The sequence below is a fragment of the Gemmiger formicilis genome (genome assembly GCF_900167555.1).
Lineage (GTDB): Bacteria > Bacillota > Clostridia > Oscillospirales > Ruminococcaceae > Gemmiger > Gemmiger formicilis.
The window spans coordinates 1-57671 of the sequence record NZ_FUYF01000007.1 but is presented as its reverse complement, the minus strand read 5'-3'; the positions used below and the strand labels follow the sequence as shown (position 1 = coordinate 57671).

Here is a 57671-nt window from a genome sequence, read left to right as displayed (position 1 = left end):
TCCAAGCGGCGGCTCGGCGGGTTCCACCGGCGTCTGCCGGACGGCTCGCTGTCCAAGGCCGCGACCATCATGCTGATGGGGCTGATGGTCGTGGGCTGCGGCACGTTTGCGCTCTGCGTGCTGGAGCCGCAGCTCGATTTTGGCCGCCTGCTGTTTGAGCAGATCTCGGCCTACAGCACAGCGGGGCTTTCCACCGGCATCACGGCGGAGTTATGCCCTGCCAGTCGGGTGGTTCTGATCCTGACAATGTTCATTGGCCGCGTGGGCGCGGTGACGCTGCTCTCCCTCTGGGTGGAGCGCCCCGAGCCCACCGCCCGCTATACCGAAGAAGCCATTACGATTGGGTAAATGCGAAGCCGCAAGGCAACCACCGTAGGGGCGGATTCCATATCCGCCCGTGCCCGCCTGCCACAGGCACGGCTCCGCGGGCGCATATAGAATGCGCCCCTACATACTCTGCCGCCCGGCGCGGCGCAGAAAGGGTACACATATGTTTGATAAAATGAAAAGTTCCGCCGAAAGCTACGGTGTCATCGGCCTGGGCCGGTTCGGCACGGCGCTGGTCAAGACGCTGGCCGCCGCCGGCAAGGAGGTCATTGCCGTTGACAAGGACGAGGCAAAGGTCAAGGCCGTGCGCGGCTACACCGATTATGCGTTTGTCATCGACGAGCTGAACGAGACCTCTTTGAAGGAGACCGGCATGCAGAACTGCGGCACGGTCACGATCTGCATCGGTGAACAGATCGACATCAGTATCCTGACGACGATGCTCGTCACAAAGCTGGGCGTGCCGCACGTCATCTCCAAGGCCGCCAGTGAGGTGCACGGCGAGGTGCTCAAGCGTCTCGGGGCCGAGGTCGTCTACCCGGAGGCCGACATGGCCGTGCGCATCGGCAAGCGGCTGATCTCGGGCAATCTGCTGGACTACATCGCCCTCGGCGACGGCGTCGAGGTGCGGCGCATCACGGTGGGCGGCAGGATGCTGGGCAAGAGTGTGCGGACGCTGGATCTGCGCAAGGTCTACGGCATCAACATCATCGCCGTCGAGCATGGCCAGCAGACGAACGTGGAGTTCTCCGCCGATTATACCTTTAAAGAGGGGGATACCGTCGCGGTCATCGGCAAGGTCGGGAAGATCGATAAGTTTGAGAGAGAGATGTAATTTCCGGCAGATGCCGGGTTCCGGGTGGCCCCTGCTTTAAATCACTGCCCTGTAGGGGCCGGGCATGCCCGGCCCGCGGCTTTGCTATGCTGCCTGCAACGGGCTTCGCCCGCGCAAAAAAAGGCCCCCTTGTCAAAGGGTGACTCCCCACAGTGTGGGGAGATGTCGCGGAGCGACAGAGGGGCCCGGGCCCGAAGGGCTGGCCGCGTCAGCGGACTGGGGGATTCCGACGGACCTTGCCTGATTGCCCGTTACACCCGCAGACGGCCAGGAATCCCTCCGCCTCGCTTGCGCTCGGCACCTCCCTTTGACAAGGGAGGCTTTCTTCGCGGGGCGTCGGGGACGCCGCCTACATTCCTCGTTAAAAAACTAACCGCACAAATTTTGCGCTTTTCGGCTTGCAAATCTGCCCCTTATGTCGTACAATATAGACTAACAAAATACGGCAAAAACAGGAGGAATTCCAAATGGAACACAGCAATCCGATCCTGATGGGCAACGACAGCCCGCAGAAATTCATCACCATCGGCGAGGTGATGCTGCGTCTGACCCCGCCGAACTATGAGAAGATCCGCATGGCCTCCTCCTTCGAGGCCAGCTACGGCGGCAGCGAGGCCAACATCGCGCTGGCGCTGGCGAACCTCGGCGTGGATTCCACCTTCTTCAGCGTCGTGCCCAACAACTCTCTGGGCAAAAGCGCTGTGCGCTGGCTGCGCTGCAACGACGTACACTGCACGCCGATGATCCTCTCCACCAAAGAGGAGACCCCCAGCCACCGTTTGGGCACCTACTATCTGGAGACCGGCTACGGCATCCGCCCCAGCAAGGTCATTTATGACCGTATGCACAGCGCCCTGACCGAGTACGACCTGACGAAGGTCGATCTGGACGAGCTGTTCGACGGCTTTGACTGGCTGCACCTGTCCGGCATCACCCCGGCACTGAACAAAAATTGTGCGGATTTCATCCTGCGCTGCCTGCGCGTCGCCAAGGAGAAGGGCCTGACCGTCAGCTTTGACGGCAACTTCCGCTCCACGCTCTGGAGCTGGGAGGAGGCCCGCGACTACTGCACCCAGTGCCTGCCCTATGTCGATGTGCTGTTCGGCATTGAGCCGTACCACCTGTGGAAGGACGACGAGGATCATTCCAAAGGCGACTGGAAGGACGGCGTGCCCCTGCAGCCCAGCTATGAGCAGGAGGACGAGATCTTCCAGCATTTCATTGACCGCTACCCGAATTTGAAGTGCATTGCCCGCCATGTGCGCTACGTCCACTCCGGCAGTGAGAACAGCCTGAAGGCATTCATGTGGTATGAGGGGCACACCTTCGAGTCCAAGCTCTACACCTTCAACATTCTGGACCGTGTCGGCGGCGGCGACGCTTTTGCCAGCGGCCTGATCTACGCGATGATGCACGACTACAAGCCGATGGACATGGTCAACTTTGCTGTGGCGTCCAGCGCCATCAAGCACACCATCCACGGCGACGCCAACATTACCGACGACGTCGAAAGCATCCGCAACCTGATGAACATGAATTACGATATTAAGCGGTAATTTGCACTAAACAAAATCTGCCGACCCGATGTTGGGTCGGCAGATTTTGTTTATGGATGCGGAGCCTTCCCCTTCGGGGAAAGGTGTCTGCGGCCCCGCCCGCAGACGGATGAGGGGCGCGTGTGCGGAGATTGCCTGTTTACGGCAGGCAGCGGAAAACTGCGGCGGGGTGAAGGCACCCCGCCCTACATCTGACGATACGGTGCGCTGTAGGGCGGCATGCCCTCATGCCGCCGCGGTCATTGCTCCGCTTTTCCGTTCATCTCCGCGTTGATCCCGGCCCCAATGAACAGAAGATTGATGATTACATACAGCCACAAAATAATCAGAATGACCGCCGTCAGCGAGCCGTAGATATACGACAGACGCCAGAAATGCAGGATGTAAAACGAGAACACACGGGAGAAGACCAGCCACCCCGCCGTTGCAAAGATCGTGCCCGGCAGCTGGCTGCGCGGCGTGCGCCGCCCGCCGGGGACGTAGGTGTAAATCAGCAAAAGCAGCCCGAACAGCAGCGGGACCGAGACGATCCGGCCAATGCTGGCCACCCGCTGCAGCGGGGCCACAATGGCCGCGTAATGGCGAAAAAACGGCAATGTATCGGCAAAGCGCGCAAACAGGGAGTGCATGCCCTGCAGCGCCAGCATAACCAAAAGCAGCAGCTCAAACACGAAGGTGTAGCCAATCGCCAGCAGGCGGTTCAAAAACGTCCGGTGCGAGCCGGGCGTCAGCCTTTGCAGGCCGATCTGCAGTGCGTTCATACCGCCCGACGCCGAGACGATGGTCGTCAGCACAGCCAGCGACGCCACAAACTGTGCAGACTGGCCGCTTAAATTTTGCAAAAGGCCGAGGATGGCAGTCTGTATCTCGGGGATCTGCGGCAGGAAGTCCGCCAGCAGCTCGGCGACGCCTTCTACCGAGAAGCCGAGCACCAGGTTGACAAGCATCAGCACCCACATCAGCAGCGGGAAGGACGCCGTCAGCAGAAACAGCGTGGCGGATCCGGCGTAGACCGTCATGTCCAGCGCCAGATAGCGGCGCAGCACAGCGGCGATGATCTGTACCCAACGGGGCGGTTTTTGTTTCATGGCGGCTCCTTGTGGGGGGATGTGTCTGGCGGCGTGGTTGCGGCAAAGCTCCCGGGTCGATGACGAGCATCGACCCTTACATTATAGTATAAATGCCCCGCGTGCGCAACCTTTGCCCCGGCGCAGAGCATCGCGCCCGGCGCAAAGCGGCCGTCACCCGGCGGGAGCTTGGCGGCCAATAAGGCCATACACAAAAAATTTACAGGCACAGCCGCCCAAAGCGGTTAAAAATATATCAAAAACACTTGCGCATTTTCGGTTTTATGCGTATAATAAGGATAAACCCCTTGGGGCGCGGTGCGCCCCGCCAAAAATGTGAAACATACCGAGAGGAGCTTTTACTATGGGTTTGGGTAAAAAGACCATTGACGATGAGAACTACGCCGGCAAGCGCGTACTGGTTCGCTGCGACTTCAACGTCCCGATGAAGGACGGCGTTATCACCAACGATAACCGCATCAACGCCGCACTGCCGACCATCAAGAAGCTGATTGCCGACGGCGCTAAGGTCATCCTGTGCAGCCATCTGGGCAAGCCGAAGAACGGCCCCGAGGCCAAGTTCAGCCTGGCCCCCGTTGCTGTCCGCCTGAGCGAGAAGCTGGGCCAGCCTGTTACCTTTGCGGATGATGACAATGTCGTCGGCGACAACGCCAAGGCTGCTGTTGCCACCATGGGCAACGGCGAGGTCGTTCTGCTGCAGAACACCCGTTTCCGCAAGGAGGAGACCAAGAACGAGCCCGCTTTCAGCGAGGAGCTGGCCAGCCTGGCCGACGCTTACGTTGACGACGCCTTCGGCTCCTGCCACCGCGCTCACTGCTCCACCGCCGGTGTGACCGACTATGTCAAGGATACCGCTGTCGGCTACCTGATGGAGAAGGAGATCAAGTATCTCGGCAACGCCGTGAACGATCCCGAGCGTCCCTTCACCGCTATTCTGGGCGGCGCCAAGGTCGCGGACAAGCTGAACGTCATCTCCAACCTGCTGGAGAAGGTCGACACGCTGATCATCGGCGGCGGCATGGCCTACACCTTCCTGAAGGCCCAGGGCTACGAGATCGGCAAGAGCCTGTGCGACGACAGCAAGCTCGACTACTGCAAGGACATGATGGCCAAGGCCAAGGAGAAGGGCGTTAAGCTGCTGCTGCCCGTCGACGCCGCCTGCATCAAGGACTTCCCCGATCCCATCGACGCTCCCGTCGATACCGTGATCGTCCCCGTCACCGCGATCCCGGCTGACAAGGAGGGCTGCGACATCGGCCCCGAGTCCATGAAGCTGTTTGCTGACGCCGTCAAGGCCAGCAAGACCGTTGTCTGGAACGGCCCCATGGGCGTGTTTGAGAACCCGACCCTGGCTGCCGGCACCCTGGCTGTTGCCAAGGCTATGGCCGAGAGCGACGCTACCACCGTTATCGGCGGCGGCGACTCCGCTGCAGCTGTCCAGCAGATGGGCCTGGGCGACAAGATGACCCACATCTCCACCGGCGGCGGCGCTTCTCTCGAGTACCTCGAGGGCAAGGAGCTGCCCGGCATCGCCGTCATCCAGAAGGCATAATTTGTAAGGATACCCGCAGGAGCGCGGCGGCAGAGCCGCCGCGCTTTTTATGTAAAGGCTTTCCCCTCGAAGGGAAAGCTGTCGCCGCAGGCGACTGGTAAGGGTCGAGTTGCCATATTATCCCGTTGACGGGTCATATCCGCACACCCGCCCCTCATCCGGCGCTTCGCACCACCTTCCCCCGCGGGGGAAGGCTTATTATGGAAGGAGTAATCACCATGGATAAACAGAATCGTAAAGCTATCATCGCCGGCAACTGGAAAATGAACAAGACCGCTACCGAGGCCAAGGCCCTCATCAGCGAGCTGATCCCCGCTGTCAAGGACGCCGGCTGCGAGGTCGTCATCTGCGTTCCCTTCACCGATCTCGTCACCGCTGTCGAGATGACCAAGGGCACCAACATCCACGTCGGCGCCGAGAACGTCCACTTTGAGAAGTCCGGTGCCTTCACCGGCGAGATCAGCGCTGACATGCTGACCGACCTCGGCGTTGAGTACGTCGTCATCGGCCACAGCGAGCGCCGCCAGTACTTTGCCGAGACCAACGAGACTGTCAACAAGCGCACCAAGGCTGCTCTGGCCGGCGGCCTGAAGCCCATCATCTGCGTCGGCGAGAGCCTCGACCAGCGTGAGCAGGGCGTGACCGAGGAGCTGGTCCGTATGCAGGTCAAGATCGCGCTGAACGGCGTGACCGCTGACGAGCTGAAGAACGTCGTCATCGCCTACGAGCCCATCTGGGCCATCGGCACCGGCAAGACCGCTACCGCTGACCAGGCCGAGGAGGTCTGCGCCGCCATCCGCAAGGTCGTCGGCGAGCTGTACGGCGAGGACGCCGCCAAGGCCCTGACCGTCCAGTACGGCGGCAGCATGAACCCGAAGAACGCCGAGGAGCTGCTGAGCAAGCCCGACGTTGACGGCGGCCTGATCGGCGGTGCTTCCCTGAAGGCAGACCAGTTTGCGGTCATCGTTGACGCTGCCACGAAGGGCTAAATCCCCTTTTGTAGGGGCGGCATGTATGCCGCTCCTACAACCCTATTATTAAGGAGTCTACAAATTTATGTCTAAAAAACCTGTTATGCTCTGCATCATGGACGGCTTCGGCTGGACGCCGGACGAGACCTACGGCAACGCCGTGGCCGCCGCGAACAAGCCGAATCTGGACAAGATCTTTGCCAATTACCCCATGACCACCATCCAGGCCAGCGGCATGGCTGTCGGCCTGCCCGACGGCCAGATGGGCAACTCTGAGGTCGGCCACACCAACATGGGCGCGGGCCGTATCGTCTACCAGCAGCTGACCCTCATCACCAAGTCCATCAAGGACGGCGAGATGTTCAAGAACCCCGTGCTGGTCAAGAACATGAAGGCTGCCATCGACGCGGGCAAGGCCATCCACCTGATGGGTCTGGTCGGCACCGGCGGCGTCCACAGCCATGCCGACCACTGGTTCGGCGTGCTGGAGATGGCCAAGCACATGGGTGCGAAGGACGTCTACCTGCACTGCATCATGGATGGCCGTGACACCGACCCGCACAGCGGCAAGGGCTTCCTGGCCGACCTGCAGGCCAAGCTGGACGAGCTGGGCATCGGCAAGATTGCCTCTGTCTCCGGACGTTACTACGCCATGGACCGTGACAACAACTGGGACCGCGAGGAGAAAGCCTACGCCGCGTTCGTCTACGGCGAGGGCAACCACGCCGCCAACGCTGCCGAGGCCATCGAGGCCAGCTATGCCGCCGACGTGACCGACGAGTTCGTCATTCCCGTTGTCACCTGCGAGGGTGGCCGCGTGCAGGACGGCGACACCGTCATCTTCATGAACTTCCGCCCGGATCGTGCCCGTCAGATGACCCGCATCTTCTGCGACGACAACTTTACCGGCTTTGAGCGCCGCGGCGGCCGCAAGCAGGTCCACTATGTCTGCATGGCCGAGTACGACGCCACGATGCCCAACTGCGAGGTCGCGTACCCGCCGGTTGAGCTGAAGAACACGCTGGGCGAGTATCTGGCCGCCCACGGCAAGACCCAGCTGCGCATTGCCGAGACCGAGAAGTACGCCCATGTGACCTTCTTCTTCAACGGCGGTGTTGAGCAGCCCTGCGAGGGCGAGGACCGCAAGGTCATCCCCAGCCCGAAGGTTGCCACCTACGACCTCAAGCCCGAAATGAGCGCCTACGAGGTTGCCGACGAGTGCAAGGCCCGCATTGAGAGCGGCAAGTACGACGTCATCATCCTGAACTTCGCCAACTGCGACATGGTCGGCCACACCGGCGTGTTTGACGCAGCGGTCAAGGCCGTCGAGGCTGTTGACAAATGCGTGGGCGAGGTCACCGACGCGGTGCTGAACGCGGGCGGCGTCGTTTTCCTGACTGCCGACCACGGCAACGCCGAGAAGATGAAGAACCCCGACGGTTCCCCGTTCACGGCCCACACCACCAACGTCGTGCCCTTCGCGGTCATCGGCGCGGGCGACGTGAAGCTGCGCGAGGGCGGCTGCCTGGCGGACATCGCCCCGACGATGCTGCCCTATATCGGTCTGCCCGTCCCCGAGGAAATGACCGGCAAGAGCATTATTGCGGAGTAACAAGCCTTTTCGAGAAAAGGCTTGGCGAAAAGCTTTAAAACTATGACCCTTAAAGCGGCAGGCTTCGGCCTGCCGCTTTCTTTATGCCCCAATCCCTTGCGCTGGGACGCGAAATCGTGTATAATAAGAAATTACTGATGATTATAAAGGGGAGGTGCGGCCATGAGCCTGCAAAGTTTTGGATTTTTCGGCTTTCTGCTGGTCGTGGCCGCCGTCTACCTGCATCTGCCGCAGCGCTGGCAGAGCGCGTTTCTGCTGGCGGCCAGCTGGGTATTTTACGCGCTGGCGATGCCGTCGATGCTGCCGGTCACGATTGCCATTGCCGTGTTCACCTACCTGTGCGGATGCGGCATGACCGCGCGGGAAGGCGCTCACAAAACGGCGTTCCTGCGCATTGGCGTTGTAGGGCTGCTGGCGATCCTGGCGTTCTTTAAGTATAACGGCGCGTTCGCGTCGGACGGCGGCTGGCAGGCCGTCGCCATGCCGCTGGGCATCAGCTTTTACAGCTTTGCGGCGATCTCCTACTTAATTGATGCCGCGCGCGGCGACTGCGAGGTCGAGAAGAATTTCATTGACTGTGCGCTGTTTTTGAACTTTTTTGCCACCGTCACGCAGGGGCCCATCTGCCGCGCCGGGGCGCTGCTTCCCCAGTTTAAAGAGGAGCACCGCTTTGACGCAGCCCGCACGGTGCGCGCGCTGCGGCTGATGGCACTGGGCCTGTTTAAGTTGGTGGCCGTCAGCGACGTGCTGGGGCTGCTGGTGGATGAGGTGTTCCCGAACTACCGCAGCTACGGCGGGCCTATGCTGGTGCTGGCCGCGGTGTTTTACACGTTCCAGCTGTATTTTAACTTCTCCGGCTACTCCGAGGTCGCGCGGGCCGTGGGGCTGCTGCTGGGACTGGAGCTGCCCGAGAACTTCAAGACGCCGTTCTTTGCCACGAATTTTTCGGGCTTCTGGAGCCGGTGGCACATCAGCTTTTCGTCGTGGCTGCAGGATTATCTGTTCATGCCGCTGGCGTGGGCGGATGTCTCCGGGCTGACGGGCGGCAAAACCAGCCGTTTGCCCGCGGAATTTTGCGTGTTCACGGTGTTTTTTGTCTCCGGCTTCTGGCACGGCAACACGCTGCCCTTTGTGGTGTGGGGCCTTTTGCAGGCCAGCTACCGCCTGGGCGAGGAGCTGCTGCACCGCCGTTTGGGCAAGCCGAAAAAGAAAGCACCGGCCCGCGTGCTGTGGGCCAAGCGCGCCGGTGTGTTTGTGCTGTGGTGCGTGAGCATGGTGTTCTTCCGTGTGGGGTCGTCCCCCGCCGCCGCACCGCTGACCGTCGGGGATGCGTTCGCGTATCTGGGCCGCTGCTTTATGGGCTGGGGCCCCGCGCGGTTTGCGTCGGAGCTGTACGCCGCCGCGTCCGGCGGATTTTACGCCAACGCCATCATGGTCGCGGCGTACTACGGCTTTGTGGCGCTGGTGCTGGCGCTGGCGTTTTACCTTGACACCCGCCGGGCGTTTGCGTTTAAAAACAAGCCGTCCGAAATCTGCCTGGCCAATGAAAAGCACCGCTGGGCCGTGTATTATGCCCTTGTCGTCGCCCTGCTGGCAGGCTATATCATGCAGAGCGGCGGGTTTGGGAGCAGCGGATTTGGTATGTACGCGGGGTTCTGACAGCTGCGCTGTAGGGGCGAGGCATGCCTCGCCCGCAGCTTTCCCATCAGATGTCATTTACCGTCAGGTGGCGGGCCGGGCATGCCCGGCCCTTACGTTCTACAAAAATTAGGGAAGGAGGTTTCCGGTCCGTGAAAAACATTCTCAAAAAGCTGGCGCTGCTGGCAATTCCCGTGCTGCTCTGGCTCGCCTTTTTCATTGCGTTTGAGCCGAACAACTATTTCGGGCTGAAGGCCTCCGCAACGTCCAGCCAGCCGGTTGCGCGGGTGCGGGCGTACCAGCAGGAGCCCGGTACAAATTTGATTTTGGGTGACAGCCGTCTGGCCCACTTTGACATGGGCCTTGTGGACAGCCTGTCCGGGCAGTCGTGGCAGAACCTTGCGTTCGGCGGTGCATCGTTAAAAGAGACGCTTGACCTGGCCGACTATCTGCTGGATTCCGGCCACGACACAGACACACTGCTGGTCGAGGTCTCGTTCTACACGCTGAACGCGGGCTACAACACGGACCGCTTCGCCACGCTGGAGGAAACGCTGAACAATCCGCTGGCCTACTGCTTCAACCTCGAGTACAACGTCAACGCGCTGACCGTTGCCATGGACACACTGCGCGGCACGCCCGATACGATTGAATCCGGCGACTGGGTCGAGGCGGATTATCTGGCCGACGATGGCACAGTTTTGCCGCTGCACCGCAAATTATACGACTACACCGCGACCATCACGCCGCGCTGCAAAAGCTGGGCGCTGAATGACGAGCAGTTCAACCGCCTGCACACGCTGGCCCGGCGCTGCCAAAGCGAGGGCGTGCGGCTCATCGTAGTTTTGCCGCCGATGGCCGACAATGTGCGGACCGAGGTCTGCGATGTGTTCGGCATCACCGAGACCATGCAGGGCACGGTGCTGCCGACGCTGGCCGCCTGGGCTGATGAATGCGGCTTTACCCTGCTGGATTACGAGTGGGGCGGCAGCGTTATTACCGACGATGACAAGCAGTTTTTTGACGGATTCCATCTGGATGAGCGATATGGACTGCCGGAGTGGACGCAGGAATTGTTTGGGGATATAGCACGCTGAAAGGCTTCCCCCTCGGGGGAAGGCTTTTTAGGAGGTACACATGGCTTTAGACTTTCTGATTTTGTATGAGCACACCGTCCGCGAGTATGAGAGCGACCTTTTGCTGAAGCTCGAACTCGAGCGGCGCGGCTACACGGCGGAGATCCGCCAGCTGCTGGACCCCAAGCATCTGCGGCTGTTCGGCAAAGACAAGCCCGAGGTGCTCGTCGCCAGCTGCATGTATGACAACGAGGCCATCAACAGCCATGTGTACAACAATATTGGCCGCTGCAACAAAATCGTCAACCTGCACTGGGAGCAGATGCTCTCCGACACGCAGGAGGAGGGCGACTGGTTCAATATGAACGGCAACGCCAAGCGCTGCGTGCAGACCTGCTGGGGCAAGCGCACCGCCGCCCGCCTGCAGGCCCACGGCATGGACGCCAAAAACACGCCCGTGACCGGCGCGGTCATGATGGACTTTCTGCGCCCGGAGTTTGACGGCTACTTTAAGGACAAGGAAACGCTCTGCAGGGAGTTCGGCCTTGACCCGGCCAAGCAGCTGCACCTGTACATTTCCAGCTTCGGCTATGCCAGCATGAACGACGACGAGGTCGCCGAGCTTTCCAAAATGGCGGGCACCGATTTTACGGGCTTTGCCAAAACCAACCGCGTTTCGATGCAGGAAACACTGCGCTGGTTCGATGAATATCTGGGCGCACACCCGGAGGTGGAGCTTGTCTACCGCCGCCATCCCAGCGAGTGGAACAGCCCCGCGCTGGAGGAGCTGGCGAAGAAGCGCCCCAACTTCCACGTGATCTTTGCGGACTCGGTCAAGCAGTGGATCGTCGCGGCTGACTCGATCTCGATCTGGATGAGCACCGCCATTGCTGAGGTCTACATGGCCGGCAAGAGCTGCCACATCCTGCGCCCCGTCCCCATTGAACACGAGTACGATCCGGTCATTTACAAGGACGCCCATTACGTGACGTGCTACGACGAGTTTGCCGCCGCCATGGCCGAGCCGGAGCCGCCGTTCCCGATTGCGAAGGACGTCATCGAGGGCTATTTTGACCCCAGCGAGACGCCCGCCTACAAGCGAATGGCCGACCTGCTGGAGGACGTGTACAAGAACCCCCCGCGGGATGAGCCGATGGGCGACGGCTTTACGCCGCACTTCAACAAGCTGAAATTCTGCGCGCTGGCGGGGATACACTTCCTCTACCGCCGCGGCTGGGAGCCGAAGAAGCTCTTTGCCTTCTGCCCGCCGCTGGCCAATTTTGCCCAGCGCATCTACGGCTACGTGGACAAGGCGCATGTGACGCCGGAGCAGGTCGCGGCGATGGAAGCAAGGATCAAGCCGTTTGTGAAATAACGACCACCGCGTAGGGGCCGGGCATGCCCGGCCCTGCACTGTACGGCAAACGCGCGGCAAAGGCAAGGCTGCGGGCCGGGCATGCCCGGCCCCTACAACGCTATGATGGGACACACATATGTCAGAAAACAAAAAATCCTCCGGTGAATCCTTCGCCGGGAATGTGATGAAATATTCGGTGGCGACCTACCTGGGCTTTGCCATCACGGGGCTGGCGCTCATCGTCAAGGGGCTGCTGCCCGCTGAGGTGCTGGGCGCACCGGTCACCTTCATGACCTACACGGCCACGATCATGAACATCGGCATTCTGGGGCTGGATCAGGCGCTGCTGCGCTTTTACCATGAGCCGCCCGCCGGGGCCGAGCCGCGGCAGCTGTTCGCGGCCTGCACGCGGATTTCGGCGGCGTTTATGATGCTGCTGGGCGTAGCGGGCAGCGTGTTCTTTGCGCAGCCGCTGGCAGCGGCGTTCGGTCTGGGCAGCGCCGGGCCGGGCATTGTGCCGCTGCTGTTCCTCAACGCGGCGCTGTACATGCTGGTGCGCTACTTAAACGTGCTGCTGCGCTTGGAAAACGACCTGCGCGCCTACACGGCGGAGACGCTCTGGATGCAGGGCTGCTACAACCTGTTTTACCTGCTGCCGGGCTTTTTTACATCCAACGTCTTTGTTCTGGCGGTTGCGGCAATTCTAAGTTTTGGTGTTGTGGCGATTGCGTTTGGGTATAAATACCGCGCCGCCGTGTTTGCGCCGCTGCCCGGCGCACAGCTGGGCGGCATCGCGCGCCAGACCGTGCCCTACGGCGTGGCGCTGGCCCCGGCGCAGATTTTGTTCAGCCTGTCCAGCGGCATCTGCCTTTCGTTCGTCGGCAACGCCAGCGGCGAGAACGCCCAGGGCCTGTTTGCCTTCGGCTACAGCCTGGCGCAGCTCGTCACGGCCATTCAGGCGGGCTTTTCCACCTACTGGGGGCCCTACGTCTACAGCCATTACCGCGACGAGCAGGAGCGCATCTGCCGCGTGCATGACGTGCTGAATTTGCTGATCTTCGGCTTCTTCTGCGTGCTGGTCATGTTCGAGGACATCGTCTTTGTCATCTTTCCGGACAAGCGCGGCTGCCTTGCCATTTTCCCGCTGCTGATGCTCGCCGTTGTGTTCAACATTCTGTGCGAGGGCACGGTCTACGGCAACTCGATTGCCCGCAAGCCGTGGCATGACACGATTGGCATCGGGCTGGGGGCGCTGTCCAACTTTGGGCTCTGCGCCCTGCTTGTGCCCGCGTTCGGGCTGACCGGCGCGGCGCTGGCGCTGGCCGCCAGCAACGGCCTTGCGTTTTTGTACCGCAGCATCACGGGGCAGATGTACTACCGCACGGTGGCCAGCTACCCCAAGACGATCTCCGGCTTTCTGCTGGCGTTCGCGGTCACGGCCATCGGCACGCTGCTGTGGCAGCACTTCTTTATAAAATTTGCGCTGGTAGGCGTGATTTTGTTTATCTACTGCACCCTCTACCGCGCACAGCTCGCCAGACTCTGGAGCATGGGCCTTGGCATCCTGCGCGGCATCTTCCATAGAAAGTAAGGCGACAACATGAAGCATTGCGGCACACAAGAGCTGGAAACGGAGCGGCTGGTCCTGCGGCGGCTCTCCATCGACGACAGCGAAATGATGTTCAACAACTGGGCCAGCGACAGGCAGGTGACCCAATACCTGCGCTGGAACGCCCACCGCAGCTGGGGCGAGACCGCCGAGACGCTGAACGAGTGGGAAAAGCACTACGATGACCCGGCCTTTTACCAGTGGGGCATCACCGACAAGCACACCGGGGTGCTGTTTGGCACGATCAGCCTCTTCCCCGCCCCGGCGCTGAAGATGGGCTGGCACCTGAACACCGAACGCCTTGGCCCCGCCTGGGAGGTCGGCTATGCGCTGGGCCGCAAGTGGTGGAATAAAGGCTACGCCACCGAGGCACTCTGTACCGTGCGGGACTACTGGTTTGACACCGTGGGCGCAGACTGGCTGGCCGCCGTCCACGCCAATGAGAACATTGCCAGCAGCGCAGTTTTGCAGAAGGCAGGCTTTGTCTACGACCATGACGTGACGGACCGCAAGTTTGACGGCACGCCGGTCCCCTGCCGCGCCTACCATCTTTTGAAAGAGGAATTATGACCGATAACACGACAGAATTAGACTTTGGCACCACTGCCCAGAAAGCCACCGACGCCGAGAAGCTGCCCGTGGTGCTGCTGGCGCTGGATCAGGGCAGGTACGATATGGCGCGCAGCCTGGACGAGCTGCGGGCGCTGGCCGACGCCAACGGCATGGACGCCGTGGCCGAGGTCGTGCAGAAGCGTGCGACGCCCGAGGCTGCAACGCTGCTGGGTGAGGGCAAGGTCGCCGAGGCGCGGCTTGTCTGCCAGAATGTGAACGCGGCAGCCGCCATCTTTGACGGCGAACTGACCGGCAGCCAGATCCGCAACCTGTCGGCGGCACTGCAAGTCGAGGTGCTGGACCGCACGATGCTGATTTTGGAGATTTTCCGCGCACGCGCCACGACGAACGAGGGCAAGCTGCAGACCGAGCTTGCCACGCTGCGCTATCAGCTGCCGCGTCTGCAGGGGCTGGGCGAAGCCCTGAGCCGCCAGGGCGGCGGCGGCGGGGGCGGCGGGGGTGCCCGCCGCGGCGCCGGTGAGACAAAGCTCGAGCTGGACCGCCGTCATCTGCACCACCGCATTGAGCATCTCGAGGGCCGCTTAAAGGAGCTGGAAAAGCGCCGCAGCGAGACCCGCCGGGCCCGCCAGAAAAACAATGTGCCTGTGGTCGCGCTGGTCGGCTACACGAACGTCGGCAAGTCGAGCCTGCTGAACGCGCTGTGCGGCGAGCAGATTTTTGAAGCCGACATGCTGTTTGCGACGCTGGACCCGACGGCCCGCAAGCTGGTGCTGCCCAGCGGCCTGCAAATCATTCTGGTGGATACCGTCGGCTTTGTCAGCCGCCTGCCGCACCATCTGGTGGAGGCGTTCAAATCCACGCTGGAGGAGGCCGCGTTCGCGGATGTCATCGTCAAGGTGGCCGACGCGGGCGACGCACAGGCCGCCGAACAGCTGGCCGTGACCGATGAGGTGCTGGGCAGCCTCGACTGCACGGACATCCCCCAGCTGGTCGTCTACAACAAGTGCGACACCGCCAACACTGTGGCCTTTGACCCGGATATCCTGCTGACGAGCGCGAAAACCGGCTACGGTCTGTCCGCACTGCTGGCAAAGCTCGACGAGGTGCTGAACCACCGCGTGCGCACGATCGAGATCGTGCTGCCCTATGACAAGCTGGCGCTGGCGGACATTCTCCGCAGCCGCGGCAGCGTCGCCGCGGAGGAATACCGCGAGGATGGCGTGTATTACCGCGGCACAGTCAAAATTGACGATTTGCATCGGTTTGAGGAGTTTTTGGTTTAATTGCCCGTGCGCTTTGCCTTCCCCCTTGGGGGAAGGTGGCCCCGCAGGGCCGGATGAGGGAAAAGCTTGTCGTTGTTGCCTGTAAACAAATCACGGCAGCAAGGTTTCCCCTCATCAGTCAGCGGTCAGGGCCGCTGACAGCTTCCCCCTTGGGGGAAGCCTTTTCTCCCATTGACACCGCCTCTCCGTCCGCCTATAATGAAACCAATTGAATGTCTTATAAAGGGGTAATAACTATGTCTACCGTCCGCACCCGTTTTGCGCCGTCGCCCACGGGCTATATGCACGTCGGCAACCTGCGCACCGCACTGTACACCTATCTGCAGGCCCGCCATAACGGCGGTACCTTCATCCTGCGCATTGAGGACACCGACCAGGGCCGTCTGGTCGAGGGCGCTACCGACATCATCTACGGCACGCTCAAGGCTACCGGCCTGACCTGGGACGAGGGCCCCGACGTGGGCGGTCCCGTCGGCCCCTACGTGCAGAGCCAGCGCATGGGCATGTTCAAGCAGTACGCCGAGCAGCTTGTCAAGGCGGGCAAGGCCTACTACTGCTTCTGCACCGAGGAGCGCCTGAACGAAATGCACGAGGCCCAGCGCGCCGCGGGCGAAATGACCCACTACGACGGCCACTGCCGCCATCTGTCCGCCGAGGAAGTTGCCGCCAAGCTGGCCGCGGGCGAGCCCTATGTCATCCGCCAGAAGATCCCCGAGAGCGGCGTGGCGGGCTTTGACGATGTTGTCTACGGCCATATCGAGGTCGATGTCAGGGAGCTGGACGACCAGATTTTGATCAAGACCGACGGTATGCCGACCTACAACTTTGCGAACGTCGTGGACGACCACCTGATGGGCATTACCCATGTCATCCGCGGCAGCGAGTATCTGTCCTCGACGCCGAAGTACAACCTGCTGTACGATGCGTTCGGCTGGGAGAAGCCCGTCTACATCCACTGCCCGCCCGTCATGAAGGACGCGCAGAACAAGCTGTCGAAGCGCAACGGCGATGCCAGCTATCAGGACCTCGTGGCGAAGGGCTATCTGCCCGCCGCCGTGCTGAACTATCTGCTGCTGCTGGGCTGGGCTCCCGAGGGCGAGCAGGAGATTTTCTCTCTGGATGAGATGATCAAGATCTGGGATCCGTCCCGCATTTCCAAGTCCCCGGCCATCTTTGACCCGCTGAAGCTGCGTGCCATCAACGCTGCCTACATCCGTGCCCTGCCCGCTGAGGAGTTCCGCCGCCTGGCCGACCCGTTCATCGACAGCGCCGTGCACTGCAGCATTGACCGTGACCTGCTCTGCGCCAACCTGCAGCCCCGCTGCGAGGTGTTGGAGGACATCCCGCCGCAGCTCGACTTCTTTGACGCTGTGCTGCCCATTGACGCTGAGATGTACCGCAACAAGAAGCAGAAAACGACCCCCGAGTCCGCGAAGGAGGCCCTGACCGCCCTGCTGCCCGTGCTGGAGGCGCAGACCGATTGGACTCGCGACGCGATCTTTGAGGCGTGCAAGACGCTGGCCGAGAGCATGGAGAAGAAGAACGGCTGGCTGTTGTTCCCGCTGGGCATCGCCCTCTCCGGCAAGTCCCGCACCCCGGGCGGCGGCACCGACCTGGCCGCGATGATGGGGAAAGAGGAGACCGTTAAGCGCGTGAAGGCGGCGCTGGAGAAGCTGTAATTCTATAAAAACAACGGTGCAGCTGCAAAATCGCAGCTGCACCGTATTTTTGTTTTCGCCCCGCGGGGCGAAAACTCCACCATATTTATTATTTATTATTTTTTATCTATTATTTATAGTATCGTTCCCCCGCCGACGACCACGTCGCCGTCATACAGCACCACGGCCTGGCCGCGGGTGATGGCTCGCTGTGGCTCGTCAAAAACGACCTTCACAAGGCCGTTTTCCAGCGGGTAGGCCGTCGCGGGCTGCTCGACCTGGCGGTAGCGGGCCTTGGCCTTGACGCGCATCGGGGCAGTCAGCTCGGGAATCGAAATCCAGTTGAAGTCCCCTGCGATCAGCGTCGTCTTGAACAGCTCGCTCTCGGGGCCGACGGTGACGGTGTTCTTCTCCATATCCTTGCCGCAGACGTAGACCGGCGCACCCAACGCCAGCCCCAGCCCCTTGCGCTGGCCGCAGGTGTAGCGCACCGCGCCGTGGTGGCGGCCCACAACGTTGCCGTTCACGTCCAAAAAGTCGCCGTCCGGGTAATATTTGCCGGTGTAGCGTTCCATAAAGCCGACGTAGTCGCCGTCGGGCACAAAGCAGATGTCTTGGCTGTCGTGCTTGCGCGCGTTGCAGAAGCCCTGCTCCTCGGCGATCTTGCGGATGGACGGTTTGTCCATGCCGCCCAACGGGAACTTCGTGTGCGCCAGCTGGTCCTGGGTCAGAACGTAGAGCACGTAGCTCTGGTCTTTATCGGTGTACAGTGCTTTTTTCAGCAGCCAGCGGCCCGTAGCGGGGTCCTGCTCGATGCGGGCGTAGTGGCCTGTGACCACATAGTCCAGGCCGTGCTCCCGGGCAAAGTCCAGCATTTTGTCAAATTTCATCGTGCGGTTGCAGTCGATGCAGGGGTTTGGCGTGCCGCCCGCCTCGTAGGTCTCGATGAACTTGGCAATGACCTTTTCACGGAATTCCTCGGTGTAGTTCACGACCTCAAACGGGATGTCGAGCTGGAACGCGACCTCGGCGGCGTCCTCGACGTCCTTCGCCGAGCAGCAGGTGTGGAACCCGCTCTGGCCCAGATCCTCATTCTGGTACAGGCGCATGGTCGCGCCCATGCAGCGGCAGCCCGCCTGCTTCATCAGGTAGGCGGCGACGGTGCTGTCCACGCCGCCGCTCATGGCGATCAACGCGCCGGGGATATTTGACATAGGGGCCTCCTTGGTTAAAAAAATATGCAGCACGGTTCTTTCGTGCTGCACATTTTTGCTTTTGAGTTGTAGGGGCGAGGCATGCCTCGCCCGCGGCCTCGCCTTATCAGAGCATTGCCGGAAAAGCTGCGGGCCGGACATGTCCGGCCCCTACGGCCTTCATTACGTATGCAACAGTACCTTTATTATAGCAAAGGTTTCCTGTTATTGCAATCAGTCCGCGAACAGCGGGGTGGACAGATAACGGTCACCGGTGTCGGGCAGCAGGGCCACGATGGTCTTGCCCTTGTTCTCGGGGCGCTTGGCCAGCTGGATGGCGGCCCAGATCGCAGCGCCGGAGGAGATGCCGACCAGCACGCCCTCCTTGTGGCCGACCTGCTTGCCGGTGACAAAGGCGTCCTCGTTGGTGACGGGGATGATCTCGTCGTAGACCTTGGTGTTCAGCACGTCGGGCACAAAGCCGGCACCGATGCCCTGAATCTTGTGCGCGCCCGCAGTGCCCTTGCTCAGCACGGGGGAGGAAGCCGGCTCAACGGCCACGACCTTGACGTTGGGGTTCTGGCTCTTCAGGTACTCGCCGACACCGGTCACAGTGCCGCCCGTACCGACACCGGCCACGAAGATGTCGACCTTGCCGTCGGTGTCCTCCCAGATCTCGGGGCCGGTGGTGCGCTTGTGGGCGTCGGGGTTGGCCGGGTTTACAAACTGGCCGGGCACAAAGCTGTTGGGGATCTCCTTCGCCAGCTCGTCGGCCTTGGCAATGGCGCCCTTCATGCCCTTGGCGCCGTCGGTCAGCACCAGCTCGGCGCCGTAGGCCTTCATCAGCTGGCGGCGCTCGACGCTCATCGTCTCGGGCATGACGATGATGATGCGGTAGCCGCGGGCGGCGGCGACGGACGCCAGACCGATACCGGTGTTGCCGGAGGTCGGCTCGATGATGACGGAGCCGGGCTTCAGCTTGCCGGTGGCCTCGGCGTCGTCGATCATGGCCCTGGCGATACGGTCCTTGACGGAACCGGCGGGGTTGAAATATTCCAGCTTAGCGAGAATTTTTGCCTCAAGGTTCTCGGCGTTTTCAATATGGGTGAGCTCCAGCAGCGGGGTGTGGCCGATCAGCTGGTCTGCGGAAGTATAAATCTTGCTCATGGTAGTTTCCTCCATCGTCATTTCTGTTTATTTGTAAATCGGTCGCGGTTTTACAGCTCATGACGGCGACATCGCGCGTATGGCACAAATCCCTTTCGCATATCAATTCATACCTTTCTTGTAGGTTGATAGGATTGTACAACATATTTTCCCGTTTGTCAATAGGGTAATAGGGAATTTTCCAAAATTATTTTGCAAAAAGGTGTTGCCATCCTATTTACCAACCTGTATAATAGGTTATAAGAACAGTAAGGAGCATACCACTATGATGATTTCAACGAAGGGCCGTTATGCGCTGCGTGTTATGATCGATATTGCCGAGCACCAGCACGACGGCTATATCCCCCTGAAGGAGATCGCCGCACGGCAGGAAATTTCCGAAAAGTATCTGGAGGCCATCGTGAAGGGCCTTGTCAAGGAGCGCTACCTGACCGGTCTGCGCGGCAAGTCCGGCGGCTACCGCCTGACCAAAGCGCCCGAGGAGTACACCGTCGGCAGCATCCTGCGCCTGAGCGAGGGCAGCCTGGCCCCGGTGGCCTGCCTGGAGCAGAACCCCGTGGAGTGCCGCCGCATGGCCGAGTGCCGCACCCTGCCGATGTGGCGCAAGCTGAATACGATGATCAACGACTATTTCGACGGCATCACTCTGGCGGACCTGGTGAACACCAGCCAGCCGGGGAATGATTATGTGATTTAAAATCAAACGCCTTCCCCCTCAGGGGAAGCCTTATAATAAAAAGGAGCTATGCCCGTGGGCATAGCTCTCTTTATTGCTGTCAGACGATCTCGACCTTTTCCATGACAACCGGCGTGCGGGGCTTGTCGTTCCAGTCGGTGGCAACGTTGGCGATCTCATCGACGACCTCAATGCCGTTCACAACATGGCCAAAGGCGGCGTAGCTGCCGTCCAGATGCGGGGCATCCTGGTGCATGATGAAGAACTGGCTGCCGGCGGAGTTCGGGTCCATCGAGCGGGCCATGCTGATGACACCGCGGGTGTGCTTGATGGGGTTGGCAACGCCGTTCTGCAGGAACTCGCCCTTGATGTGCCAGCCGGGGCCGCCCATGCCGGTGCCCTGCGGGTCACCGCCCTGGATCATGAAGCCGGGAATAATGCGGTGGAAGGTCAGGCCGTTGTAAAAGCCGTCCTTGACGAGCTTCTCAAAGTTCTCGCAGGTGATGGGGGCTGCGCTGTGGTCCAGCTCAATGTCGATGGTCTTGCCGTTCTGCATGGTAATGCGAATCATACGGTGTTCTCCTTTTCGGTTTGATTTGTTGTGTCAGGGTCGCTCTCGGGGGTGGCGATGCCCTGCAGATAGCTCATACTGCCGAGCTTTTCGGCAAATTCTGCGGGGGGCAGCCGGTTCATCCAGTACAGCAGCGCCGCCCCCATGAACTGCTCACTGCGAAAAACTGCCTTTGGCAGCAGCGCAAACAAGCCGCCGTCGTGATGCTCGCCGGTAAACGGGTCGGTCCAGTCGTCGGGCAGGCGCTTGTTCAGCTGCCGCGGCGAGACGTGGCCCGTGATGAAGCCGCGCCCGCCGAACAGCGGCTCCAGGAGCCAGAAAAACACCCGCCGCACGCCGTGCTTACTGGGGAACAGCCCGCGCAGCCTGTAGGTGTGCCAGAACGCATCGGCCAGGTACTCCACGGGGATGTCCTCGCCGTAGGTTTCCAGCAGACAGGTGTGTAACAGCGCCGTGATGTCGGCCAGCTCCTCCCCTGTGGGCAGGGGGCTGACATCGTCAACGGGAACCAGCGCAGAGCCGGTGTCCTCGGCGTGGAGCGTCGAGTCGAGCGCGATCTCCAGATAGCCGTGCCCGCCCTTGCCCGCGTAGGGCTGGCCGGGCGCGCACATGGCACAGATGAACGGATGCACAACGGTATCCGCGGCGTAGTGGCTCAAAAAGCCGAGCGTGTACTCGACCTGCGGGCGGGTCTTGACGTTGGCGCAAAGACTGCGCAGGAACGCGCCGGTCTTTTCCTCGTGCATACGGTTGCCGAGGCCAGGCAGGTCATAGCGGCGCTTGGCGCGCTTTTTCCAGATTTCAAAGCAGAAAAAGCTGTCCGGGCCGTTGGCACCCGCCGCAAACGCCGCCGGGCACTGAATTTTGTAGTGGATGGTTTCCGCAGCTTTTCTTGCGGTGCGCACATGGGTATAGCCTTCCGGCATGTAGGGTCCCCTTTCGTATCAGCGTAGGTATAATTGTACTGCGTAACGGGGGAAATGTCAATTTTGCAAAGTGTAAATAATAAATAAAAAATAATAAAGAATAAAGAAGGTTGCGTTTGCGCCTTTGGCGCAAACAAAAACGCAGGGGCGGATTCCATATCCGCCCGCAAGTCGGCTGCCGACTGACGGGCGCATATAGAATGCGCCCCTACGGTAACGCAAACGGACATATTTTTGAGCGGCGCGCAGCGACGCGGTCCACCACATTTATTATTTCTTATTTATTATTTTTTATTTAGCAACCACTGCGTTATAGGTTCAGATCTTCCTCTCGTCATTCGTCATAACTTTCGGCAGCACGCCAAAGTACAGCACGGCACCGACAATGATGATGAGGATGACGGACAAAATGCCGAACGGTCCGGCAGCGGCATTGATGGCATCGACCTGCTCGGCGGTGGCTGTGGCGGCGGTCAGACCCTGGTCGGCCAGCATTTTGTTGGCGGTAAAGGCACTGACAAAGCCGACGAGCGCCGGGCCCATGATGGACGAGAACTTGCCGAAGATGTCAAAGAAGCCGAAGAACTCGCCGCTGCGGGCCTTGTCGGGAATGAGCTTGCCGAACATCGAGCGGGACAGCGCCTGAATGCCGCCCTGGCTGGTGGCGCAGAGCACGGCCAGCATCCAGAACTGCCATAGGCTGTTCATAAAGAACGCAAATACGCAGATAAACATGTAAACGCAGATGCCGACGCCGACCATCGTGCGCGCGCCGAACTTCTCGGCCAGCTTCATGTAGAGCAGGCAGAACGGCAGGCCCAGCACCTGCACCAGCAGCAGCGCCAGCAGCATACCGGCGGAGTCCAGCCCCAGGTTGGTGCCGTAGCTTGTAGAGATGCTGATGATGGTATGCACACCGTCGATGTAGAAAAAGTACGATATAATGTAGATCAGCATCGGCTTATCCGCGCCGATCTCCTTCATGGTCGTGAACACGTTTTTAATGCTGGCCCCCACATCGCCCTTCTTATAGGGCTTGCCGGAGGTCTGCTCACAGTTTTTGAGCAGCGGGACACTGAACACAAGCCACCACACGGCGGTCAGGCCAAAGATGAACCCGAGGCAGGTCAGCATCGGCACGCCGACGGCGTTCATGATGAGGAAGATCAGCAAGGGGATCGTCGAGCCGCCGATGTAGCCGAGGCCGTAGCCCAGCGTCGAGACCGAGTCCATGCGGTCCTCCGTCGTGACGTCGGTCAGGAAAGCGTCGTAGTAGATGCAGGACGCATCAAAGCCGATGGTGCTTGTGATGTAGAGCACCAGCACCATCGCCGCGACCCTGCCCGCTGCTTCCGGCGAGGCGGTGAAGTCCATGAACGGCGTGAGTGAAAGCCCTGCTACCGAGACAACACCGATGAGCATAAATGCCGTGAACAGCTTTTTGCGCATACCGCGGATGTCGCCGAACACGCCCAGGAACGGCGCGCTGAGGGCGACGATGGCCATAGCCAGGCTGGTGGCAAAGCCCCAGGTGGACATGCTGGACACACTGTCGGCGGTGTAGCCCGCAACGGTGTCGAAGAAGATGGGCAGGATGGTCACGACGATGACCGAGTGGGCGCTGTTGGCCCAGTCGTACATCATCCAGCTGATCTCCTGCTTGGTGAATTTTTTCAGGAAGCCCATGGAAGAAAACCTCCGCATTTGTTATTGCACGCATTTTGCGTGCTTGTATAATTATTGTAACATTTTGCTCCGTCAAAAACAACAAGTCCCGCCGACGTTTCGGTCAGCAGGGCGTAAAAGTTTTGTAATATTTTTGTGGCAGATTGACGGTTGAGGTTTCCCCCGCGGGGGAAGGCACACTATATTATCTTGCCCGCAGCTCCCAGAACGCCACGGCCCCTGCCGCGGCCACGTTCAGTGAGTCTACGCCGTGCTGCATGGGGATCATGACGGTGTAGTCACAGTGGGCAATCGTGGTGCGGGCCAGGCCGTCGCCCTCTGTGCCCAGCACGATGGCAAGGCGCGGCTCGGCGCGCAGCGCGGGGTCATCGATGCTGACGGCGCGGCTGTCCAGCGCCATGGCGGCAGTTTTAAAGCCGAGCGCGTGCAGATGGGCCATCCCGGCCTCGGGCCAGTCGGCAGGGCTGTCACCCAGCGTTGCCCACGGCACCTGGAACACCGTGCCCATGCTGACGCGGACGGCACGGCGGCAGAGCGGGTCGCAGCAGGACGGCGAGAGCAGCACCGCGTCCATGCCCAGTGCGGCGGCCCCGCGGAAGATGGCCCCGATGTTGGTGGAATCCACGATGCCCTCCAGCACCGCGACGCGGCGGGCGTCTCTGCACAGCGCCTCGACGCTGCGCGGCTGCGGACGGCGCATGGCGCAGAGCACACCCCGGGTCAGCGCGTAGCCGGTCAGGGCCTGCAGCACGCTGCGGTCCGCGGTGTAGACGGCGGCGTCGGGGCAGCGGGCCAGCACGCCCGCGGCGGGGCCGTCGATCTGGCGGCGTTCCATCAAAAAGGAGAGCGGTTCGCACCCGGCGTCCAGCGCCGTGCCGATGACCTTGGGGCTTTCGGCGATGAAGATACCCTTTTCGGGCTCCAGCTTATTGCGCAGCTGGGCCTCGGTGAGCCTGGTGTAAGGAGCCAGCTCGGGGGCGGATAAATCTGTAATTTCGATGATATTCATGTTTTCATTTTTCCTTGTAGCGGTGTAGGGGCCGGGCATGCCCGGCCCTGCAGTAATACGGCAGGCGCACCATTTGTCTCATATGCGTAGGGCGGGGTGCCCTCACCCCGCCGTGAGCGTCCGCGTGGCCGTACCGTAAACGGGTCACATGGCGTGGTTGGCGGCGGCATGAGGGCATGCCGCCCTACAGTTTTCCCGGCAGCGGGTACTGACCGCAAGCCCGCGGGCCGGGCATGCCCGGCCCCTACAAAGCATACAACACTTCCGTAAAAATTGCAAACAAAACCCGCCGCCCATGGGGCTTGCAACCCACGGGCGGCGGTGTTCTATATAATCCCTGTTTCCTCTAAAAGTCTTTACAAATTACTCGACTGCGTTCAGCGCCTGATCGAGATCGGCGATGATGTCGTCGACGTGCTCGGTGCCGATGGACAGGCGGATCGTGTTGCGGCCGATGCCTACATCGGCAAGCTCCGCATCGGAGAGTTGGCCGTGGGTCGTGGTGGCCGGGTGGATTACAAGGCTCTTGACATCGGCGACATTGGCCAGCAGAGAGAAGATCTGCAGATGATCGATGAACTCGAAGGCCTCCTTCTGGCCGCCCTTAATGTTGAAGGTGAAGATCGATGCGCCGCCGTTGGGGAAGTACTTCTCATACAGGGCGTGGTCGGGGTGATCGGGCAGGCTGGGGTGGTTGACCTTCTCCACCTTGGGGTGGTGGGTCAGGAACTCGACGACCTTTTTGGTGTTTTCATTGTGGCGGTCCAGACGCAGGGAGAGCGTCTCGGTACCCTGCAGCAGCACCCATGCGTTGAACGGGCTGATGCAGCCGCCCAGATCGCGCAGGATCACGGCGCGCACATAGGTCACAAAGGCGGCAGGGCCGGCAGCCTCGGCAAAGCAGACGCCGTGGTAACTGGGGTTCGGCTCCGAGAAGGCGGGGAATTTGCCGCTGGCCTTCCAGTCGAACTTGCCGGAGTCAACGATGATGCCGCCCAGAGAGGTGCCGTGGCCGCCGATGAACTTGGTGGCAGAATGGACAACGATGTCGGCACCATGCTCGATCGGGCGGATCAGGTAGGGCGTGCCGAAGGTGTTGTCGATGACAAGCGGAATGCTGTGCTTGTGGGCGATAGCGGCAATGGCGTCAATGTCGGGGATGTCGGCGTTGGGGTTGCCAAGCGTTTCAATGTAGACAGCGCGGGTGTTGTCCTGAATGGCAGCCTCGACCTCGGCCAGGTCATGGGCGTTGACAAAAGTCGTCTGCACACCGAACGCGGGCAGCGTGTGGGCCAGCAGGTTGGAGGTGCCGCCGTAGATGGTTTTTTGCGCCACAATGTGCCCGCCGTTCTGGGCCAGTGCCTGAAGGGTGTAGTCGATGGCAGCGGCGCCGGAGGCAACGGCCAGCGCGGCAACGCCGCCCTCCAGAGCCGCGATGCGCTTTTCAAAAACATCCTCGGTGGAGTTGGTCAGGCGGCCGTAGATGTTGCCCTCGGCCCTCAGGGCAAAGCGGTCAGCGGCATTCTGGGAATTGGGGAACACATAGGAAGTGGTCTGGTAGATGGGCACCGCACGGGAATCGGTGACGGGATCGGCCTGCTCCTGGCCGACGTGCAGCTGAAGGGTCTCAAAATGCAGTTTACGCTCGCTCATGATAAAATCCTCATTTCTGTTTTTTTGTAAAAGAAAAGCCGGGGGTCGTTTTGGTACAACTCCCGGGCAGAATATGCAGTGCGGCGCTGGTTTTACAGGCAGTGCAAAGCATTGCCCCGCGCCCGGACTGCATTTGCCCGGGAGTTAGGCATTCGGCCACAGCGGAAATTCTGACGCAGCAGATCACCGAAAACGTGAGCCATATACTTTGCACCTCCTTGCTTTTTTGTAATAAACCTATGTGATTTGTAGGTTGCCTGTATGATAACACGGAATTAACCGTATGTCAATAGGAAAATAGGGATTTTTTGCCGCAAATTTGAAGGATGTGCTGCAACAGGCACAGCCAGAGCCCTTCCGGCCATCGCTGACGCTCGGCCACCTCCCCTGAGAGGGGAGGCTTTTTGCGCGGGCGAAGCCCGCGAGAAAAGGCGCCCCGCTGTGCGGGGAGCTGGCCGAGCCTGCGAGGCCTGAGGGGCTTTCCCCGCAGCCGCCCATTCACTATTCATAACTTACAGTTGAAATCTTCCCCGAAATCGGTTATACTATTTTGTAATAAAGTTGAAATATGGGGCATTGTCCCCTTTTTAAAAAGGAGCAAGCAATGGCACACACCGTTATGGTCACCGGCGCAGACGGCTTTATTGGCAGCCACCTGACCGAAGAACTCGTCAAGCGCGGCGAAAAGGTCCGCGCGTTCTGTCTGTACAATTCCTTTGGCTCGCTGGGCTGGATCGACACCCTGCCGCCGGAGATCCGCAGCGAAATCGACATCTTCATGGGCGACGTGCGCGACCCCAACGGCGTGCGCACCGCCATGCGTGGGCAGGAGCGCGTGTTCCATCTGGCCGCGCTCATCGCGATCCCCTTCTCCTACCACAGCCCGGACAGCTACGTGGACACCAACATCAAGGGCACGCTGAACGTGCTGAACGCCGCGCGTGAGCTGGACACCCAGCGCGTGCTCGTCACCTCCACCAGCGAGGTCTACGGCACGGCGCAGTACGTGCCCATCGACGAGAAGCACCCGTTCCAGGGCCAGAGCCCCTACTCCGCCACCAAAATCGGCGCGGACCGCCTGGCCGAGAGCTTCTACCGCAGCTTTGACCTGCCCGTCACCATCGTGCGCCCGTTCAACACCTACGGCCCGCGCCAGAGCGGACGCGCCATTATCCCGACCATCATCACCCAGCTGCTGGCCGGTCAGACCGAGATCAAGCTCGGCAGCCTGACCCCGACCCGCGACTTCAACTATGTCAAGGACACGGCCAACGGCTTTATGACGATTGCCGACTGCGACGCCGCGATTGGCCAGGAGCTGAACATTGCGACGGGCGTTGAGCACTCCATCGGTGATCTGGCCAACGAGCTGATCGCCCAGATCAACCCGAACGCCAAGATCGTCTGCGAGGCCGAGCGTCTGCGCCCCGAAAAGAGCGAGGTCAACCGCCTGCTGGGCGATTCCACCAAGCTGCGTGAGCTGACCGGCTGGGCGCCCCAGTACACCTTTGAGCAGGGCCTGGCTGCGACCATCGAGTTCCTGCGCGGCAACCTGGATCAGTACAAGGTCGGGCAGTATATTCTGTAACATCGCAGATTTTTCATGCACTGTAGGGGCCGGGTACGCCCGGCCCCCGACCTTGCCAAGCCGGATACCTTGCGGCGCGGCGAACAGCCGGGCGAGGCATGCCTCGCCCCTACAGGAATCTGATTTTATGTCAAACGTTTCCAAAAAGAAGTTGTCCCTACCCACCGTGCAGCAGCCCGCCGCCCGGTGGGCTTTCGTGTTGGCGGTCTGCGCCTCGCTGGGCGTTGTCGTCAGCTACTACTGGCGTGTGTTCTACGGGCTGGACGCCCGCGGCGTATCTGCGGCGGGCGTGACCGGCCTTTGCGTGGGGCTGGCCGTGCTGGCCGGTGCGGCGGCGCTGGCGCTGCGGCGGGTCAGGGACTTTGCCAAAAAGGGCGCGGCGTGCATTCTGCTGTGCGGCGTGCTGTTCGCCTTTGCCAACCCGCCGATGCAGACCCCCGACGAGACCGACCATTATCTTCGCACCTACGCTATATCCATGGGCCGGTTCGATTTTGATGCCCAGCGCGGCTACCCCGAGGACGTGGACGAGCTTGTTGCGGCGTTCCCCGGCGCGTGGGTCAACGCGCACACCTCGGCAGGGCTGGGCACCGACCCCGACACCCACGCCGAACAGCCGTTCAACTCCGCCGGGTACGCGCTGAAGCAGTACGGCAAGGATGGCCGGGTGGAGAGCATCCGGGACAGTTTTGAACAGTATCTTACCTATTTTTATAGGGACTCTGTGCCGCAGCACGTGACCGAGCCGGTCAGCTTTCTGATTTTGCCGTTTTTGCCCGGTGCGCTGGGCATGGCACTGGCGCGGCTGTTTGGGCTTGGCGCACTGGGCTGCCTGTACGGCGGGCGGCTCGTGAACCTGCTGGCCTACACGGCGCTGTGCTATGCAGCGCTGCGCAGTGCGCACAAATGCAGACCTGCGTTTTTGTGCATTATGCTTATGCCGATGTCGCTCTACATGGGTGCGTCGCTGAGCTACGACACGACGCTTTTGGGCTGCTATTACCTCATGCTGGCCCTGCTGACGCGGGACGAATGGAACGATAAGACGGCGCTTTTTTATACGCTGGCCTGCGTGTTTGCCAACGGCACCAAGCCGTATATCAATCTGCTGTGGGTCGTGCTGCCGCTGATTTTACGGAAATCCGAGTGGAAGGTGCGTTTCAGCCGCGCCGTGTACGCCGTACTGACCGCTGCGGGCGCACTGGCGCTGACCCTCGGTGTGGAGCAGTACGGCACGCTTTTGCGCCACAACTACGGCGCGATTGCCCGCCAGGGCGGCACCACCGTGAACGGCGGTGCGCAGCTGCTGTTTGTTTTGAAAAATCCGCTGCGTTACATCGCGGTTTTGCTGGGCACACTGTATGAGAACGACGGGTTCCTCGGCCAACTGGGGCTGTTCGGCTGGAAGGATATGCCGATCGCGTTTATCAGCATCACCGCACCGCCGGTGCTGCTGGCGGCGGCGATGCTCTGCACCGCGCAGACCGACACGCTGGGCCGACGCCGCATGGGCTGGTTGGGCGTGTTCGGCCTGGTCTACGCCGTGGGCGCGATGACCGCCATGTACATCACCTACACGCCGGTGGGCATGGTGCGCATCGTTGGCTTGCAGACGCGGTATTTCCTGCCGGTCTGGCTGCTGCTGGTGCTGGCCGCGGCGGCTGTGCTGCGGCGGGTGCTGGCCCCGCGGCTGACCGCGGCCAAGGGCGAGGCGCTGGCGGTAACGCTGTGCGGCTGGTATGCGTTTGCCGGGGCCGTGCTTTTGTTCCAGCATTACTTTGTGGGACCGGTGTATACGATTTATAAGTGACGATTTGCAAATAAAAAATAATAAATAAGAAATAATAAATGCGGTGGATCGCGTCGCTGGCGCTCCGCTTAAAACAGCCGTAGGGGCGGATTCCATATCCGCCCGGGATGTATACGGCGGCGCAGGCTTTGCGGGCGCATATAGAATGCGCCCCTACGTTTTTGTTTGCGCCCCAAAGGCGCAAACTCCACCTTCTTTATTATTTATTATTTTTTATTTATTATTTGAAGAAAGGAGGCCCCTTCATGCTGCATCTACTCTACGCCCTTGCGCTTTTGCTTTTGCTGTCCGGCGCTTGTGCGATTCTGGCGGAGCGGTTTACCCTCTCCCCCGCCTTGCTGCCGCTGCCGGTATTGAGCGGCGCGGTGGTCGTGCTGTATCTCTGCGGGGTCGCGGGTTTCCTGCGCGTTGGCGCTGTGGCTGTACTGCTGGCGCTGGCCGCCGTGTGGGTCGTCGGGCTTGTGCAATACCGTCCCGCCGGGGTGGCCGCTGCCTGGAAAAGAGCGGCCTCCGCCCCCGGTTTCACGCTGTTTTTAGGCGGTGCTGCGTTTATCTGGCTGCTGTTCTGTGTACAGCAGCCGATGTTTACCCAGTGGGATGAGTTCACGGCGTGGGGCCTGGCCCCCAAGATGGTCGTGGAGCGCGGCGCATTCTATGTGGCCGACCCGGTCAACCTGAAGGCGTCCTTCACCTACCCGGCAACGAGTCTGATCACATTTTTGTTCCAACCCTTCGGCCCTTGGGCCGAGTGGGCCTGTCTGGCCGCCATTGACACGCTGGCGCTGGCCTGTCTGGCCGCTGCGTCCGCCCTGCCGCGGGAGCGCTGGGCGGGCGGCGTGCTCGTGTTTGCGGCGGGGTTCCTGCTGCCGTTTTTCTTCTCGGCCACGCCCACGGGCAGCTACGCAGCGCAGTACGTCAACGCCATGGCCGACCTGCCGCTGGCGATGCTGTTCGGCGGCACGCTCTGCCTGTATTTCGCGGTGGGACGCCGCAAAATTGCCTACTGGCTTGTTGCGCTGCCGCTGGCCGTGCTGACGCTGACCAAGGACATCTGCTTTGCCTACGGGCTGATCGCGGCATTCCTGATTGGGCTGGATCTGTGGCTGGCCGCGGACGAGCCCTGCAGAAAGGCGTTCCCCAAGGCTCTGCTCCGGGCGGGCGCACTGGCTGTTATCGTGCTGGCGGCGTTTTCAAGCTGGGGCCGCTACACGGCGGCTGTCACCCCCACGGCGGACACCGCCGCGAGCGTCGGCAGTGAGGGCCTGAGCTACGGCGCGGTATTGGTCGGCGGCGTAAAGCAGCTGCTGGGCATGGGCCGCACCGAAAAGTTCGCGCAGATCATGGCCGCCATGGGCAGCGCGTTCTTTATGCGGCGCATCTGCCTTTTGGGCGGCGGCATCATGGCTGTGGCTGCCATTACGATGGTCGCCGCCGCGGCATGGCTGGCCGCCGACAAGGGCGCACCGCGCCGCCGCGTGCTGGCCGCGCATCTGGGGTTTGCGTTCTGCTTTGCGGCGCTGTATCTGTTCCATCTGATTCTGTACAACTACAACTTCTCCGACCTGGAGGGACTGGCGCTCAAGGACTATGACCGCTATCTGGCCCCCTACTATCAGGCGTGGATGCTGGCGATGCTCTGCCTGCTGGCGCGCGGCGCGCGGGAGCGGCTGGCGCAGCTGGCGACGGGCGGCGCGGCGGCGGTGATTTTTGCCGTATTCTGCTGGCGCGGTGTGCCCGCGGCGGGCTTCTGGTCCGGTGCCGACAGCCTGTACACGCTGCGCGCCGACGTGCAGAACCGCGCCGACACGATGAACACCGTGCTGGGCTGGCCGGACCGCGTGCTGGTCATCAGCCAGGGCGACGACGCCACGCGATGGTATTATTATCGGTACGAGCTGACCGCACAGGTCGTGAACGGCTTTGGCGGCTTCTATGGCCGTCTGGGCGAGACGCAGGACCGCTGGGACAGCGATTTTATGAATCTGGTCGAGAGCGAAAACTGGACGCTCTACGACTACAAGGCCGTCTGCGTGCCGGACACGCTGGTCGCCTACATGGCCGAGAAGGACTGCGATTATATCCTGATCGACCGCGCGGACGACTATCTGCAGCGGGAATTCAGCCCCCTGTTTGAGGGCGGGCTGACCAACGACATGCCCGCAACGCTCTATTATTTTGAGGGCGCGGACGCGGCAGTGCCGTTCACGCTGGCAGCTGTGGCAGAAAGCGGGGTGGAGTAAATGCGTAAACCGCTTTTGAAGGCGCGGCAGCTGCTTTTGCTGGCGTATCTGCTGGCGGCGGTGCTCTGGGTGGTGCGGTGTCTCGTCGGCTGCGGCGTCATGCTGAACTACAAGCTGCAGGGCAAAATGCCCCAGACGCACGTGGACGCCGCCGAGCTGGTGACCGAGAGCTTTGCGCCCTATTCATCCAACGAATGGTGGACGCCGCCGGACGATGACCCCGCGTGGTATCTTTCCACCGACAGCGACCCGCATATTTACTGGCAGGGCCAGGGGTATATCGAGACCGTCGTGCTGGACGCGGTGCATCGGCTGCCCCCGGGCGGCGTGGCGCTGTACTATGTAAAGCCCGGCCAGACCGACTACACCGAGGCGCAGAAGGTCTACGCCAAAGTCACGGCCCCCGGCGTGTACACGTTTGATTTGGGCGGGCAGTGGGTCACGGGGCTGCGCATCGACCCCGACAGCGTGGGCGGCGTACCGACGCTGTTTACCGGCATTGAGCTGAATCCCCCGCGCCCATGGTACACCCGCTTTGTCCCGACGGCAGGCTGGTGGCTGGTGCTGGCGTTTGTGCCGGCCGTGGCGGCAGCGATGGCGAGCGCGGTTTGTTCCTTCTTTATAAAGAAGGAACCGTAGGGGAGGGATTTATCCCTCCCGGGGTGTGTGCGCTGGCGGAGACCTCCCCGGAGGGGTCAAGACCCCTCCCTACGAACTAACGTTTACGGGTGCCCTGTAGGGAGCGGTCTTGACCGCTCCGTGCCCGTGTGCGGCAATGGAAAACTTCACGGGAGGGATGAATCCCTCCCCTACTATTTTCCCGTAAAGGAGCTGATCCTATGGAACTACTCTGCGTACTGGCGGCGATGGCGGCGCTGTTCTGCGGCTGCGCGGTGCTGACGCTGAAATGCCGCATCCCGGCATCCGTCGCACCACTGACGGCATTGTCCGCCATCGTCGCGGTGCTGACACTGGCCGCAATGGCGGGCGTTCTCTACCCCGCCGCGTGGCTGCTGTATCTTCTCTGTCTGGCGGGCGGCGTCTGGGTCGCGGCGTCCTGCAGGGGCAGCACCGGCGCGGCGCAGCGCCTTTTCACCCCGGGCAGCGTGCTTTTCTGGGGCATGGCGCTGGCGTTCACGGTCTACTTTTTTGTGCGGCAGCCTATGGCGACGGACTTTGACGAGCTGAGCCTGTGGGCAACGGCGGTCAAGATCACGAAGGTCAACGACAGCCTGTACGCCACCGCCGAGCTGGGCACGCCCTGGGCCGCGACCCAGAACCCCGGCCTGCCGCTGCTGGCGTATTTCTTCCAGTTTTTCGGCGATTATGCAGATTGGAAAATTTACGTCGGTTATGACATTTTGTATTTTTCCGTGTTTGCCGCCGTTGTGGGGGCTGTCCCGCGGGAAAAATGGCGCGTGGCCGTGCCGATGGCCGCCGTGCTGTGGTGCGTGCCCTTCTTCTTCACGAACTACAACCACACGATCTACCTGACGACCACCTACATGACCAGCTACGGCGACGTGCCTGCGGGGCTTGTGTTCGGCGGCGCGGTGGCCGCGTGGCTGGCGCTGCGCCAAAATTCAGCCCCCAAGTGGGCCGTGCTGCCGATTCTGGCGCTGTCTGCCAACATCAAGGCCAATACGTTTGTATTGGCGCTTGTGGCGGCGGGGCTGGTGGCTGTGGACGAGTGGCTGTTTGCCGACGACGGCGATTTCAAGGCCGGTCTGCTCCCCCGCACCGGGTTCAGCCTTGCCTGCTTTGCCGCGCCGATGGCAATTTACTATCTGTGGAATGTGCGCTATGTCGGCTGGCTCGTCAGCCGCAGCGCCAGTGATTCCGGCGTCGGCGAGACGAGCGCCCCGCTGTCCGCCGTCGTGGTCAACGGCATTAAAATTCTGCTGGGGCAGCCGGTGGAGGGCTTTTACGCCGAGCGTGAGGCACAGTTCCGCACTGCGATGGCCGACATGGGCCACCAGTTCTGGACGAGTGACGGCAAGCTGAGCATGATCGGGCAGGGCCGCAATGTGGTCGCGCTGATTGCCATCGTGTTTGCCGTGGCGATCCTGGCTGCGGCGTCGCGGCGGCTCAAGGCACGCATCGCGGTCATCGGTGCGCTGTCCGGCGTCTGCTTTTTGGGCTACAACCTCATGCTGGCGCTGAGCTACGGCTTTATCTTTGTGCCGTTCCAAGCTGAACAGCTGGTTGACTATAACCGCTACATTTACAGCTACTACATCGGCTGGTTCATTCTGGCGCTGGGGTGTCTGTCGGTAGCGCTGCTGCCGCAGATCACGGTCAAGTGTGAGGCCGACGGGCCGACAGCGGTTTTTGCTGCGACCCGCCGCCAGCCGCGCCTTGCGTTTGAGCTGTTTGTGCTGGTGCTGGCCTGCGGGATGCTGTTCCGCCAGGGCCAGCTGATTCTGCCGCAGCTGAGCGTGCTGGGCTTTGCGGACAGCGAGTTCACGGACCGCCGCGCCGAGCGCGCCGAGGCCGAGCTGGTGTGCAGCTACCTCGCCCCCGATGACCGCGTGTTCTACGTCGGGCAGGGCGACAACGGCGAGGGCTGGTTCAGCGCCGTGTTTGACTTCTACCCGATTCTGGTGGACTATTCCGGCACGGTGACCACGGACCCCGACACCGGCGAGACGAAGATGATCGGCGGCGGCGGTGAGCTGGGTCTGCCGGAGCTGCAGCCCGCCGAGGGTGTGAAAAACACCTACTACCACGCCTTTACGGCGCAGGAGTTGGACGACATCGTGCGCGGCAACGGCTGCACGGTGCTGTACATCCAGACGCTGGACGATATTTTTGTGCAGAGCTACGCCGATTTGTTTACCGACAAGCTGGCGGCGGCGCAGAGCGGCGAGACGCTGCTCTACCGCGTGACCGATGCGGGCTTTGCCCCGATGCCGATGGAGGTGAGCGCGCAGTGAAGGCTTTGAAAAACTGGTTCTCCCGCCGCGGCGCGCTGCCGCTGACGGCGTATCTGCTGGCGCTGGCCGTCTGGCTGGTGCTGGGCGCGGTGCACTTTGGCAGTGACGCCGCCGCCCGGGCACAGGGCCGTCTGGCCGAGGAGACGATGGCCGTGACCGACTGGCAGCTGGTGGGCCTTGTGCAGGGCGCGGACGGCACGCTGACGACACAGGACGGCGACCCGCAGATGATTTTGGAGGACGTGGGCAGCCGCGTGGTGCGCACGATTTCTTACACCGTCGAATTTGACGGTGAGGCGCGTGAAATGTGCCTGTACTACACGACAAAGGTCGGCGAGGATTACTCCGCGGACCGCCGGGTGTTCCCGCAGAGTCTGGGAAGCGGGCAGTACGTCTACACGCTGCCGCGCACGAGTCTGGCCGCGCTGCGGCTGGACCCCTGCAGCCCCGAGGAAAACAAGGCCGTGACGCTGACAATGAGCGACATCACGCTGAACGCCGCCGACACCCTGCCCGCCGTATGGCAGTATTTTGTGCCGACGTGGTATCAGGCGTTTTGTCTGGTGCTCTACCCCGCGCTGGTCGCCGCAGCGGTGAGCATGGTTGGGGCCGTGGCTGCCAAGAGAAAGAGAAAATAATTTTTGGGTCAGGCGGATGCTTCACGCAGGTGGAGCACCCGCCTTTTTATGTCGCGGCCCGCGGCCTTGCTCGGCTGCCCTTGAACGGTGTGCCTGCCGCAAGGCTGCGGGCCGGGCATGCCCGGCCCCTACGTTCTACGCGGGGGAGCGATTTACCTCTCCCCGGGGTGTTTTCCGGTGCCACCGGCGGGCACGGAGCGGTCAAGACCGCTCCCTACAAACCACCCGCTATCGCTGCATCGCGGGGGAGGCTTTTTCTTTTTGGCACATTTTTTCATCTTTTTTGCGCTTTTGGAATATTTTTCGATTGTTTTGCACAAATTGGTTGCTTTTGCGGTTCCTATTATACTATAATGATAAAGCATTGGAGAATGTACATTTTTACCGCGCGTTTGCTCCGCTTGTAATTATAGGTGAAGTCATGAGTGATAAAGAGAAAATCCTGATTGCGGACGACTCCGCGATGAACCGCGCCATCCTGACGGAGATGCTGGGTGACGGTTATGAGATTCTGGAGGCGGAAAACGGCAGACAGGCTGTGGCCATTTTGCAGTCCGCGACGGACATCGACCTGCTTTTGCTCGATATTATGATGCCCGAGATGGACGGCTTTGAAGTGCTGGCCATGATGAACAAATACCACTGGATCGACGAGGTCCCCGTCATCATGATTTCGGCGGAGAATGCGTCCAGCTACGTCGAGCGTGCCTATGATCTGGGCGCTACCGACTATATCAGCCGCCCGTTTGACATGGCCGTCGTGCGCCGCCGCGTCATCAATACCCTGATGCTTTACGCCAAACAGAAGCGGCTGGTCCGCCTTGTGGCCGAGCAGGTCTATGAAAAAGAGAAAAGCAACTCCACGATGATCAACATACTGAGCCATATTGTGGAGTTCCGCAACGGGGAGAGCGGTATGCACGTGCTGCATATCCAGACAGCCACCGATATTCTGCTGCACACGCTTGTGCAGAAAACCGACAAATACCACCTGACCGCCGCGGATATTTCGCTCATCAGCACCGCTTCGGCGCTGCATGACATCGGCAAGATCAACATTCCCGAATCCATCCTGAACAAGCCCGGCAGGCTGACGAAGGAAGAATTCGAGGTCATGAAAACCCACACCACAATTGGTTCGGAGATTCTGGAAAAGCTGCCGTTCCAGCAGGAGTCCGACCTTGTCAAGACGGCCTACGCTATATGCCGCTGGCATCATGAGCGCTGGGACGGGCGCGGCTACCCGGACGGGCTTAAAGGTGAGCAGATCCCCATCGCCGCGCAGGTCGTGTCTTTGGCCGATGTATACGACGCATTGACAAGCGAGCGCTGCTACAAAAAAGCGTTCGACCACGACACCGCGGTGAAGATGATCCTGAACGGGGAGTGCGGGCAGTTCAACCCGCTGCTGCTGGAATGCCTGACCGAGTGCGGCGCGCAGCTGCATGCCGAGCTGAGCATTGCTTCGGACACCGGCAACCAGCTGCACCGCCTGGCAGATGCACAGCATATTTCCGATGCCCTCCTGCGGGAGAGCGCACTGCCCGGGCAGAATCATATAGTGCAGTCGCTGTCCCGCATGCAGCAGAAGGGTCGGTTCTTTAACCAGAGCGTCCGCTGCATACAGTTTGACTATGACAGTGCCACCGGTCATCTTTCCTTCTCGGCGTGGGCGGCGGAGCACATGGGCGTGCCCAAGGATCTGCACCTGCCCGATGAAGTCGAGGAAACCGGGTTTGCCCCTGCGGATATTGCGCGCATCCAGAAGGCGCTGCGCGCCACCAGCCCGGAACACCCTTACACTGAGCTTTCGATGCTGCTGCCCGTTGACGGCGAGCTTCGCTGGCATCACGTGCGCCTGTGCTCCCTGTGGAGCGATGACAGCGTACCCACGTATATCGGCGCTGCCGGGCAGGCCGACCCTGCAGAGCAGTTTTTTGACTACCATCATGACCTCTACCATGATGTCCTGACCAACGCCTATAACCGCCGCTTCTTTGAGAAGCAGCTGCGGAAGCTCATGGAAGTGGATGCCATAGCCATGCTGGACCTTGACCAGTTCAAGCAGATCAACGACGTCTACGGCCATCATGCCGGCGACGACGCGCTGCGCATTCTGGTGAGTGCGGTAACGGCCTGCGTGCGCAGCCGCAACGATGCACTGGTGCGGTACGGCGGCGACGAGTTTTTGCTGATTTTCCCGCATATCCCGGAGCATATCTTTATAAAGCGGCTTGAGCAGATCCGCGCGACGGTACAGGCGCTGCACATGATCGAATACCCCGACCTGCATCTGACGGTCAGCATCGGCGGTGTGTACGGTGCCTGCACCCTTGACCCCGGCATCCGTCAGGCGGACAAGCTGCTGTATCAGGCCAAGGAGTGCCGGAACAAATGTATCACCGCAGCATTTTCCGCAGAAGAAGCAGAAAAACCAAAGCCAAATCAGGAATCCGATAAATTGTAAGAAAGAAGAAGGTCCCCTATGACATTGCAGGAATTTTATGACCGCATCGGCGGCGATTACAAGGCAACCATCAGCCGACTGCCCAGCGAGGCACTCATCAAAAAGTTTGTGCTGAAATACCCCGGCGACCCCAGCTTCAACCAGCTGAAGGACGCGCTGGCCGCCCAGGACTGGGAGCTGGCCTTCCGCGCCAGCCACACGCTGAAGGGCGTGGCCCAGAACCTTGGCATGGACCGCCTGTATAAGACCGCCGCCACGCTCTGCGACGCAGTCCGCGGCCCGAAGCCGCTGGAGGATGCCAGCCTCTGGCCGCCGGTGGTGGCCGCGCATGAGGAAGTGCTGGCCGCGATCCGGGAGCTGTAAAAACATCCGAGATGATGCCCGCGGCGGACGACACCGAAGCTGCCCGGGCCATGCCTGCAAAATATACGTGCGGCGCCGCGGGCCCTGCATCCCTGCCCGGCTGCCGCGCTAAAAAGACCGGAGCTGTTTTCGATGAATAAGAAGGAGAATCCCGGCGCAAGCAGACGCGGGGCAGCCATGCTGCTGTTGTTCAGCCTGGCTGTCAGCGTTCTGCTTGGCTTTGCCATGCCCGTGCACGCCGCGGACGATGGCCGGGCCACCTTGCGCACCCTGCGCGTCGGCTTCTACCCCTACACCGGCTACATGGCCACCGCTGCAGACGGCAGCCGCAGCGGCTACGCCTATGAGCTGCTGCAGGACATTGCCCAGCATGAGAACGTAACCTTTGCATACTCCTGCCTGGACGGCAACACCCAGCAGGCCATGCAGCAGCTGGCTGCCGGGCAGATCGACCTGATCCCGGTGCTGCGAAGGACTGCGGAGCGCGACGAGCAGTTTGCCTTTTCCGCCGAGCCCATCGGCACGGTGGCGACGATGCTGACCGTCAAAGCCGGCAACCGCAGCATTGTGGCCGGCGACTACGACACCTTCGACGGCATAACTGTCGGCATGAGCCGCAGCGGCAATGGCCGCAATGAGAGCTTTCGAGCCTACGCCGAGGAGCACGGTTTCCGCTACACTCCGGTGTACTATGACACCGACGAGGAGCTGTCCAGTGCATTGCGCAACGGGGAGATCACCGCCGCAGCCTCCAACCGGCTGCGCGAGACGAAGAACGAATGGATCATTGACACCTTCGACGAGCAAAGCATTTACATAGCCATGCGCAAGGATGACACCGTCACCCAGCAGCTGGTCAACGATGCCATCAGCAAAATCAACCGCAACGACCCCAGCTGGCGCACGACCCTGTTCAACAAATACTACACCGGCAGCCATACCAGCAGCAAAATTTACCTGACCGACGCCGAGGAAAACTATGTCATCGCCTGCAACGATGCAGACACGGTGTTCACGGTGCTTGTCAACCCGGACCGCTACCCTTACTCCTACATGACGCCGGACGGCATGCCCACCGGCATCATGGTGGATATTTTCCAAAAGGCAGCAGGCCGGGCGCGGCTGCGCTACAAATTCCTGAAGCCCGCGGACCGCAGCGAGTACAAGGCCATGCTGGCGGACGGGCAGGCGGATTTTGTCATTGACCTGACCGACGACATGTCCCAGGCGGAGAACTACGGCTACAAGCTGACCGACAGCTATCTGTCGGCGGAGTTTTCCTGGGTGCTGCTGCGCCGCCATAACGGCGGGCTGAACAATGTCGCTGTCGCATACGATTTTTCCCCCTCCGCGCTGGAAATGCCCGGCCTGAGCGACACGGCTCATATAGAATACCTGGATTCCTTTGATGACTGCCTGGCTGCCGTGCACGCCGGGACCGTCGATGCCTACTATACCTACACCTACCAGGCCGAGCGCACGGTCTTTGACGACACGCGCAACGAGCTGCGCTCGATGCTGAGCGGCGAGCAGCGCAATTTCTGCATCGGCGTCCGGCAGGACTACGATGTGCTGCTGCGCACTGTGCTGAACAAGAGCATCGACAGCCTGACCCGCGCCGAGATCAGCACCATCACCAACACCTACGTCAACCTGGGGCAGCAGCCGTTCTCTCTGACGCGGCTGGCCTATCAGTATCCGGCCATTATCGTGCTGACCTGCCTGTGCGTTCTGGTTACCGCGGTCTGCATCGCTCTGGTCATCCGCGCCCAACGGTTCCGCGCCGAGACCGAAAAAGCCCTGCGCAAGGCCGAGGAGGCCAGCGTCGCCAAGACGGAGTTCCTGTCCAACATGTCCCACGACATCCGCACGCCCATCAACGGCATTATGGGTATGCTGGACATTGCCGAGGACAACTTTGACAACAAGGCCCGCGTGCGGGACTGCATGACCAAGATGCGCGGTGCGGCGTCCCACCTGCTCTCCCTCATCAACGACGTGCTGGACATGACCAAAATCGAATCCGGCAATATGCAGATGCTGGACACGTCGTTTGATCTGCGGGCGCTGCTGGATTCCTGCTGCTCCATCGTGGAGGGCCAGATCGTGGACCGGCACATGACCTTCACAAAGCAGATCGGCCCGTTCTGGCACCCGTACCTGATCGGCAGTGAGCTGCATATCCGGCAGGTGCTTATCAACATTCTTTCCAACGCCGTCAAGTACACGCCCGACGGCGGCGAGATCAACTTCCGCGCCAAGGAAACGCTGTTTGAAGAAGGTCTTGTCCACCTGCGGATGGAGATCAAGGACAACGGCATCGGTATGAGCGAGGAATTCCTGCAGCATATTTTTGAGCCGTTCACGCAGGAGCAGCGCTCGAGCCGCACCCACTACAAGGGCACGGGTCTGGGCATGGCCATCACAAAGAAGCTCGTTGACCAGATGCACGGCTCGCTCGATGTCGAGAGTGAGCCCGGCAAGGGTTCGACCTTCATTGTGCGGCTGTCGCTGCCCTTGGGCACACCGCCCAAGGCCGAGCCGTCCGTGGTCGTGCGGCATGCCGCATCGGCAGCCGCGTCCGGCAGCAGTTGGGGCGATGCCTCCGCCGCGGGGGCAGAGACTGCCGCGCCTGCCCCAGCGGCAGCGGAAACGGTGCTGCCGCTGGCAGGGCTGCACCTGCTGCTGGCCGAGGATAACGAGCTGAACAGCGAGATCGCCACGACCCTGCTGGAGGAGCAGGGGGCCAAAATCACCGCCGTTGAGAACGGCAGACTGGCGCTGGAGGCCATCCAGAACGCAGCGCCGCGCACCTATGACGTGATTCTGATGGACGTCATGATGCCCGAGATGAACGGACTGGAGGCTACCCGGTGCATCCGGGCATTTGAGGGCAAGGGGCCCGGCGAGGGCACACCCATCATCGCCATGACGGCCAATGTCTTTGCCGACGACGTGAAGGCCTGCCTGGACGCGGGCATGAACAGCCACGTGGGCAAGCCGCTGGACATGAAGGTGCTGATCGGCGAGATCCTGAAGTACACGGACGCTCGCTGAAGAATCCAAAGTAAAACCCACTTTTTGCAAATTTAATAAAGAAAATATGCCCGCCATATTGCAAAAGCTGTTTTTTCCGATGTATAATGGAAAGGATAATTTTTTGGGATATGGCGGGCGCTGTTGTTTGGCATCCGCCGACATGGAGGGTGAATTATGGCAACGAAGTATATTTTTGTGACCGGCGGCGTTGTGTCGGGCCTGGGCAAGGGCATCACAGCGGCCAGCCTGGGACGTCTGCTCAAGACCCGCGGACTGAAGGTGGCCAGCCAGAAGCTGGACCCCTACATCAACGTTGACCCGGGCACGATGAGCCCGCTGCAGCACGGCGAGGTGTTCGTGACCGACGACGGCACCGAGACAGACCTCGACCTCGGCCATTATGAGCGCTTCATCGACGAAAATCTGAACAAATACTCGAACCTGACCACCGGCAAGGTCTACTGGAACGTCCTGAACAAGGAGCGTCAGGGCGCTTATCTGGGCCAGACCGTGCAGATCATCCCCCACATCACCAACGAGATCAAGAGCTACATCTATAATCTGGCCAAGAGCACCGAGGCGGACGTCGTCATCACCGAGATCGGCGGCACCACCGGCGACATTGAGAGCCAGCCCTTCCTGGAGGCCATCCGTCAGGTCGGTCTGGAGCAGGGCCCCGAGAACTGCTGCTATATCCATGTCGTACTGGTGCCCTACATCTCCGGCTCCGACGAATACAAGTCCAAGCCCGCGCAGCACTCCTGCAAGGAACTGCAGGGCATGGGCATTGCGCCGAACATCATCGTCCTGCGCGCCGACGGCCCTGTAGGCAACGACATCAAGCGCAAGATCAGCATGTTCTGCAACGTGCGCCCCGACTGCGTCATTGAAAACCTGACGATGCCGAGCCTGTATGAGTGCCCGCTGATGCTGGAATCCGCCGGTCTGACGAACGTCGTGGCCCGCCAGCTGCACCTGCAGACCCCGCCGAGCGATCTGACCGAGTGGAAGGCGCTCATCAGCCGCATTGCGACCCGCAGCAAGACCTGCACGATTGCGCTGGTTGGCAAGTATGTCAAGCTGCACGACGCTTATTTGAGCGTCATGGAGAGCCTGTACCACGCGGGCTTTGAGAACGAGAGCAAGGTCGAGATCAAGTGGGTCGACAGTGAGCATCTCGTCGACCAGGACTGCTGCGCCGACGAGCTGGGCGACGTGGACGGCATCATTGTGCCGGGCGGCTTTGGCGACCGCGGCATCGAGGGTATGATCCAGGCTGCGCAGTACGCGCGTGAGAACCACGTGCCCTATTTCGGCATCTGCCTGGGCATGCAGATCATGGTCATGGAGTACGCCCGCAACGTACTGGGCTACGCCGACGCCAACTCCAGCGAATTTACGCCCGAGGGCCAGCACAACGTCATTGACCTGATGCCGGACCAGCAGGGCGTTGAGACGAAGGGCGGCACGATGCGTCTGGGCAAGTACCCCTGCGTCATCACACCGGGCACGAAGATGGCCGACTGCTACGGCACGACGGAGATCGACGAGCGCCACCGCCACCGCTATGAGTTCAACAACGAGTTCCGCGCCGAGTTCGAGGAGAAGGGTCTGGTCATCGCCGGTACCAGCCCGGACGGACGCCTTGTGGAGGCTGTGGAGATCCCGGGCCGCGATTTCCATCTGGGCGCGCAGTTCCACCCCGAGTTCAAGAGCCGCCCGAACCGTGCGCACCCCCTGTTCAAGGGCTTCATCGCCGCCGCGCTGAAGTTCCAGAGTGAGCACACCCCGACCGACCATCCCGCGGTACTGGGAGAGTAAAATACAGTATAAGCCGAGGAGCTCGTCCTTTAGTGACGGGCTCCTTTTTGCTGCCCCTACCGCTCCGCCATTTGTTTGTTTACAACTCTTTCACATCTGTAACGCATTATTCCCGCGCGGCTATTCGTATTAGTATACAGAAGGCGGCAGGGACAAAATCTCCACAATATCCTGTCGAAAACACAGCTGCGAATTGTGCGGATTGTCGCTTGTTTTGTGCGCCGCGTGCGGCGTATAATAGTACATCATCGAAAGGGTGTAAATGTATGCGTAACTGGTGTTCGCGCCATCCGGTCTGGTTCATGGCGCTCTATACTTTGTTTTACTTATCGTTTTTTGCGCTGCTGGAGCGCACGATCCAGACACCGGATCTGTGGGTACACTGCCGGCTGGACGATTTGATTCCGTTCTGCAAATATGCCATTGTACCGTATATTTTGTGGTTTCCGTGGATCCCGTTTACGCTGTTTTATCTGCTGTATAAGGCCCCGCGGGAGGATTTCTGGCGGCTGTGCATTCCGCTGTTCACCGGCATGACGATGACGCTTCTGTTCTATGCCATTGTGCCTAACGGTCTTGCCCTGCGCCCGAAGTACGTGCCGGGCACCGACATTTTTGCGCAGCTTGTGCGGATGATCTACCGCAGCGACACGCCGATGAACGTCTGCCCGTCCATCCATGTGTTCAACTCGGTCACGCTGATGCTGGCGTACTACCGCAGTGCAATCTTTGATGCCCCACGCCGCCGCTGGATGCGCCCCGCCGCCATGGTGCTGTGTGTGTCGATCTCGCTGTCCACGATACTGCTCAAGCAGCACAGTGTCATTGACGTGGTGTTTGGCCTGCTGCTGGCGCTGGTGCTGGATCATGCCGCCACCGTTTTGCAGAGAAGCCCGGTGCAGCGCCGCGTACCGGAGAGGCTGTAATAAAGAGTACGTAGGTTCTTTCTTTGCAAAGAAAGAACCAAAGAAATTCCAAATGCCCAAATAAAAAACGTCCTGTCTGCGCAATGTTGCAGGCAGGACGTTTTTAGTTACAGCGCATATACAAGGATGCCGACCAAAATCATCGCCAGTGCGGCGAGCTTTTTGGGGTTCATCTTCTCGTGGAAGATCGTAACACCAAAAATCGTGACGTAAATATAGCCTGTTGCTTCCAGTACAGGCCCGACGTTGAGCGGAACGCCCTTGTAGGCCAGCATCGTTAAGAGCGTGCAGCCCACAAAAAGGGCATAGCCTAAAATCACCCGCCAGTCGGTGTACTCCGCCAAGACCGACTTGTGCTCCCGCAGTGCGGCCTTCTTCAAAAGCACCTGCGAGACCGCGGAGAGGAACGTGCTGCACAGATACAGCAGCACATAGGGCAGCTGTGCCTGACTCATTTGCCGCCCTCCCCCTCATTGTCGGCCCGTACAAAAAGCACGATGCCGCATATAATGATGACCGCACCGATGACCTGGCGCGGCGTGACGGCCTCACCGAAAACGGCCAGACCCAGCAGAATGCCCCACACCACGGTGACGGCCTTGTTCGCGTAGGCCGTCGTCAGCGGCAGATGCTTGATGACCTGCTGCCAGCCCACCGCATAGGTAACAAGCGCCAGCAGCATCAGGCCGTACAGCACGATAAACGCCGCACTCAAAAACGGCTGCTGCGCGGCCAGCTTGCTGCACACGCTGCTGCCCGCATAGATGCCCAGGATCACATGCAGCAGCAGGAACCATTTTGCCTGCTTCATGCGTCGTTCTCCTCATGCCGGATGACCTCGCGCTCGACGTACTGGGGCGCGGCGTTGGCACACATGTAGATGCGGCCGACGTACTCGCCCATAATGCCCAGTACGACCAGGATCATGCCGCCGAGCAGCAGCAGCAGCGCCGTGGTGGACGCCCACCCGATGGGGGCCGCCGCGCGGGTAAAGTGGTCGATGATGATATAGATAAAGTAGAGAAAGCCCGCCATGGCAAACAGCGTGCCGATGTAGGTCGCAATGCGCAGCGGCTTGACGGAAAACGACGTAAAGCCGTTCATCCAGAGATTCAGCAGCTTGCTCAGCGTGTAGCCGCTGCGGCCCTCCTCACGGGCGCGGTGGTGCACCGGCACGTTGCAGATGCGCTTGGTGGAGCGCAGCACCAACCCGATGACGTAGGGGTAGCAGTGCTCATAGCGCAGCATCTCGTCCACAATGAAGCGGCGCGCCGCAAAGTAGCTGTTGACGACGAGCTCCGGCGGCTTGCCCAGCATGATCTCGGTCATTTTGCTGTTGACCCAGCTGCCCAGGTTGCGCCAGCCGGCCTGACGCTTCGTGTCATAGCTGGCGTAGACGACGTCATAGCCCTCGTCAATTTTTGCCAGCAGCTTGCCGACCTCATCCGCCGGGGTCTGGCCGTCGTCGTCGAGGCAGACGACGATGTCGCCGCTGCACTTGTGAAAGCCCGCCATCAGCGCCGCATGCTGGCCGAAGTTTTTCGCCAGATCGACGCCCACGACATGGCTGTCCGCCGCCACAAGGCTGCGGATCGTGCCGAAGGTATCATCCGGCGAGCAGTCGTTCACCAGAATGACCTCGTAGTCATACTGCGGCAGGGTCTGCATGGTGGCGGCGATCTCTGCCACCACGCCCCCCACGGTGTGCTGGGAGCGGTAGCACGGGATCACGTAAGATATTTTCTGCATAGCTGTGTACTTCCTTCTGCGCTCACGGGCGCTTATAGATCACCAGATCCTCGGTGGAGACGACCTGCTGCCAGTTCTCGGCCAGCAGACGGGCGGCAACGCGGGTGTCGTGGCCGCACATCACGTAGCGGGAGGAAATCGGGTTTTCCTCGTCCCAGAGGTAGCTGTTTTTATCAAATTCAATGCCCATACCCGCGGGCACGGCGTAGAGATAGCCGTGGAACACCCCGTCGTCATAGGCGTAGGCCAGCGTGTGGTCCCAGGGGTCGGCCCCGGCATCCTGCACGCTGGCGATCAGGGCGGCCTCGACGGTCTGCATCTGGGCGGCCATTTCGGCGTTTTTCTCGGGCAGGCTGCCGCGCTGGAAGTTCATCGGCAGCAGCAGGACGACGAGCACCGGCAGCCAGACGGCAGCGGGCGCGGCGTCCTCGACAACGACGGCCCCCAGCAGCAGGATGGCCAGCAGCATCATGTGGCGCGGGTCGATGTTGTACATGAACAGCAGCACCAGCGCAATGACCGCGCTGCAAAACAGCGCACAGCCCTTGAGCACCAGCGGGCGGCCTTTGTGCTTATCCCAGACAAGGCAGACCACCGCGACGAGCACAACGGCCAAAAACGTCACACAGCCGCCGCCGATGTAGGTCGTCTCACCGTGGAGTGTGGGCAGAATATCGTCCCGCCAGGCCGCGTGCAGCAGGGCCGCGGCGCGGGCGCACTCATAGCGGACCGCCGCCACGGGATGGAGCTGCAATAACAGACGGATGCCGTCAAAGTCCATGCCGCCGTCGCTGAAATAGGGCGCAGCGAGCTTGGCCATGGCGAACAGCGAAACCGCGAACCCGCCCGCCGCCGTGCCCAAACAGGCCGCGCGGCGGCGCTTATTCTGCCAGACCGCCGTAAACGGGAACACCCAGAACAGCAGCGCGTAGGGGCGGAAGATCGTTTCCACCGCGCAGGCCGCGGCACAGGCAATCAGCCAGCCAGTCTTGCCGCTGCGGTGCAGGGCCGCCGCCGTGCCGACGATGAGGAGCGCCAGCATGTAGTGCATGGCCTCCGACGCGCCGCTGACGCAGGAGCGAAGCGGCAGCATGATGCTGAACAGTGCGCCGCACAGCGCGATGCACTGCCAGTAATTCAGCCGCGCGCAGCGGGCAAACACCGCGATGCCCACGGCAATCAGCAGTAAATTGCACCACAGCACGACGTTTACGCTGGCACCGAACAGCAGACCCGGCAGCGCGTAGGCCCAAATCAGCAGCGGGCCCCAGGTACCGTAGCGGCCAATATCCGCGGTGGATTCCTGATAGCCGAAATACCCCTGCGGCCCGCCGTGGGTCAGCACACTGACGACCTGGCGGTTATAGAGCGCCTCGTCGTTGTTCATCGTGGTGGGCAGCCAGACCTCATTCAGCGGCGTGCGGTAGCACAAAAAGTAAAAGCCCGCAAGGAACACGACTGCCCCCAACGCGCAGAGCAGCGCATTGGGGGTCTTTTGCAGGCAGGTTCGGATTTTCTGCATCGGTTTTTTCACGTCAGTTCTCCGCCAGCTTGGCCATAAAGACGACGTCGCGGTAGGCTCCGTCCAGCAGCTCCATATCGCGGAAAACACCTTCCTGCACAAAGCCGGCCTTTTCATAGCTGCGGCGCGCGGCGGCATTTTCGGCCAGCACGCGCAGGCTGATGCGGTGCAGGTGCAGCGTATCAACGCCGAATTGTGTGAACAGGCGGGCTGTCTCGGTGCCAATGCCCTTACCGCGGGCGCTTTCCTCACCGATGAAGATGCCGTACTCGGCGCTGCGGTTGTGGTTGTCAATATCGCGGTAATAGACCGACCCAACGGGCTTGCCGTCGGCGTTGTCGAGGATGATATACTGCACGACCTGGCCGGTGGCGACCTTCGTCGCCAGCCAGCTGCGGTGCATCTCCGGCGTGAAGGTCTGGCGGAAAATGAAGTTCTGCACGACAGACGGCGTGTTGCGCCACTTGACGATAAGGTCCGTGTCGGCGTCGGTGATGGGGCGCAGCGTGACCGCTGTGCCGGTCAGGACGGGGAGAGTGGGTGTGTTCATGGAGGATTCTCCTTGCTCTTTTTACCTTGCTTGTAGGGGCGGGCATTGCCCGCCCGTGCCCGTTTGCCACGGGAAGGGCCATCCCGAAAGGACGCTGCTACGTCAGGCTGGCGGGCGAACAATGTTCGCCCCTACAGTCTCTACAACGCAAAATCGGCGTTTGGGGCAGACGGCCCGGGCGGATATGGAATCCGCCCCTACGGTGCGGGGGGCGATGCTTGCATCGACCCACAGCTATAGGACGGACGCCTGTGGGAAGGCCGCGGGCCGGGCATGCCCGGCCCCTACATTGTGCCGTGCTCGTACAGCACGCCCCTGTCGCTCTCGTACAGCACCGTCCAGCCGTCGGCTTGTAAGCGGGCGGCGGTGGGGGTGTCGGCGGCGGTCAGGACGTAGCGGGAATGAATCTCATGGGCCGGGTCGGTCAGGTAGGCGGCCTCGTCAAACTGGATGCCCATGCCGTCCGGCACGCCGTAGAGCAAACCACAGTGCACGGGGTCGCCAAAAGCGTAGGCCACGGTGCTGTCCCAGGGGTCGGCGCTCGTCACAGCGGACCGGCTCTCGGTCAGCGCGGCCTCGATTTGCTGCACCGCGGCGTCCCATTCGGCGCTGTAGCGCGGCATGGTGAAGCCGTCTGCCAGATTCAGCACGCCGAGCGCGGCCAGCACCAGCGCGGCGGCTGCCGTGCCCGCGGCGGGGCGGGCGTCCTCCACAAGGAGCGCCGCCAGCAGCAGCACATCCAGTACAACCGTATGGCGGGAGCCCTCAACGGGGCGGTACATCAGCAGCAGCGCCAGAAAAACGATGACCGCAGTCACGGCAGCGCAGCCCTTCCAGAACACGGGCCGCCCGGCGCGGGCATCCACAATCAGGCAGACCAGCGTCACGCCCAGCAGCAGGAAAAACAGCAGGTACTGTCCCCCGCTGCGGTTTGCCAGCTGGTCGGCCAGCATTTCGGCCACGGTGCGCAGGGCGTCCAGCAGCTTGTGTGCCATGTCCCTGACGGCGGAGACCACCTGCCCGCGGGCCAGCTCCTGCAGCGGGCTTACATCGACATTGGTAAAGAAGTAGGGCGCGTAGAATTTGGACATCAGCACGAGCGTGCCGCCCAAGGAAACCGTCCCGCCCGCCACGCAGACAGCGATGCGGCGGCGGTCCTGCCGGCACAGCGCCAGCGGGAACAGCCAGAGCACGGCCTCATAGGGGCGCACGAGCGTGGCAACCGCGCACAGCGCACACAGCCCCGCCCACGCGGCGCGGCTTTTGTCCCGCCGCGCCAGAATGCCGCAGCCCAGCACCGCCAGCATGAGCGCATAATGCAGCGGCTCCTGCATGGCGGAGAACACATAGCGGATCGGCGCGTTCATGGCGGCCAGCGCCGCGGCAAAGGCCAGCTGGCGCTTCCAGCCAAGCCGTGCGGCCCGGGCGAAAAACGTCCAGCCCAGCACGACGAACAGCAGGTTGCACCACAAAAAGGCATTCTGCCCGCGCAAAAGCAGCCCCGGCAACGCATAGACCAGAAAAACCGCCGGCCCCCACGCGGCGTAGGTGCCGACGGCGGCGTGCGACTCATTGAAGCCGAAGTACCCCTGCGGCGCGCCGTACTGCACGGCGGCGGCCAGCTGCTTGCTGTAGATGACCTCGTCGCTCCAGGAGCTGACCGGCAGGAAGATCTCCGTCACCGGCACCCTGTAGACGACCAGCTCATACGCCAGCAGGAACACCAGCGCGGCGGCAGCGGTGCAGAGTGTGTGCGCCCAGCCTGGCAGGGCCTTACTGCGCATAAAATTCCAGGACCTTGGCAATGACCTTATTGCGGTCTGCCTCAGTCAGGCCGTAGTACATCGGCAGGCGGACGAGGCGCTCGCTCTCGGCGGTGGTGTAGACGTCCGCGCCGTCAAAGCGGCCAAACTTCTGGCCCGCCGGGGCGGAGTGCAGCGGGATATAATGGAACACGGCCAGAATATCGTTTGCCTTCAGGTAGCGGATCAGCGCGGTGCGCTCCTCCAGATCCCTGCATTTCAGGTAGAACATGTGGGCGTTGTGCACGCAGTCCGCCGGGATGGTGGGCAGCTCGACCCTGCCCGCGTCGGCCAGCGGCCGGAAGGCATCGTGGTAGGCGTTCCAGGTCGCCATGCGGTTGTCGTTGATCTCGTCGGCATGGAGCAGCTGCGCCCACAGATAGGCGGCGTTCAGCTCACTGGGCAGGTAGCTGTCGCCAAAATCGACCCATGTGTATTTGTCCACCTGACCGCGGAAGAACTTGGCGCGGTTCGTGCCCTTCTCGCGCAGGATCTCCGCGCGCTCATTGTACGCGGGATTGTTGATGACGAGTGCGCCGCCCTCGCCCATCGAGTAGTTCTTTGTCTCGTGGAAGGAGTAGCAGCCGAAATCACCGATGGTGCCCAGTGCCTTGCCCTTGTAGCTGCTCATAACGCCCTGCGCCGCGTCCTCGACGACCTTGAGGTCATGGCGGCGGGCAATGTCCATGATGGTGTCCATCTCACAGGCGACACCGGCGTAGTGCATGGCGATGATGACCCGCGTCTTATCGGTGATGGCCTGCTCGATCTTCGTCTCGTCGATGTTCATCGTATCAGGGCGGATGTCCACAAAGACGAGCTTCGCCCCGGCCAGCACAGCGGCGGTGGCGGTGCTGGAGAAGGTGAAGCTGGGCAGAATGACCTCGTCACCGGGGTGAATATCGCACAGCAGCATGGCCATGTCCAGCGCCGTAGTGCCGCTGGTGGTCAGCAGGACCTTCTGGGCGTGGAAGCGCTCCTCCAACCAGGCGTTGCACTGCTTGGTAAAGGCGCCGTCGCCGCAGATTTTATGAGAGTCGATGGCCTGCTTGACGTAGTCGAGCTCGTCGCCCACGCAGGGCGGTACGTTAAAAGGGATCATAGTAAAAGCCTTCCTTCCGGCTGGATTTTTATAATTATATTTAGTATAACACAGTTTGCGGTATTTGTCACTTTATCGCGGAACGGATTTGCGCAAAATTGCCCTATTTTTTTATGCGCGCGTCGTTGTAGGCGCGGATCATAATGGCCGCAAACCAGAGCATGACGACGCTGAACACCACAAAGCTGACGGCGGCGACGGAGGTCAGCGACGGTATAAAGTGCGTGACGGTGTAGACGGCCAGCGGCACGGCGGCAATGTACGGCATTTTGCTTTGCTGCCGCCCTGCCAGCCGCACCAGCACGAGTGCCGCGCCCCAGAACAGCCACAGGTCTACCGCGCGCAGCGCCGGAGCCAGCCGTGCCCACGCCCCGCCGGTCTGGCTGCCGCAGAGGATCAGCTCCAGCACAAGCCCCGCCGCGCCGAACACGGTAGGCAGCCTGGTTTTGGAGGCCAGCAGCAGATAGCCCACAAGGGCCAGCACGGTGAGCGAGACCTCCTGTATGGCGGCATTTTCCGGCACGGCCAGCAGGGCGCGCCCCGCCGCCGCCACACCGACGAGCAGATAAGCCAGAGCGGTTTTATTGCGTTTGTCCATAGTGATAATACTCCTGATCGTAATGCACCGGTAGGGGCCGGGCATGCCCGGCCCGCGGCCTTCCCGCAGACGTCCGCCCGCCATACAGCTGCGGGCCGCATATATGCGGCCCCTACCGTATTTCAATTTAATTTTTATTATACCTCTTTTATAACCCCCTTGCAAGCGCTGGCGCGGCGGCGTATAATGAGGATGTTTATACAAGAAAATGTGCGTTTTTTGTATAAAACTACATCAATAAGCGAGGTTTTGGGATATGGAGTTTTCTCGTCGTCTGGACCTGTTCGGGCCGGAGATTTTCGCGGCGCTCAACGACAAAAAGGTCGCGTTGGAGGCCGAGGGCCGTCATCTTTACAATTTAAGCGTCGGAACGCCGGATTTTGCACCGGCGGACTACCTGAAGCAGGCGCTCATCGACGCCGCGCAGGACAACGAAAACTGGAAGTACAGCCTGCGCGACCTGCCCGAGATGCTGGAGGCTGTCTGTGGCTACTACAAGCGCCGCTTTAACGTGGACACCATCACCCCCGACGAGGTCATGAGCTTCTCCGGCAGCCAGGACGGCATCGGCCATCTGGGCCTGGCGCTCTGCAACGACGGCGATCTGGTGCTGCTGCCCGACCCCTGCTACCCCGTCTTTATGACCGGCTCCAAGCTGGGCGGTGCCGAGCCGTGGTACTACAAGCTGACGAAGGAGAACCACTTCCTGCCCGACGTCACCTCCATCCCGGAGGACGTGGCCCGCAGGGCCAAGCTCATGCTGGTCAGCCTGCCCGCCAACCCCGTGGGCAGCATCGGCACGCCGGAGCTCTACGCCGAAATCGTCGATTTCTGCCGTAAATACGACATTCTGCTGGTACATGACAACGCCTACAGCGATATTATCTTTGACGGTGCCCACGGCGGCAGCATCTTCAACACGCCGGGCGCCGAGGAATGCGCTGTGGAGTTCTTCTCTTTGAGCAAGAGCTTCAACGTCACGGGCGCGCGCATCAGCTTTTTGGTGGGGCGGCGCGATGTCATCGCCGCCTGCAAAAAGCTGCGCACTCAGATTGATTTCGGTATGTTCCTGCCCATTCAGAAGGTCGCCATCGCTGCCCTGACCGGCCCGCTGGACGGCGTGCAGCGCCAGTGCGGCGAGTACCAGCGCCGCCGCGACGCCCTGTGCGGCGGTCTGCGCGGCATCGGTTGGAATGTGCCCGACAGCCACGGCAGCATGTTTGTCTGGGCCCCGGTGCCCGCCGGGTACAAGACGAGCATGGAATTCTGCCTGGCCCTGATCGACAAGGCCGGCGTCATCTGCACCCCCGGCTCGAGCTTTGGCCCGAGCGGCGAGGGCTACGTCCGTTTTGCCCTGACGATGCCCGTTGAAAAGATCGGCAAGGCCGTACAGGCGATCAAAAACAGCGGCATCCTGGGGTAATTTGCCCGCTTTTTAAGGCGGCTGGGGGCGCTGTGTTTGCCCGCCGCGTGTCGAAAAACCTCCCTCTGTGAGGGAGGTGCCCCGTAGGGGCGGAGGGAGAGAGCCTTGCCATTGCCCGAAATATTTCGGGCAATGGCACAGTTCTCTCCCACACCGCCTGCGGGCGGAGCCCCCTCGCAGAGGGGGCCAAGGGATGAGCACACCTTTTTCGACAGTCCGGGGCAAACTGCGTTCGCCCCGGCAGAGCCATCCTTCCTAATAAAGAACACCGCCGATCCGGGTCACGGGTCGGCGGTGCTTTTTTGAACAAATCATTGATTACTGTGCGTTTTCACGCAGGGCGGCACGCATTTCCTTCTGGATGGCAGGGGTCGTTTCCACCTTCTGCATCAGGGCCGCGATCAGCTCGGGAAGCTGCTTCGCGGGCAGCTGCTCTGCAATGACCGAGGCCAAGTACTCAGCGTGGGACATGGCAGGCTCAAACGTGCGGGCATAGGTCTTACCACTGCGCACGAAGCCAACCTCCCGCAGAACACCCTTCTCCATCAGGCTGTTCAGCATCGAAAAAATCGAGCGTTCCTTCCATTTACGGTCAACACAGGTTTTCACGACTTCCGTCTGTGCCATCGCGTGATCCGCCTGCCAAAAAATTTCCATGATCTGTTGTTCGCTTTTTGTCAGATGCACGTTGGTATACCTCGCTTTAAAAAATGTCTACACTCCTATAGTATCCGCTTGTCAGCAAAATGTCAATGAGTTTCCGAAAATTTTTTCAAGTTTTTCTGGTTATTTCATAACAGTTTACAAATCTGGCACATTTGGCGGGCAGCTTCGTACATTTCCCGATTTATGTCATAGATTCGACAGTTTACAAAAGTGTGGCATATATGTGGCACGTTTTGCCGCATCACGCCACACTTTTGCCGCAAATGGTATTTCGTGTACCCCCCCCCCCATCATTTTTTAGTTGATTTCATCCTCTTTGCGCCGTTCCTGTCATTCCGCCGGCCACCGGCCGCGCAGGTACTCGAGTGCGCGCTTTTCCAGCCGCGAAACATAACTGCGGCTGATGTGCAGCGCCTGCGCCGTCTGCTGCTGGGTCTTGGGCGCACCGTCAAATCCATACCGCTGCCGCATAATAGCGCGTTCCCGGGCGGGCAGAGCGTCCACCAGCGCACGCAGCCGGGCGGCGTCGGCGCGGCTCTCGCAGCCGGCCTCCATGTTGACTTCATCGGGCAGGGTGTCCGCCAGCGTCAGCTGCCCGTCCGCCTCGAGCGGCTCCTGCAGCGACAGCGTCACCCCCGTCCGCCGCCCCCGCCGCAGGTCCATGCGGAGCTCATTCGCTATCCTCCCCCCAACGCGCTTTTGCGGAGCTGAGGGGCTGCGTTTTTCCCAAGGAGTCATCCTCCTCGTCCTCGTAATCCACATCGGCAAACGCCTCCAAATCATCCGTGTCGTCCTCATCATCGCTGCCGCCGCTTACCGTCGGAAGGTCCGGGTACTCGATTTCTTCGTCTGGCACCCCAAACAGCACCACATGGGCGTTCGTGCCATCCCAAAACACCTTGCGGACAAGAGTACGAATTGCTGCGCGTTTTTCCTCCACGGTCATGGTATCAATATTAGATTTGAACATCGTCAGCAGCTGCCGGAACACATCAAACTCAATGTCACTAAGGTGGTACTGCTCTGTCAGACTCTCCAACTCCTGAATCCGGGAATCAATGTTCCGACACTCCTGACTCAGCTTCTCGATTCGCTTGATGACAAGCCCTTTCGCTGTGCTGTCATCCACAGCCGCGAGAGAGTCCACCAGCGCCTCTACCTTCTTCTCGGCCTCGGACTTATCGCGGCGGGCAGCTGCAAGGCGGTCCTCATAGTCGGTGCGGTTGCCTGTGTAGAATTTTCGGCTTTGCTCCAGCTGTGCGATGAACGTGCCCTGATTGTCCTCCATCACTTTGATTTGCTCGATGATTGCCAAGTCCAGCGTATTGCCGTTGGCGTTCCGCTCATTACACAGCTTATGCTTGCTGCGGTCCTTCATTTTGCAGACGTAGGTGTAAATTCGTTTTCCGTCCGCCGTCTTGCGCTTGCTCAGCTTCGGATACATTCGACTGCCGCAGCGGCAGAACAGAAGTCCCGTCAGCAGCGCTTCATTGCCGCGCGGTTTGCGGTAGGCTTTCGACTTATTGCGGTACAAAGATTCCTGTATCCGTATCCACTCCCTGCCGGGAATAATACCGGGATGCTCCCCCACCGATACGATCCATTCTTCCGGCGACAGATACCTTGTGGCACGTCCTTTCTCCTGATCGGTTCGATTGTAGACCATCAGTCCATGTACACCGTCAAAGGCCGCTTTGTCCGAGAAGAGGTCTGCATCCTTATTTACAAGGTAGTTATACACTTCATCGTCGGCTATAACATACACAGGGTTTTGCAAAATCGACTTGATGGAGAAGCGCGTGTGGTATTTGCCGTTTTTCGTCTTGATGCCGCGCTTCATCAGCTCCGCTTCCGTGTACGTCAGTGAATCCGATTCTTGAAAAATCTTGTAGATCAGCCGAATCGTATCTGCTTCTTCCGGGACCAGCTTCAGCTTGCAGGCCTTTTTCGATTTACCGTCCACCGTTATGTGCTTGACGCTCTCCGATGCGTACCCCGTCGGGGTCGTTCCGCCCAGCCAGCGGCCGGTCTTTGCCAGTTCGTGCATATTGTCGCGGATGCGCTCAGCAATCGTCTCGCGTTCCAGCTGCGAGAAAACCGAGGCAATGTACATCATGGCGCGACCCATCGGCGTGCCGGTGTCAAACTGTTCCCGGATGGAAACAAAGGCAATGTCCAACCGACTTAATTCTTCAATCAAGGTGGAAAAATCGCTGACATTACGGCTGATACGGTCAAGGCGGTACACGACGATTGCCTTGAATTTGTGCTCATGGGCTGCCTTCATCATCCGCTTGAAGTCCGGGCGGTTCAGGTTGCCGCCGGAAAAGCCTTCGTCTTCATAGACGACCATCGACTCCGCATAGGCATCCCCATAGTGAGTGCGGATATATTCCCGGCTCAGTTCGACTTGGTTGCCGATGCTCTCACCCTTGCCGGTAAACTTTGACTTTCGGGAATACACAGCAATACAGTCTTTATTTTTTGCCATTGTCAGCCCTCCTTACGATAGCGTATCCTTGTCACACAAGGGTGCGCAGGTATTCTTCCACATTTTGATATTGAATGCCCTCTACCACTTGGCTTTTCCCACGGTAGAGGACGAATTTCCCTGTGATGGGGCCATAGCGGTGCTCTGTCTGGGCGCATTTTTTCTCGTCCACCAGATGACGATACTGCTGTGGCTGCTCTGTCGCCCGGATGTCATAGAGCGATTAAACTCTCTGCTGTTGCAAGAACTCCAGCTGCCTTGCCGTACAATGTTATGTAGAACGGCGTAGACAATGTTTCATATTCTTCCTGCGTCTCGATTTTAGCACCAATCGCTTTCTCTATTGCAGCCCTTTCCAACACCAGAATGTAGCAGTGCTTGAGCTAATTTAAGATTTCCAGCGAGGCATAATCGGCATCACCACTTACAAAAGCATGCGCATCAGCATACTGCATTTTTGTGCGGCTAGCTACTACGATAGTACTATTCGGATACTGTTCCTGGTACGATGCGATATCCAGAATAAAATTCATCTGGCAAGTGATTGACGGTAATTCGTTATAGCCATCCAAAAGAAGAAGCGTATTATTGCATTCGTCTTCCTCTAAAACGCCGGATTTTTCCCTGCGTTGGTCACCTGATTCATCACCCCATACCGGCCGCCGAGCCGTACAGGTTATACCCCAGCAGCCCATCAAGCGAAAAATTGTTGTTGCGCACCTTGATATACGCCTTGCAGATGCGGCGGTTCGCGGCCAGCGCCATGGCGTGCTCGGCCACTGCCTCGGGGCTGTAGCCCGGCACCCGCAGCACCGTGATGCCGTACCGCTGCGCCGCCGACAGGTCCACATGATTGACCCGGCGCAGCGCAGCAGCAGGCAGCGGATGCCCGCCTGCTATACCGCCCATATCCCTATGCCTGTATGACAAAAAAGTACCCCCGCACGGCTTGCACCGTGCGGGGGTATTGTTGTGTTGAATCACATGGGGCTTGGTGGATGCTAACGCGCCCAACCAGGAGCGGCAGCATTGGGTACCGCTACCCTATGGGGAAACCACACAATTAGTCTTTCTTGCGCAGAACGAGGCCGTAAACGCCGTAGCCCATCAGCAGGGCAACAACTGCCAGGCTGCCGCCGATCAGCGGAGCAGCATTGGTAGCACCGGTCTTAGGCAGAACCTTGGTGGTGTTAGCCGGGGCAGCGGCAGCCTTGACGACCTGCTTCTGGCTGGCAGAAGTGTTGGTCGTGTTGCTGGAAGAGGAAGCGCTGGAGGAAGAGGTGCCATTGTCGCTCTTAACATCCTGGAAGACGGGGGTCAGGGTAACCCAGGCATTGCCTTCGTTATCCCAGTTGCCGTTCAGCAGAGCCTTCAGGGTGTCGAACTTGACATGCTCGCCCTTGACAAAGTTAGTGGTCTTGCCACCGTTCTTGTACTGCCAGCCGATCAGCTTCTTGCCAGCGGGAACCTTGCCGTCGTACAGGTTGTCGGTCAGGATGGTGAACTCGTCCTTAGCGGTGAAGTTGTTCTGCGGAGCAGCAACATCTTCCTGAGCGCCGTCCTTATCCTCGACATACTTGATGGTGATGTTCTTCAGCTCGACGTCGGTCTTCAGGTCGGCGTAGAAGTTCAGGTAAGCAACACCGTCCTTATCGACGTTCTTGCCAGCCAGTTCCTTCAGGGACTCGAAGGTGACCTTCTCGCCAGCGGCATACTTAGCACCGTTCTGGAACAGAGTCCAGCCAGTCAGCTTCTCGCCGTCAGCCAGATTGATGACGCCAGCAGCATCGGGCAGGACATACCACTCGGAAGCAGCAGTCAGCTCACCGGTAGCGAAAACAGAGGTAGCGCCGTCAGCCTTGGTGAAGATCATCTTGATCTTGGTCAGGGAGACTTCAGGCTTCTTGACCTCGCGAACCTTAAC

48 protein-coding genes (1 of these 48 running past the window's edge) are annotated in these 57671 nt (G+C 60.6%); 26 read left to right on the top strand and 22 right to left on the bottom strand.

The genetic code is table 11. The annotated features are described in order from the left end of the window. From B5D32_RS07740 to B5D32_RS07730, 3 genes are all read left to right on the top strand, one after another. Positions 1-348, top strand: the 3' end of a protein-coding gene (locus B5D32_RS07740; protein WP_078784490.1) for a TrkH family potassium uptake protein. The gene continues 984 nt to the left of window position 1, outside the view; only the last 348 of its 1332 coding nucleotides appear in the window; its start codon lies beyond the left edge, outside the window; its stop codon occupies positions 346-348. 154 nt (positions 349-502) lie between these two features. Then, positions 503-1162 carry a potassium channel family protein gene (locus B5D32_RS07735; protein ID WP_078784556.1) on the top strand — a complete coding sequence of 220 codons (660 nt, stop codon included), beginning with the start codon at positions 503-505 and terminating at the stop codon, positions 1160-1162. Positions 1163-1629: 467 nt separating this feature from the next. Beyond that, positions 1630-2718, top strand: a complete 1089-nt coding sequence (locus B5D32_RS07730) for a sugar kinase (RefSeq protein ID WP_078784489.1) — start codon at positions 1630-1632, stop codon at positions 2716-2718. A 239-nt stretch (positions 2719-2957) separates the two neighbouring features. Here the strand turns inward: B5D32_RS07730 and B5D32_RS07725 are convergent, their stop codons facing one another. Continuing rightward, entirely contained in the window at positions 2958-3806 is an 849-nt protein-coding gene (locus B5D32_RS07725; protein WP_078784488.1) for a YihY/virulence factor BrkB family protein, read from the bottom strand. 343 nt (positions 3807-4149) lie between these two features. On the opposite strand from B5D32_RS07725, the gene B5D32_RS07720 reads away from it, so the two are divergent. From B5D32_RS07720 to gltX, 10 genes are all read left to right on the top strand, one after another. Further along, positions 4150-5358, top strand: coding sequence for a phosphoglycerate kinase (locus B5D32_RS07720; RefSeq protein WP_078784487.1), 1209 nt, complete (start codon positions 4150-4152; stop codon positions 5356-5358). Positions 5359-5576: 218 nt separating this feature from the next. After that, the gene (tpiA, locus tag B5D32_RS07715; RefSeq protein ID WP_078784486.1) at positions 5577-6347 is read left to right on the top strand and encodes a triose-phosphate isomerase; all 771 of its coding nucleotides are present in this window, start codon (positions 5577-5579) and stop codon (positions 6345-6347) included. A 67-nt stretch (positions 6348-6414) separates the two neighbouring features. Then, positions 6415-7941 carry a 2,3-bisphosphoglycerate-independent phosphoglycerate mutase gene (gene gpmI, locus B5D32_RS07710; RefSeq protein ID WP_078784485.1) on the top strand — a complete coding sequence of 509 codons (1527 nt, stop codon included), beginning with the start codon at positions 6415-6417 and terminating at the stop codon, positions 7939-7941. Positions 7942-8103: 162 nt separating this feature from the next. Further along, the gene (locus B5D32_RS07705) at positions 8104-9600 is read left to right on the top strand and encodes an MBOAT family O-acyltransferase (RefSeq protein WP_078784484.1); all 1497 of its coding nucleotides are present in this window, start codon (positions 8104-8106) and stop codon (positions 9598-9600) included. Between the two features lie 131 nt (positions 9601-9731). Then, positions 9732-10676, top strand: coding sequence for a hypothetical protein (locus B5D32_RS07700; protein WP_078784483.1), 945 nt, complete (start codon positions 9732-9734; stop codon positions 10674-10676). A 40-nt stretch (positions 10677-10716) separates the two neighbouring features. Further along, complete coding sequence (locus tag B5D32_RS07695) at positions 10717-12030, top strand: surface carbohydrate biosynthesis protein (protein ID WP_078784482.1); 1314 nt, start codon at positions 10717-10719, stop codon at positions 12028-12030. Positions 12031-12148: 118 nt separating this feature from the next. Next, on the top strand, positions 12149-13603 hold the full coding sequence (locus B5D32_RS07690) for a lipopolysaccharide biosynthesis protein (protein ID WP_078784481.1): 1455 nt from the start codon (positions 12149-12151) through the stop codon (positions 13601-13603). A 9-nt stretch (positions 13604-13612) separates the two neighbouring features. Then, positions 13613-14191 carry a GNAT family N-acetyltransferase gene (locus B5D32_RS07685; protein ID WP_078784480.1) on the top strand — a complete coding sequence of 193 codons (579 nt, stop codon included), beginning with the start codon at positions 13613-13615 and terminating at the stop codon, positions 14189-14191. Beyond that, entirely contained in the window at positions 14188-15477 is a 1290-nt protein-coding gene (hflX, locus tag B5D32_RS07680) for a GTPase HflX (RefSeq protein ID WP_078784479.1), read from the top strand. Before B5D32_RS07685 ends, hflX begins: the two co-directional genes overlap by 4 nt. Before the next feature lie 236 nt (positions 15478-15713). Then, positions 15714-17156, top strand: a complete 1443-nt coding sequence (gltX, locus tag B5D32_RS07675) for a glutamate--tRNA ligase (RefSeq protein ID WP_078784478.1) — start codon at positions 15714-15716, stop codon at positions 17154-17156. A 113-nt stretch (positions 17157-17269) separates the two neighbouring features. Here the strand turns inward: gltX and mnmA are convergent, their stop codons facing one another. Further along, the gene (gene mnmA, locus B5D32_RS07670) at positions 17270-18349 is read right to left on the bottom strand and encodes a tRNA 2-thiouridine(34) synthase MnmA (RefSeq protein ID WP_078784477.1); all 1080 of its coding nucleotides are present in this window, start codon (positions 18347-18349) and stop codon (positions 17270-17272) included. A 213-nt stretch (positions 18350-18562) separates the two neighbouring features. Beyond that, positions 18563-19495 (bottom strand): cysteine synthase A, encoded by a 933-nt coding sequence (gene cysK, locus B5D32_RS07665; RefSeq protein WP_078784476.1) that lies wholly within the window; start codon positions 19493-19495, stop codon positions 18563-18565. 265 nt (positions 19496-19760) lie between these two features. Between cysK and B5D32_RS07660 the strand changes: the two genes are divergently transcribed. Next, the gene (locus tag B5D32_RS07660; protein WP_078784475.1) at positions 19761-20192 is read left to right on the top strand and encodes an RrF2 family transcriptional regulator; all 432 of its coding nucleotides are present in this window, start codon (positions 19761-19763) and stop codon (positions 20190-20192) included. A 79-nt stretch (positions 20193-20271) separates the two neighbouring features. Here B5D32_RS07660 and B5D32_RS07655 read toward each other — a convergent pair whose 3' ends face one another. The 5 genes from B5D32_RS07655 to B5D32_RS07635 all read right to left on the bottom strand — a co-directional run bounded on the left by B5D32_RS07655 (position 20272) and on the right by B5D32_RS07635 (position 26016). After that, positions 20272-20742 carry a peptidylprolyl isomerase gene (locus B5D32_RS07655; protein WP_078784474.1) on the bottom strand — a complete coding sequence of 157 codons (471 nt, stop codon included), beginning with the start codon at positions 20740-20742 and terminating at the stop codon, positions 20272-20274. Further along, a complete protein-coding gene (locus tag B5D32_RS07650; protein ID WP_078784473.1) occupies positions 20739-21668 on the bottom strand; it encodes a zinc dependent phospholipase C family protein in 930 nt (309 codons plus the stop codon). The genes B5D32_RS07655 and B5D32_RS07650 overlap by 4 nt, the downstream gene beginning before the upstream one ends. Before the next feature lie 318 nt (positions 21669-21986). Beyond that, positions 21987-23354: an MFS transporter gene (locus tag B5D32_RS07645; protein ID WP_078784472.1), complete on the bottom strand. Its 1368-nt coding sequence runs from the start codon at positions 23352-23354 to the stop codon at positions 21987-21989. Between the two features lie 184 nt (positions 23355-23538). Continuing rightward, complete coding sequence (locus tag B5D32_RS07640; RefSeq protein WP_078784471.1) at positions 23539-24363, bottom strand: TrmH family RNA methyltransferase; 825 nt, start codon at positions 24361-24363, stop codon at positions 23539-23541. A gap of 363 nt (positions 24364-24726) precedes the next feature. Next, positions 24727-26016 carry an O-acetylhomoserine aminocarboxypropyltransferase/cysteine synthase family protein gene (locus B5D32_RS07635; RefSeq protein WP_078784470.1) on the bottom strand — a complete coding sequence of 430 codons (1290 nt, stop codon included), beginning with the start codon at positions 26014-26016 and terminating at the stop codon, positions 24727-24729. Positions 26017-26620: 604 nt separating this feature from the next. Between B5D32_RS07635 and B5D32_RS07630 the strand changes: the two genes are divergently transcribed. The 11 genes from B5D32_RS07630 (at position 26621) to B5D32_RS07580 (ending at position 43844) form a co-directional block, all read left to right on the top strand. Then, positions 26621-27604, top strand: a complete 984-nt coding sequence (locus B5D32_RS07630; protein ID WP_078784469.1) for an NAD-dependent 4,6-dehydratase LegB — start codon at positions 26621-26623, stop codon at positions 27602-27604. Between the two features lie 127 nt (positions 27605-27731). Then, a complete protein-coding gene (locus B5D32_RS07625) occupies positions 27732-29414 on the top strand; it encodes a DUF2142 domain-containing protein (protein ID WP_078784468.1) in 1683 nt (560 codons plus the stop codon). Positions 29415-29659: 245 nt separating this feature from the next. Further along, a complete protein-coding gene (locus B5D32_RS07620) occupies positions 29660-31654 on the top strand; it encodes a hypothetical protein (protein ID WP_078784467.1) in 1995 nt (664 codons plus the stop codon). Beyond that, positions 31655-32293 (top strand): hypothetical protein, encoded by a 639-nt coding sequence (locus B5D32_RS07615; protein ID WP_078784466.1) that lies wholly within the window; start codon positions 31655-31657, stop codon positions 32291-32293. 200 nt (positions 32294-32493) lie between these two features. Next, on the top strand, positions 32494-34590 hold the full coding sequence (locus B5D32_RS07610; RefSeq protein ID WP_078784465.1) for a hypothetical protein: 2097 nt from the start codon (positions 32494-32496) through the stop codon (positions 34588-34590). Further along, positions 34587-35228: a hypothetical protein gene (locus B5D32_RS07605; RefSeq protein WP_078784464.1), complete on the top strand. Its 642-nt coding sequence runs from the start codon at positions 34587-34589 to the stop codon at positions 35226-35228. Before B5D32_RS07610 ends, B5D32_RS07605 begins: the two co-directional genes overlap by 4 nt. A gap of 421 nt (positions 35229-35649) precedes the next feature. Then, complete coding sequence (locus B5D32_RS07600) at positions 35650-37695, top strand: diguanylate cyclase domain-containing protein (protein ID WP_078784463.1); 2046 nt, start codon at positions 35650-35652, stop codon at positions 37693-37695. An 18-nt stretch (positions 37696-37713) separates the two neighbouring features. Further along, on the top strand, positions 37714-38058 hold the full coding sequence (locus tag B5D32_RS07595; protein ID WP_078784462.1) for an Hpt domain-containing protein: 345 nt from the start codon (positions 37714-37716) through the stop codon (positions 38056-38058). Between the two features lie 132 nt (positions 38059-38190). Beyond that, positions 38191-41115 carry an ATP-binding protein gene (locus B5D32_RS07590; protein WP_078784461.1) on the top strand — a complete coding sequence of 975 codons (2925 nt, stop codon included), beginning with the start codon at positions 38191-38193 and terminating at the stop codon, positions 41113-41115. Between the two features lie 156 nt (positions 41116-41271). Next, positions 41272-42918 (top strand): CTP synthase, encoded by a 1647-nt coding sequence (locus B5D32_RS07585; protein ID WP_078784460.1) that lies wholly within the window; start codon positions 41272-41274, stop codon positions 42916-42918. A 266-nt stretch (positions 42919-43184) separates the two neighbouring features. Continuing rightward, a complete protein-coding gene (locus B5D32_RS07580; RefSeq protein ID WP_242943416.1) occupies positions 43185-43844 on the top strand; it encodes a phosphatase PAP2 family protein in 660 nt (219 codons plus the stop codon). A 107-nt stretch (positions 43845-43951) separates the two neighbouring features. On the opposite strand, the gene B5D32_RS07575 is transcribed toward B5D32_RS07580, so the two are convergent. From B5D32_RS07575 to B5D32_RS07540, 8 genes are all read right to left on the bottom strand, one after another. Next, positions 43952-44299 (bottom strand): EamA family transporter, encoded by a 348-nt coding sequence (locus tag B5D32_RS07575; RefSeq protein ID WP_078784459.1) that lies wholly within the window; start codon positions 44297-44299, stop codon positions 43952-43954. Further along, a complete protein-coding gene (locus B5D32_RS07570) occupies positions 44296-44655 on the bottom strand; it encodes a DMT family transporter (protein WP_078784458.1) in 360 nt (119 codons plus the stop codon). The genes B5D32_RS07575 and B5D32_RS07570 overlap by 4 nt, the downstream gene beginning before the upstream one ends. After that, on the bottom strand, positions 44652-45593 hold the full coding sequence (locus tag B5D32_RS07565; RefSeq protein WP_078784457.1) for a glycosyltransferase family 2 protein: 942 nt from the start codon (positions 45591-45593) through the stop codon (positions 44652-44654). Before B5D32_RS07565 ends, B5D32_RS07570 begins: the two co-directional genes overlap by 4 nt. Positions 45594-45615: 22 nt before the next feature. After that, a complete protein-coding gene (locus B5D32_RS07560) occupies positions 45616-47127 on the bottom strand; it encodes a hypothetical protein (protein WP_078784456.1) in 1512 nt (503 codons plus the stop codon). Between the two features lies 1 nt (position 47128). Further along, on the bottom strand, positions 47129-47665 hold the full coding sequence (locus B5D32_RS07555; RefSeq protein ID WP_078784455.1) for a GNAT family N-acetyltransferase: 537 nt from the start codon (positions 47663-47665) through the stop codon (positions 47129-47131). Between the two features lie 284 nt (positions 47666-47949). Next, positions 47950-49449, bottom strand: coding sequence for a hypothetical protein (locus B5D32_RS07550; protein WP_078784454.1), 1500 nt, complete (start codon positions 49447-49449; stop codon positions 47950-47952). Then, positions 49439-50569, bottom strand: a complete 1131-nt coding sequence (gene rffA, locus B5D32_RS07545) for a dTDP-4-amino-4,6-dideoxygalactose transaminase (RefSeq protein ID WP_078784453.1) — start codon at positions 50567-50569, stop codon at positions 49439-49441. The genes B5D32_RS07550 and rffA overlap by 11 nt, the downstream gene beginning before the upstream one ends. 103 nt (positions 50570-50672) lie before the next feature. Further along, entirely contained in the window at positions 50673-51167 is a 495-nt protein-coding gene (locus B5D32_RS07540) for a hypothetical protein (protein ID WP_078784452.1), read from the bottom strand. Positions 51168-51423: 256 nt separating this feature from the next. Here B5D32_RS07540 and B5D32_RS07535 point away from each other — a divergent pair, with 256 nt between their 5' ends. Continuing rightward, positions 51424-52590 (top strand): aminotransferase class I/II-fold pyridoxal phosphate-dependent enzyme, encoded by a 1167-nt coding sequence (locus B5D32_RS07535; RefSeq protein WP_078784451.1) that lies wholly within the window; start codon positions 51424-51426, stop codon positions 52588-52590. Between the two features lie 318 nt (positions 52591-52908). Here the strand turns inward: B5D32_RS07535 and B5D32_RS07530 are convergent, their stop codons facing one another. The 6 genes from B5D32_RS07530 to B5D32_RS07505 form a co-directional block, all read right to left on the bottom strand. Continuing rightward, positions 52909-53277, bottom strand: coding sequence for a BlaI/MecI/CopY family transcriptional regulator (locus B5D32_RS07530; protein ID WP_078784450.1), 369 nt, complete (start codon positions 53275-53277; stop codon positions 52909-52911). A gap of 309 nt (positions 53278-53586) precedes the next feature. Then, the gene (locus B5D32_RS07525; protein WP_159447007.1) at positions 53587-53919 is read right to left on the bottom strand and encodes a sigma-70 family RNA polymerase sigma factor; all 333 of its coding nucleotides are present in this window, start codon (positions 53917-53919) and stop codon (positions 53587-53589) included. Between the two features lie 7 nt (positions 53920-53926). Next, positions 53927-55747 (bottom strand): recombinase family protein, encoded by a 1821-nt coding sequence (locus B5D32_RS07520; RefSeq protein ID WP_078784448.1) that lies wholly within the window; start codon positions 55745-55747, stop codon positions 53927-53929. 31 nt (positions 55748-55778) lie between these two features. Next, positions 55779-55919, bottom strand: coding sequence for a hypothetical protein (locus tag B5D32_RS07515; protein WP_200805177.1), 141 nt, complete (start codon positions 55917-55919; stop codon positions 55779-55781). 473 nt (positions 55920-56392) lie between these two features. Continuing rightward, entirely contained in the window at positions 56393-56656 is a 264-nt protein-coding gene (locus B5D32_RS07510; protein WP_338108539.1) for a Rossmann-fold NAD(P)-binding domain-containing protein, read from the bottom strand. A 154-nt stretch (positions 56657-56810) separates the two neighbouring features. Further along, positions 56811-57671 (bottom strand): LPXTG cell wall anchor domain-containing protein (locus tag B5D32_RS07505; RefSeq protein WP_143402702.1); only part of this gene is annotated, 861 nt, incomplete at its 5' end.

Coding starts and splice junctions, on each gene's coding strand:
- B5D32_RS07735 (WP_078784556.1), top strand. CDS start 503: ATGAAAAGTTCCGCCGAAAGCTACGGTGTCATCGGCCTGGGCCGGTTC.
- B5D32_RS07730 (WP_078784489.1), top strand. CDS start 1,630: ATGGAACACAGCAATCCGATCCTGATGGGCAACGACAGCCCGCAGAAA.
- B5D32_RS07725 (WP_078784488.1), bottom strand. CDS start 3,806: ATGAAACAAAAACCGCCCCGTTGGGTACAGATCATCGCCGCTGTGCTG.
- B5D32_RS07720 (WP_078784487.1), top strand. CDS start 4,150: ATGGGTTTGGGTAAAAAGACCATTGACGATGAGAACTACGCCGGCAAG.
- tpiA (WP_078784486.1), top strand. CDS start 5,577: ATGGATAAACAGAATCGTAAAGCTATCATCGCCGGCAACTGGAAAATG.
- gpmI (WP_078784485.1), top strand. CDS start 6,415: ATGTCTAAAAAACCTGTTATGCTCTGCATCATGGACGGCTTCGGCTGG.
- B5D32_RS07705 (WP_078784484.1), top strand. CDS start 8,104: ATGAGCCTGCAAAGTTTTGGATTTTTCGGCTTTCTGCTGGTCGTGGCC.
- B5D32_RS07695 (WP_078784482.1), top strand. CDS start 10,717: ATGGCTTTAGACTTTCTGATTTTGTATGAGCACACCGTCCGCGAGTAT.
- B5D32_RS07690 (WP_078784481.1), top strand. CDS start 12,149: ATGTCAGAAAACAAAAAATCCTCCGGTGAATCCTTCGCCGGGAATGTG.
- B5D32_RS07685 (WP_078784480.1), top strand. CDS start 13,613: ATGAAGCATTGCGGCACACAAGAGCTGGAAACGGAGCGGCTGGTCCTG.
- hflX (WP_078784479.1), top strand. CDS start 14,188: ATGACCGATAACACGACAGAATTAGACTTTGGCACCACTGCCCAGAAA.
- gltX (WP_078784478.1), top strand. CDS start 15,714: ATGTCTACCGTCCGCACCCGTTTTGCGCCGTCGCCCACGGGCTATATG.
- mnmA (WP_078784477.1), bottom strand. CDS start 18,349: ATGTCAAATATCCCCGGCGCGTTGATCGCCATGAGCGGCGGCGTGGAC.
- cysK (WP_078784476.1), bottom strand. CDS start 19,495: ATGAGCAAGATTTATACTTCCGCAGACCAGCTGATCGGCCACACCCCG.
- B5D32_RS07660 (WP_078784475.1), top strand. CDS start 19,761: ATGATGATTTCAACGAAGGGCCGTTATGCGCTGCGTGTTATGATCGAT.
- B5D32_RS07655 (WP_078784474.1), bottom strand. CDS start 20,742: ATGATTCGCATTACCATGCAGAACGGCAAGACCATCGACATTGAGCTG.
- B5D32_RS07650 (WP_078784473.1), bottom strand. CDS start 21,668: ATGCCGGAAGGCTATACCCATGTGCGCACCGCAAGAAAAGCTGCGGAA.
- B5D32_RS07645 (WP_078784472.1), bottom strand. CDS start 23,354: ATGGGCTTCCTGAAAAAATTCACCAAGCAGGAGATCAGCTGGATGATG.
- B5D32_RS07640 (WP_078784471.1), bottom strand. CDS start 24,363: ATGAATATCATCGAAATTACAGATTTATCCGCCCCCGAGCTGGCTCCT.
- B5D32_RS07635 (WP_078784470.1), bottom strand. CDS start 26,016: ATGAGCGAGCGTAAACTGCATTTTGAGACCCTTCAGCTGCACGTCGGC.
- B5D32_RS07630 (WP_078784469.1), top strand. CDS start 26,621: ATGGCACACACCGTTATGGTCACCGGCGCAGACGGCTTTATTGGCAGC.
- B5D32_RS07625 (WP_078784468.1), top strand. CDS start 27,732: ATGTCAAACGTTTCCAAAAAGAAGTTGTCCCTACCCACCGTGCAGCAG.
- B5D32_RS07620 (WP_078784467.1), top strand. CDS start 29,660: ATGCTGCATCTACTCTACGCCCTTGCGCTTTTGCTTTTGCTGTCCGGC.
- B5D32_RS07615 (WP_078784466.1), top strand. CDS start 31,655: ATGCGTAAACCGCTTTTGAAGGCGCGGCAGCTGCTTTTGCTGGCGTAT.
- B5D32_RS07610 (WP_078784465.1), top strand. CDS start 32,494: ATGGAACTACTCTGCGTACTGGCGGCGATGGCGGCGCTGTTCTGCGGC.
- B5D32_RS07600 (WP_078784463.1), top strand. CDS start 35,650: ATGAGTGATAAAGAGAAAATCCTGATTGCGGACGACTCCGCGATGAAC.
- B5D32_RS07595 (WP_078784462.1), top strand. CDS start 37,714: ATGACATTGCAGGAATTTTATGACCGCATCGGCGGCGATTACAAGGCA.
- B5D32_RS07590 (WP_078784461.1), top strand. CDS start 38,191: ATGAATAAGAAGGAGAATCCCGGCGCAAGCAGACGCGGGGCAGCCATG.
- B5D32_RS07585 (WP_078784460.1), top strand. CDS start 41,272: ATGGCAACGAAGTATATTTTTGTGACCGGCGGCGTTGTGTCGGGCCTG.
- B5D32_RS07580 (WP_242943416.1), top strand. CDS start 43,185: ATGCGTAACTGGTGTTCGCGCCATCCGGTCTGGTTCATGGCGCTCTAT.
- B5D32_RS07575 (WP_078784459.1), bottom strand. CDS start 44,299: ATGAGTCAGGCACAGCTGCCCTATGTGCTGCTGTATCTGTGCAGCACG.
- B5D32_RS07570 (WP_078784458.1), bottom strand. CDS start 44,655: ATGAAGCAGGCAAAATGGTTCCTGCTGCTGCATGTGATCCTGGGCATC.
- B5D32_RS07565 (WP_078784457.1), bottom strand. CDS start 45,593: ATGCAGAAAATATCTTACGTGATCCCGTGCTACCGCTCCCAGCACACC.
- B5D32_RS07555 (WP_078784455.1), bottom strand. CDS start 47,665: ATGAACACACCCACTCTCCCCGTCCTGACCGGCACAGCGGTCACGCTG.
- B5D32_RS07550 (WP_078784454.1), bottom strand. CDS start 49,449: ATGCGCAGTAAGGCCCTGCCAGGCTGGGCGCACACACTCTGCACCGCT.
- rffA (WP_078784453.1), bottom strand. CDS start 50,569: ATGATCCCTTTTAACGTACCGCCCTGCGTGGGCGACGAGCTCGACTAC.
- B5D32_RS07540 (WP_078784452.1), bottom strand. CDS start 51,167: ATGGACAAACGCAATAAAACCGCTCTGGCTTATCTGCTCGTCGGTGTG.
- B5D32_RS07535 (WP_078784451.1), top strand. CDS start 51,424: ATGGAGTTTTCTCGTCGTCTGGACCTGTTCGGGCCGGAGATTTTCGCG.
- B5D32_RS07525 (WP_159447007.1), bottom strand. CDS start 53,919: ATGGACCTGCGGCGGGGGCGGCGGACGGGGGTGACGCTGTCGCTGCAG.
- B5D32_RS07520 (WP_078784448.1), bottom strand. CDS start 55,747: ATGGCAAAAAATAAAGACTGTATTGCTGTGTATTCCCGAAAGTCAAAG.
- B5D32_RS07510 (WP_338108539.1), bottom strand. CDS start 56,656: ATGGGCGGTATAGCAGGCGGGCATCCGCTGCCTGCTGCTGCGCTGCGC.